Annotated in this window: 46 protein-coding genes (2 of these 46 cut by a window edge); 24 read left to right on the top strand and 22 right to left on the bottom strand. The window is 66.0% G+C overall.

Annotation, left to right across the window (positions count from 1 at the left end; genetic code table 11):
* A protein-coding gene (locus BMX85_RS00455; protein ID WP_090313586.1) for an aldose epimerase family protein crosses the window boundary here: on the top strand, nt 1-828 show its 3' portion. 363 nt of this gene lie to the left of the window's left edge; the window shows 828 of its 1191 coding nt (coding positions 364-1191); its start codon lies off the left edge, out of view; the stop codon is at nt 826-828.
* A gap of 42 nt (nt 829-870) precedes the next feature.
* Here BMX85_RS00455 and BMX85_RS00450 read toward each other — a convergent pair whose 3' ends face one another.
* Nucleotides 871-1620 carry an SDR family oxidoreductase gene (locus BMX85_RS00450; RefSeq protein WP_090313584.1) on the bottom strand — a complete coding sequence of 250 codons (750 nt, stop codon included), beginning with the start codon at nt 1618-1620 and terminating at the stop codon, nt 871-873.
* Nucleotides 1621-1730: 110 nt separating this feature from the next.
* Between BMX85_RS00450 and BMX85_RS00445 the strand changes: the two genes are divergently transcribed.
* The 6 genes from BMX85_RS00445 (at nt 1731) to BMX85_RS00420 (ending at nt 7352) form a co-directional block, all read left to right on the top strand.
* Nucleotides 1731-2636: a LysR family transcriptional regulator gene (locus tag BMX85_RS00445; protein WP_090313582.1), complete on the top strand. Its 906-nt coding sequence runs from the start codon at nt 1731-1733 to the stop codon at nt 2634-2636.
* 144 nt (nt 2637-2780) lie between these two features.
* Nucleotides 2781-3725 (top strand): dihydrodipicolinate synthase family protein, encoded by a 945-nt coding sequence (locus BMX85_RS00440; RefSeq protein WP_090313580.1) that lies wholly within the window; start codon nt 2781-2783, stop codon nt 3723-3725.
* Nucleotides 3726-3831: 106 nt separating this feature from the next.
* Complete coding sequence (locus tag BMX85_RS00435) at nt 3832-4530, top strand: GntR family transcriptional regulator (protein ID WP_090313577.1); 699 nt, start codon at nt 3832-3834, stop codon at nt 4528-4530.
* A gap of 135 nt (nt 4531-4665) precedes the next feature.
* Entirely contained in the window at nt 4666-4956 is a 291-nt protein-coding gene (locus tag BMX85_RS00430) for a nucleotidyltransferase family protein (protein WP_090313575.1), read from the top strand.
* The gene (locus BMX85_RS00425) at nt 4953-5312 is read left to right on the top strand and encodes a HepT-like ribonuclease domain-containing protein (RefSeq protein ID WP_090313573.1); all 360 of its coding nucleotides are present in this window, start codon (nt 4953-4955) and stop codon (nt 5310-5312) included. Before BMX85_RS00430 ends, BMX85_RS00425 begins: the two co-directional genes overlap by 4 nt.
* A 390-nt stretch (nt 5313-5702) precedes the next feature.
* Nucleotides 5703-7352: a mechanosensitive ion channel family protein gene (locus BMX85_RS00420; RefSeq protein WP_177196606.1), complete on the top strand. Its 1650-nt coding sequence runs from the start codon at nt 5703-5705 to the stop codon at nt 7350-7352.
* Between the two features lie 23 nt (nt 7353-7375).
* Here the strand turns inward: BMX85_RS00420 and BMX85_RS00415 are convergent, their stop codons facing one another.
* Nucleotides 7376-7993 carry an exopolysaccharide biosynthesis protein gene (locus BMX85_RS00415; RefSeq protein ID WP_090313571.1) on the bottom strand — a complete coding sequence of 206 codons (618 nt, stop codon included), beginning with the start codon at nt 7991-7993 and terminating at the stop codon, nt 7376-7378.
* A 248-nt stretch (nt 7994-8241) separates the two neighbouring features.
* Here BMX85_RS00415 and BMX85_RS00410 point away from each other — a divergent pair, with 248 nt between their 5' ends.
* From BMX85_RS00410 to BMX85_RS00370, 9 genes are read left to right on the top strand one after another with little or no spacing between them, the layout of a single operon-like run.
* Entirely contained in the window at nt 8242-9102 is an 861-nt protein-coding gene (locus BMX85_RS00410; protein WP_090313569.1) for an AraC family transcriptional regulator, read from the top strand.
* Nucleotides 9103-9125: 23 nt separating this feature from the next.
* Nucleotides 9126-9704, top strand: a complete 579-nt coding sequence (locus BMX85_RS00405; protein WP_090313567.1) for a gluconate 2-dehydrogenase subunit 3 family protein — start codon at nt 9126-9128, stop codon at nt 9702-9704.
* Nucleotides 9701-11440: a GMC oxidoreductase gene (locus BMX85_RS00400; RefSeq protein ID WP_090313565.1), complete on the top strand. Its 1740-nt coding sequence runs from the start codon at nt 9701-9703 to the stop codon at nt 11438-11440. The genes BMX85_RS00405 and BMX85_RS00400 overlap by 4 nt, the downstream gene beginning before the upstream one ends.
* 9 nt (nt 11441-11449) lie before the next feature.
* On the top strand, nt 11450-12322 hold the full coding sequence (locus BMX85_RS00395; RefSeq protein WP_218147287.1) for a sugar phosphate isomerase/epimerase family protein: 873 nt from the start codon (nt 11450-11452) through the stop codon (nt 12320-12322).
* Nucleotides 12323-12338: 16 nt separating this feature from the next.
* Nucleotides 12339-13829, top strand: a complete 1491-nt coding sequence (locus BMX85_RS00390) for a sugar ABC transporter ATP-binding protein (protein WP_090313563.1) — start codon at nt 12339-12341, stop codon at nt 13827-13829.
* Nucleotides 13807-14808: an ABC transporter permease gene (locus tag BMX85_RS00385; RefSeq protein WP_090313561.1), complete on the top strand. Its 1002-nt coding sequence runs from the start codon at nt 13807-13809 to the stop codon at nt 14806-14808. The genes BMX85_RS00390 and BMX85_RS00385 overlap by 23 nt, the downstream gene beginning before the upstream one ends.
* 18 nt (nt 14809-14826) lie before the next feature.
* Nucleotides 14827-15777: a substrate-binding domain-containing protein gene (locus tag BMX85_RS00380; RefSeq protein ID WP_090313559.1), complete on the top strand. Its 951-nt coding sequence runs from the start codon at nt 14827-14829 to the stop codon at nt 15775-15777.
* Nucleotides 15778-15802: 25 nt separating this feature from the next.
* Nucleotides 15803-16858, top strand: coding sequence for a sugar phosphate isomerase/epimerase family protein (locus BMX85_RS00375; RefSeq protein ID WP_090315085.1), 1056 nt, complete (start codon nt 15803-15805; stop codon nt 16856-16858).
* Between the two features lies 1 nt (nt 16859).
* Nucleotides 16860-18017: a Gfo/Idh/MocA family protein gene (locus BMX85_RS00370; RefSeq protein WP_090313557.1), complete on the top strand. Its 1158-nt coding sequence runs from the start codon at nt 16860-16862 to the stop codon at nt 18015-18017.
* Nucleotides 18018-18091: 74 nt separating this feature from the next.
* Here BMX85_RS00370 and BMX85_RS00365 read toward each other — a convergent pair whose 3' ends face one another.
* The 4 genes from BMX85_RS00365 to BMX85_RS00355 all read right to left on the bottom strand — a co-directional run bounded on the left by BMX85_RS00365 (nt 18092) and on the right by BMX85_RS00355 (nt 25276).
* Nucleotides 18092-19990, bottom strand: a complete 1899-nt coding sequence (locus tag BMX85_RS00365) for an eCIS core domain-containing protein (RefSeq protein ID WP_229210216.1) — start codon at nt 19988-19990, stop codon at nt 18092-18094.
* Between the two features lie 218 nt (nt 19991-20208).
* Nucleotides 20209-22155, bottom strand: a complete 1947-nt coding sequence (locus BMX85_RS31280) for a TIM-barrel domain-containing protein (protein WP_218147286.1) — start codon at nt 22153-22155, stop codon at nt 20209-20211.
* Complete coding sequence (locus tag BMX85_RS31275; protein WP_218147285.1) at nt 22152-23126, bottom strand: TIM-barrel domain-containing protein; 975 nt, start codon at nt 23124-23126, stop codon at nt 22152-22154. The genes BMX85_RS31280 and BMX85_RS31275 overlap by 4 nt, the downstream gene beginning before the upstream one ends.
* Nucleotides 23127-23272: 146 nt before the next feature.
* Nucleotides 23273-25276: a TonB-dependent receptor plug domain-containing protein gene (locus tag BMX85_RS00355; RefSeq protein ID WP_090313553.1), complete on the bottom strand. Its 2004-nt coding sequence runs from the start codon at nt 25274-25276 to the stop codon at nt 23273-23275.
* 109 nt (nt 25277-25385) lie between these two features.
* Here BMX85_RS00355 and BMX85_RS29880 point away from each other — a divergent pair, with 109 nt between their 5' ends.
* Both BMX85_RS29880 and BMX85_RS00350 read left to right on the top strand, forming a co-directional pair.
* On the top strand, nt 25386-25622 hold the full coding sequence (locus BMX85_RS29880; RefSeq protein WP_143067862.1) for a hypothetical protein: 237 nt from the start codon (nt 25386-25388) through the stop codon (nt 25620-25622).
* Nucleotides 25623-25687: 65 nt separating this feature from the next.
* Entirely contained in the window at nt 25688-27928 is a 2241-nt protein-coding gene (locus BMX85_RS00350) for a glycoside hydrolase family 3 N-terminal domain-containing protein (RefSeq protein WP_090313549.1), read from the top strand.
* On the opposite strand, the gene BMX85_RS00345 is transcribed toward BMX85_RS00350, so the two are convergent.
* The 11 genes from BMX85_RS00345 to BMX85_RS00295 all read right to left on the bottom strand — a co-directional run bounded on the left by BMX85_RS00345 (nt 27925) and on the right by BMX85_RS00295 (nt 44060).
* Nucleotides 27925-29892, bottom strand: coding sequence for a putative bifunctional diguanylate cyclase/phosphodiesterase (locus tag BMX85_RS00345; RefSeq protein WP_090313547.1), 1968 nt, complete (start codon nt 29890-29892; stop codon nt 27925-27927). The two genes, BMX85_RS00350 and BMX85_RS00345, sit on opposite strands and share 4 nt — an antisense overlap.
* On the bottom strand, nt 29889-30395 hold the full coding sequence (locus BMX85_RS00340) for a YfiR family protein (protein WP_090313545.1): 507 nt from the start codon (nt 30393-30395) through the stop codon (nt 29889-29891). Before BMX85_RS00340 ends, BMX85_RS00345 begins: the two co-directional genes overlap by 4 nt.
* Nucleotides 30385-32421, bottom strand: coding sequence for a TonB-dependent receptor plug domain-containing protein (locus tag BMX85_RS00335; RefSeq protein ID WP_229210215.1), 2037 nt, complete (start codon nt 32419-32421; stop codon nt 30385-30387). Before BMX85_RS00335 ends, BMX85_RS00340 begins: the two co-directional genes overlap by 11 nt.
* Before the next feature lie 132 nt (nt 32422-32553).
* Nucleotides 32554-34722 carry a glycoside hydrolase family 36 protein gene (locus BMX85_RS00330; RefSeq protein WP_090313543.1) on the bottom strand — a complete coding sequence of 723 codons (2169 nt, stop codon included), beginning with the start codon at nt 34720-34722 and terminating at the stop codon, nt 32554-32556.
* Between the two features lie 63 nt (nt 34723-34785).
* Nucleotides 34786-35613 carry a DeoR/GlpR family DNA-binding transcription regulator gene (locus BMX85_RS00325; RefSeq protein ID WP_090313541.1) on the bottom strand — a complete coding sequence of 276 codons (828 nt, stop codon included), beginning with the start codon at nt 35611-35613 and terminating at the stop codon, nt 34786-34788.
* Between the two features lie 95 nt (nt 35614-35708).
* The gene (locus tag BMX85_RS00320; protein ID WP_090313539.1) at nt 35709-36845 is read right to left on the bottom strand and encodes an amidohydrolase family protein; all 1137 of its coding nucleotides are present in this window, start codon (nt 36843-36845) and stop codon (nt 35709-35711) included.
* Between the two features lie 24 nt (nt 36846-36869).
* On the bottom strand, nt 36870-37835 hold the full coding sequence (locus tag BMX85_RS00315) for an N-acetylglucosamine kinase (RefSeq protein ID WP_090313537.1): 966 nt from the start codon (nt 37833-37835) through the stop codon (nt 36870-36872).
* Nucleotides 37819-39009 (bottom strand): SIS domain-containing protein, encoded by a 1191-nt coding sequence (locus BMX85_RS00310; protein WP_090313535.1) that lies wholly within the window; start codon nt 39007-39009, stop codon nt 37819-37821. Before BMX85_RS00310 ends, BMX85_RS00315 begins: the two co-directional genes overlap by 17 nt.
* The gene (locus BMX85_RS00305) at nt 39003-40304 is read right to left on the bottom strand and encodes a D-tagatose-bisphosphate aldolase, class II, non-catalytic subunit (protein ID WP_090313533.1); all 1302 of its coding nucleotides are present in this window, start codon (nt 40302-40304) and stop codon (nt 39003-39005) included. The genes BMX85_RS00310 and BMX85_RS00305 overlap by 7 nt, the downstream gene beginning before the upstream one ends.
* A gap of 25 nt (nt 40305-40329) precedes the next feature.
* A complete protein-coding gene (locus BMX85_RS00300; RefSeq protein ID WP_229210214.1) occupies nt 40330-41250 on the bottom strand; it encodes an EamA family transporter in 921 nt (306 codons plus the stop codon).
* An 8-nt stretch (nt 41251-41258) separates the two neighbouring features.
* Nucleotides 41259-44060: a TonB-dependent receptor gene (locus BMX85_RS00295; RefSeq protein ID WP_090313529.1), complete on the bottom strand. Its 2802-nt coding sequence runs from the start codon at nt 44058-44060 to the stop codon at nt 41259-41261.
* A 243-nt stretch (nt 44061-44303) separates the two neighbouring features.
* On the opposite strand from BMX85_RS00295, the gene BMX85_RS00290 reads away from it, so the two are divergent.
* Nucleotides 44304-45761: a right-handed parallel beta-helix repeat-containing protein gene (locus BMX85_RS00290; RefSeq protein ID WP_090313527.1), complete on the top strand. Its 1458-nt coding sequence runs from the start codon at nt 44304-44306 to the stop codon at nt 45759-45761.
* A gap of 17 nt (nt 45762-45778) precedes the next feature.
* Here the strand turns inward: BMX85_RS00290 and BMX85_RS00285 are convergent, their stop codons facing one another.
* The 5 genes from BMX85_RS00285 to BMX85_RS00265 all read right to left on the bottom strand — a co-directional run bounded on the left by BMX85_RS00285 (nt 45779) and on the right by BMX85_RS00265 (nt 52667).
* Nucleotides 45779-46252, bottom strand: coding sequence for a carboxymuconolactone decarboxylase family protein (locus BMX85_RS00285; protein ID WP_090313525.1), 474 nt, complete (start codon nt 46250-46252; stop codon nt 45779-45781).
* 112 nt (nt 46253-46364) lie between these two features.
* Nucleotides 46365-49283 (bottom strand): patatin-like phospholipase family protein, encoded by a 2919-nt coding sequence (locus BMX85_RS30715; RefSeq protein ID WP_090313522.1) that lies wholly within the window; start codon nt 49281-49283, stop codon nt 46365-46367.
* 193 nt (nt 49284-49476) lie between these two features.
* Entirely contained in the window at nt 49477-50349 is an 873-nt protein-coding gene (locus BMX85_RS00275) for an RNA polymerase sigma-70 factor (protein WP_090313520.1), read from the bottom strand.
* A gap of 138 nt (nt 50350-50487) precedes the next feature.
* Entirely contained in the window at nt 50488-51786 is a 1299-nt protein-coding gene (locus BMX85_RS00270) for an MFS family transporter (protein WP_090313518.1), read from the bottom strand.
* 143 nt (nt 51787-51929) lie between these two features.
* Nucleotides 51930-52667, bottom strand: coding sequence for a 4'-phosphopantetheinyl transferase family protein (locus BMX85_RS00265; RefSeq protein ID WP_177196605.1), 738 nt, complete (start codon nt 52665-52667; stop codon nt 51930-51932).
* A gap of 148 nt (nt 52668-52815) precedes the next feature.
* On the opposite strand from BMX85_RS00265, the gene BMX85_RS00260 reads away from it, so the two are divergent.
* The 5 genes from BMX85_RS00260 to BMX85_RS00240 form a co-directional block, all read left to right on the top strand.
* Nucleotides 52816-53682: a MipA/OmpV family protein gene (locus tag BMX85_RS00260; RefSeq protein WP_090313516.1), complete on the top strand. Its 867-nt coding sequence runs from the start codon at nt 52816-52818 to the stop codon at nt 53680-53682.
* Nucleotides 53683-53780: 98 nt separating this feature from the next.
* Nucleotides 53781-54971 carry a fumarylacetoacetate hydrolase family protein gene (locus tag BMX85_RS00255; protein WP_177196604.1) on the top strand — a complete coding sequence of 397 codons (1191 nt, stop codon included), beginning with the start codon at nt 53781-53783 and terminating at the stop codon, nt 54969-54971.
* Between the two features lie 83 nt (nt 54972-55054).
* Nucleotides 55055-55849, top strand: coding sequence for a MipA/OmpV family protein (locus BMX85_RS00250; RefSeq protein ID WP_090313512.1), 795 nt, complete (start codon nt 55055-55057; stop codon nt 55847-55849).
* Nucleotides 55850-55931: 82 nt separating this feature from the next.
* Complete coding sequence (locus BMX85_RS00245; RefSeq protein ID WP_090313511.1) at nt 55932-56630, top strand: response regulator transcription factor; 699 nt, start codon at nt 55932-55934, stop codon at nt 56628-56630.
* Nucleotides 56623-57671: the 5' portion of a sensor histidine kinase gene (locus tag BMX85_RS00240; protein WP_090313509.1), read on the top strand. Its footprint extends 283 nt past the window's final position; the window shows 1049 of its 1332 coding nt (coding positions 1-1049); the start codon lies at nt 56623-56625; its stop codon lies off the right edge, out of view. The genes BMX85_RS00245 and BMX85_RS00240 overlap by 8 nt, the downstream gene beginning before the upstream one ends.

Here is a 57671-nt window from a genome sequence, read left to right as displayed (position 1 = left end):
AACGGCAGCTTCGCCCTCGACGGCAAGAAATTCGCGCTGGCGGTCAACGAGGCGCCCAACACGCTGCACGGCGGCGCGATCGGCTGGGACAAGCGCAACTGGGTGGTCAAGAGCGTCGAGCAGACCGCCGACAAGGCGTCGGTGACGTTCACCCTGACCTCGCCCGATGGCGACCAGGGCTTCCCCGGCACCGTGGTGGCCGACGTGACCTACGAGCTTAACAACAAGAACGACTTGACCATCCGCTACGGCGCCAGCACCGACAAGCCGACCGTGGTCAACCTGACCTGGCACAGCATGCTCAACCTGTCGGGCATCCCGGCCACGCGCCTGGCCACCGATGCCGAGGTGACCATCGAATCGGACGCCATCCTGCCGGTGAATAAAACGCTGATCCCGACCGGGCAACCGCTGCCGGTGGCCGGCACGCCGTTCGACTTCCGCACCCCGGGCGTCGTCACCGAGCGCGTGCGCATGCAGCATCCGCAGCTGGCGCTGGCCAACGGCGGCATCGATCACAACTACCTGATTCGCGGCGGCAAGACGGCGCAACCCAAGCCGGCCGTCAAGATCGAGGACCGCCAGTCGGGACGCGGCCTGACCATCGCCACCACCGAGCCGGGCATGCAGGTCTACACCGGCAACTTCCTCAAGGGCGAGGTGACCGGCAAGGGCGGGCAGAAGCTGACCAAGTACCAATCGATCAGCTTCGAGGCGCAAGGCTATCCGGACAGCCCGAACCAGTCGGCGTTCCCGACCACGCGCGTGGACCCGGGTCGCGACTATTCGCAGACCACGGTGCTGCACTTCTATACCCTCGGTAAGTAATCCGGGCGTAGCCGCGCCGCCGTCCGGCGGCGCGGCCTTTGCTTACAGCTGGCTCATGCCGCCGTCGATGATCAGCTCCGTGCCGACGACAAAGGCGGCCTCGGGCGAGGACAGGTAGAGCACCGCGCCGGCGATCTCGTCCGGCGTGCCGAAGCGTTTCAGCGGGATCTGTTGCGCGATGCCGGCGGCCATGTCGCTCAGTTGCGCGTCGGGCAGGCCGAGGCGGCCATACAGCGGCGTCGACACCGGCCCGGGGCTGACCACGTTGACGCGCACGCCACGATCGAGCAGCTCGGCCGACAGCGTCTTGGCGAACGAGATCAGCGCGGCCTTGCTGGCGGCGTAGACCGACGAGCTGGGCATGCCGATGTGGGCGTTGATCGAACCGTTCAACACCACCGCCGCGCCGCGATTGAACAGCGGCGTCAACGCCTGGATCGTGAAATAGGCGCCTTTGACATTAACGTTGAAGGTGTTGTCCCACAGCGCCTCGTCGATGTCGGCGAACGGCGCGAACTTGGCCACGCCCGCGTTGAGGAACAGCGCGTCGAGCGTGATGCCCTGTTCCTTCAGCGTGGCGGCCAGCGCCGCGGCGTCCTTGGTATCGCCCTGGTCGTTGCGCACGGCGATCGCGTTGCCGCCCAATTGCTGGCGGGCGGTTTCCAGCGTGACCGCATCGCGCCCGGTGATGATGACGCGCGCGCCTTCGTTGGCAAATTGCATGGCGGTCGCCAGGCCGATGCCGCTGTTGCCGCCGGTGACGAGGACTGTTTTGTTTTCAAAGCGTTTCATGGTGGTTCTCCAAATGAGTGGGTGTGAAGCCACTATAGGATTATTGATCCGGGCAATCAAAGCCTTGCTTATTGGTGATATATTCAGGTTTTCTGAATAATGGAGGCCACATGGACAGGTTGCGGGCGATGGAAGTGTTCGTCGAGGTGGTGCGCAAGAACGGTTTCGCGCGGGCGGCCGACGCCCTCGATACGTCGCCGGCCAATGTCACGCGCATCATCGCCGACCTGGAAAGCCATCTGGGCACCCGGCTGCTCAACCGCAGTTCGCGCAAGATGTCGCTGACCGAAAGCGGCGACGCGCTCTACGAGCGGGCCAAGACGATAGTCGAGGATATGGCCGAGGTCGAGGCGATCGCGTCGTCGACGTCGATGACGCCGCGCGGCCTGCTGCGGCTGAACGCGCCGCTCAGTTTCGGCGTGCTGCAGCTGGCGCCGTTGTGGGGCAAGTTCATGCACCGGCACCCCGGCGTCGAACTGGAGGTGGCCTTGAGCGACCGGGTGGTCGATATCGTCGAGGAGGGCTACGACCTGGCGATCCGCATCTCGCGCTCCGGCTCGGCTTCGCACGCGGCGCGCAAGCTGGCCACGTCGCAGAATATCTGCTGCGCCGCGCCGGCCTATCTCGAAAAACATGGCGTGCCGCAGGTGCCCCAGGACTTGGCGGCGCATCGCTGCATCGGCTACCGCTACGCGGCGACGGCCGACGAATGGCACTTCAGCAATCAACTGGGGCAGGCCGATGTGGTCAAGGTCAACTGCCCCATGCACACCAATAACGGCGATACGGCGCGGGCCGTGGCCGTCGCCGGCGGCGGCGTGATCTGGCAACCGACCTTTTTGATCGGCGCCGACCTGAAGGCAGGGCGCTTGGTGCGCGTGTTGCCCGACTATCGTTTGCCCGACATCGACGTGCTGGCGGTGTATCCCAGCCGGCGCCACCTGAGCGCCAAGGTGCGCGTGATGATCGACTTCCTGGCGGAGGAATTTTCGGGGACTCCACCCTGGGACCGGTAAGCGTGAATCGTAAATTCCCATAGAAATCAAAGCTTTGCGGTGATGTGGTTCGTTCTTCGTTTTCGAGATTGTATAAAATATCCAAAACGATTATGATGCGTGGGTCAGTTCCACCCCTCCAACGCCTATCCAAAAGGAAGCACCATGAGCGACAATATCTTCACCGGTACCATTCCGGCCCTGATGACCCCATGCACCCCCGAGCGCACCCCCGACTTCGACGCGCTGGTGAAAAAGGGCCGCGAGCTGGTCGACCTCGGCATGAGCGCGGTGGTGTATTGCGGCTCGATGGGCGACTGGCCGCTGCTGACCGAAGCGCAGCGCCAGGAGGGCGTGGCGCGCCTGGTCGCCGCCGGCGTTCCGACCATCGTCGGCACCGGCGCGGTCAACTCGAAGGAGGCGGTGTCGCACGCCGCGCACGCGGCCAAGGTGGGCGCGAGCGGCCTGATGGTGATTCCACGCGTGTTGTCGCGCGGCGCCTCGCCGGCCGCGCAGAAGGCCCACTTCGAAGCGGTCCTGTCGGCCGCGCCGAAGCTGCCGAGCGTGATCTATAACAGCCCGTACTACGGCTTCGCCACGCGCGCCGACCTGTTCTTCGAACTGCGCGCCAAGCATGCCAACCTGATCGGCTTCAAGGAATTCGGCGGCGCGGTCGATCTGCGCTACGCGGCCGAGCACATCACCAGCCAGGACGAGAACGTCACCTTGATGGCCGGCGTCGACACGCAGGTGTTCCACGGTTTCGTCAACTGCGGCGCCACCGGCGCCATCACCGGCATCGGCAACGCGCTGCCGCGCGAGGTGCTGCAACTGGTCGCGCTGTGCCGCAAGGCCGCCGAGGGCGACGTCACCGCCCGCCGCCAGGCGCGCGAGCTGGAATCGGCGCTGGCCGTGCTGTCGTCGTTCGACGAGGGCACCGACCTGGTGCTGTTCTACAAATACCTGATGGTGCTCAACGGCGACAAGGAGTACACCTTGCACTTCAACGAAACCGATGTGCTCAGCGACAGCCAGCGCCGCTATGCCGAGATCCAGTACGGCCTGTTCCGCACCTGGTACGCCGGCTGGTCGAAAGAGGTTGCCGCTTAAGGTTTCCACCGGCGCGCCGGTTATTTCCGGCGAGGGCGGCAATATAATTTATACTGCCGCCTGAAAACTCCGGGCGCCTGCCCGGAGACCTGACCGAAAGCCCGCCATGAGTTCCACCGTTACCGCCGCCAAGGCCGCAGCCCCGCGCTTTGCGGTGACCACCGTCGCCGAGCAGGCGGCGGACGCGTTGCGCCGCAAGATCATGTCCGGCGACCTGCCGGAGGGCTTCCAGCTGCGCCAGGACGCGCTGGCGGCCGAATTCGGCATCAGCCGCATTCCCGTGCGCGAGGCGCTGGTGCAGCTCGAGGGCGAGGGCCTGGTTCGGATCGTGCCGCACAAGGGCGCGGTGGTGTCCGAGCTGTCGGTCGGCGAGATCAATGAACTGTTCATGTTGCGCGGCCTGCTAGAACCGCTGCTGTTGAAAAAGTCGGCGCCCAAGCTCACGCCGGCCGACTTCGCGGAAATCGACGCCATCCTGGCCGAGTACAAACAGGAATTGCACGCGCAACATCCAACCCGCTGGGGCGAACTGAACACGAGGTTGCACGACCTGCTGATGTCGCGCGCCGAACAGCCGCGTACGTTGGCCATCGTCGCCGGACTGTTGCAGCAGACCGACCGTTACACGCGCCTGCAATTGTCATTGAGCGTCGAGAGTTGCCGGCGCGCCGAGGAAGAGCACGCCGAACTTGTGCGCCTGTGCAAAGTCGGCGAGGTGAGGGCGGCGGCCAGCCTGCTAAAGCGCCACATCGACCACGCCGCCGCCGAGCTTGAACGCTTCATCGTGTCGCGGCGGCGGCCGTAGCAAGCGGGTAAATAACTGGCGATTCGGTGAGGTTCGCACTCGGCAAAACCGTGCCACCGTTCAATTCGTCCAGTAAAGGATGTCGATGCTACAATCGATGCACTCCGGTGCCATCGACCAGGCTAACTCTAAATCATGAGACCATCCGACGCTTTTCATACACATCGCGCGGCAATTCGCAGTATCGTCGAAAGGCACCGCGCCTGTAATCCGCGTGTCTTCGGCTCGGTCGCGCAGGGCTGCGATACGGAAGCAAGCGACTTGGACATCTTGGTTGATCCGACTTCCGAGACGACGTTGTTCGACATCGGCGCCATTCGGCATGAGCTTTTGCAGTTGCTAGGCGTGCCAGTCGATGTTCTGACGCCGAAGTCGCTGCCAGAGAAATTTCGTGTCGCCGTTCTGGCGAAGGCGATCCCTGTATGAGCAAGGATGGGCAGCGGCTTCCGGACTACTTGGCGCATATGCTTCATGCGATCGAACGAATTGATCGCTACACGGCGTTGTTAGATGAGGTAGCCTTTCTTCAGAACGAGTTGGTGCAGGACGCGGTGATCCGAAACTTGGAAATCCTTGGCGAAGCCAGCAACAATGTTCTGAAACACTATCCGCAGTTTGCTGATCAGCACCCAGAACTACCGTTGGCCTTCGCCTACCAAATGCGTAACGCCGTTGCGCATGGCTATTTTAAGATCGACTACGAACTTGTGTGGCAGACGATCCGTACCGATTTGCCTATCTTATATCGTCAAGTGCGAAACGCTGTTTCCGGATTGGCATAGACAGGAGCTTTGCAGCGCATGACCATTACCCACCTCATCTCCTTGTTCGACGGCGGCCTCTAGACAGCCGACATAGCCGGCCGGCCGAAACCTGAGCCGGCCGTCTACCTGATGGCGGCCGGCTCGGTCGTGCTGGGATTCACCGGCGGCCCGCACAGCCCGCCGGACCAAGCCGACCGGCTGCGCGAGGCCGGCGCCCTGCCGGTGTTCGGGTCGATGGACTAGTAGCAAGCTCTGTACCGTGTGCTCCTGCACGATAGGACCCCGCATCGCGGGTTTCCTTTGTGCGGTAACGTACAGCGAACTGCGCGGGAGACTTTTATCATTGACGGCCGACATGGCAGTTTCGCGCTGAAACACCATGTAACAGGCATAGGAGTCGTTCTTAACATGCGTTTTATTCCCACCTTTCTGATCTGGCTGGTGCTAGCGCTGGCCGCACCCCTGGCCGTTGCGGTTCCGCCCGTCAAGCCCGCCGCCGAAGCGCCCGCCGTTCCCGCCGACACGCTCGGCCGCGAGACCCCGCGCTCCATGGTCGCCGGGCTGATCGGCGCGTTGGCCGAACTCGATTACGACCGCGCCGCCCAGTTCTTCGATTTGCCCGCGCCGACCAGCAACCGCCAGCAGCGCACCGCGGCCAGCCAGGCGCGCGCCTTCCACGCGCTGCTCGACGATAGCGGCTCGCTCAAGCCGTTCGCGGCCTTGTCCAACGTCGACACCGGCAGGCTGGACGACGACCTGGCCGCCGACGAGGAAAACATCGGCGAAGTCACGCTGCAGGGCAAGGAAGTGCCCATTTTGCTCACGCGCGGACAAGACGGCGAGCGGCAGGTGTGGCGCATCTCCAAAGAGACGCTGGCGCTGACGTCGGCGGCGATCAAGCTGGCGCCGGTGGTCCAGGCGCCGCCGAAAAACGAATGGTTCGTCGCCGGCGCGCCGCTCAAGGACTGGGGCGTGCTGCTCGGGCTGGGCGTGGTGGTGTTTGGCGGCTTGTGGCTGGTTTCGGTCATTTGCGTGACCGTCATCCGCCGGCTGGTCGCCGATCCGGCCGCCAGCAGCGGCTACCGCTTTGCCGAGGCGGCGCTGCCGCCACTCAGTTTGCTGGTCGCCGTCGCCGTGTTCTACAACTGGGCCGACGCGCTGCCCGTGTCCATCGTCGCGCGCCAGAATCTGCTGCGCTACACCGGCGTCATCACCGCCATCGCGGTAGTGTGGTTCGGCCTGCGGCTGGTCGACGGCATCGCCGACCTGGCCGTCGCGCGCATGCAGCGCCACCAGCGCCGCCAGATCGTTTCGGTCATCATCCTGGCGCGGCGCACCGTCAAGTTCCTGCTGCTCGCGTTCGCCGGCATCGGCATCCTCGGCACCTTCGGCATCGATGTCACCACCGGGATCGCGGCGCTGGGGATCGGCGGTATCGCGCTGGCGCTGGGCGCCCAGAAGACCGTGGAGAATCTGGTCGGCAGCGTCACCATCATCGCCGACCGTCCGCTGCAGGTGGGCGATTTCGTCCGGGTCGGCGACGTGGTCGGCACGGTGGAGGACGTCGGCATCCGCTCGTCGCGCATCCGCACCGGCGAGCGCACCGTGGTGACCGTCCCCAACGGCGACTTGTCGGCGCGCCAGATCGAGAACTTCGCCGAGCGCGACCGGTTCCTGTTCAATCCGGTGATCGCCATTTCCTACGGCACCACGTCGGCCAAGCTGCGCGAGGCCATCACCATCGTCCAGCAGGTGCTGGCCACCAACGACAAGATGGCGGAAGGCGCCCGCGCCCGGTTGGGCAACATCACCGACCGCGCCTTCAACATCGAAGTGTTCTCGTACATCGACGTGCCCGAGTTCGACGCCCAGGTGGTGATCCGCGAGGAGCTGCTGCTCACCATCTACGAGCGGCTGGAAGCGGCCGGCATCGCACTGGCGTTCCCGACGCAAACCGTGTTCTACGCACCGCAGCGCGCGGCGGCGGCGGAAATGCCAACGCCGGTAGGCATCGGCGTTACGGCCTCGCGCAACAGCTTCGCGAAATCGGTGATGTAACGAGGGATGGGCGCGGCAAGGGGCTAAACCAGCACTTGCGCGACCATGAAGACACACGCTTTGACGATGCCCCAGATGACGCCGGAAACCAGCACGGCGGAAGCGCTGGCCGCCACCACGCCGGTCGCAACGGCGAAGCCGTCGCGTTCGAGCAGTCCGAGTGCCAGCAGGCTGATGGACAGGGCGGGCAGCATGTTTCCCAGCGGGATAGGCAGCACCAGCACCACCGCCAGCAGCAGGCACACCAGGCCGATCACGTATTCGCACGGCGGCAGCGCGAGCACACTGATGCGCGGACGCAGCAGCTTCTCCGCCCGTTCCAGCCAAGGAATCACGCGCCGTATCATGCCGTGGAAGTCGGCGCGCGCCATCGAGCGTCGGCTGATGATGCCCGGCAGCCAGGGCCGCATGCCGAACGTCAGCTGGGCGGCGAGGAACACCAGTGGCGCGCCCAATATGGCCGAGGTTCCCGGCGGCACCGGCAAAATGTTGGGAAAAGCGAAGATGAACAACAGGGCGGCGGTCGCGCGGTCGCCTAGCGCGAGCAGCAGGTCGCCGACGGCGATCCGGTCGCGCGACGTATCGTCCGCCAGTTCGCGCAATAGTTGGGAAAGTGCCGGGCCGTCGCCTGCGTAACTCATTTGTTAGGCTTCATTGTTCAAGGAAGGTGGAGTGGACTCACGCGATTGTGGCCGGCTAAGCTTAAGACCCTGTTAATGACATGGAGAAGACGGTGCTTGTGACAAATTCCAACCTCGGCCACAGGGCGTGAGCGCGGCCTGCGAATTTTTGACTTGCCGATTTCGTTATAAATTTTTCCGATTTTTTATCACTTTCCCGGTGTTGTCGATGCTACCATTCTCGCCAGACTAGCGAATGGCATACGGCGATGAGCACGAGGATGATCAGGATGGGCATGGTGGTGGCCACCGGCGACACCGAAAAGGAAAAGCACCAAAATTTCCTGGCCGGCGACGGCGCCGCGCCGACTTCCGATTGCGCCGAATTTTTCTATCATCACGGCATCTCCACGCCCAGCGTCCTGTTCGACGATTTGCAGGATACGTATTATTTTGCCAAGAACCGCGCCGGCCAGTTCGTCTGGGGCAACCGGCTGCTGCAGGAGCAGCATTCCCTGTCCAGCGTCAAGGACATCATCGGCAAATCCGACCATGACTTCTTCCGCCGCGACATCGCCGACCGCATCCGCGCCGACGATCTGCAGGTGATGGAAAGCGGCGTCGCCGTCAAAAACAAGCTCGAAGTCATCGATGGTAACAACGGCGCGTTGACCTGGCTGTTCACCACCAAGGCGCCGGTGCGCGACCGCCACGGCGAGATCGTCGGCGTCGAGGGTTTCAGCCGCGACGCCCAGCGCTCGCAGGAAGCCATCGCGCCGTTCCACGTGTTCAAAAGCTGCATCGAATACCTGCAAGCGCACCTGACCGAGGATATCGGCATCGAACACCTGGCCAGCCTGTCGTGCATGTCGCTGTCGACCTTCGAACGCAAGTTCAAGCAGCACTTTTCGCTGACGCCCAAGCAGTACATCCTGCGCATGAAGATCCACGAGGCGTGCCGCTTGCTGCCTGGCGCGCAGAGCATCGCCCGCGTGGCGGTGGAGACCGGCTTCGGCGGCCAAAGTTATTTCACCAAGATTTTCCGTAGTGTGGTCGGCATCACGCCGAAACAATATCAGCTGTCCTTGCTGGCCTCCGGGCGGGCGGGAACGGTCCGAAGGAGTAGTTGAACCAAAGAAGCATTGGAGGAGACATGTTGCATGCTGAACGAGAGATCGACGGACGCAGATCCGCTCTCATCAAATTGGCCGGCCTGTGCGGCCTGGCATTGTCCGGCGACGCCCTGGCGGCGCTGGCGGCCACCGGCAAGGCACCCGCCGCGCCGGAGTTGTTGTCGGCCGACGCGCTGGCGCTGACGGCCGTGCTGGCCGAGCACATCATTCCGGCGACCGACACGCCCGGCGCGCTGGCGGTCGGCGCGCACCGCACCATCGACCATATGTTGATGGTGTGCGCCACCGCGACCGAGCAGCAGAGCTTTATCGCCGGCCTGGAGCGGGTGGACGCCGTCGCGCTGGCGGCCGACGGCAAACGCTTTCGCGCGCTGCCGGCCAAGCGCCGCGTCGCGCTGCTGCACGCCCTCGATGGCGCCGCCGCGCCGTTCACCGCCGACGATCAGCGGTTTTTCCGAACCCTGAAGTCCTATACGCTGTTCGCCTACTACACCTCGGAGGCCGGCTCGACGCTCGAGCTGGCGTATCTGCCGGTGCCCGGAGGCTACAAGGGCAACTTCCCCGTTCGTAAAAACACCAGGACCTGGGCGCTGACATGAGCCAAACTTCATCGTTTTACATCAAGCAAAGCGCCGAGCAATTCGACGTCATCGTGGTCGGCTCGGGCATCACCGGCGGCTGGGCCGCCAAGGAAATGTGCGAACGCGGGCTGCGCACCCTCATGGTCGAGCGCGGCCGCCCGGTCGAGCACCGCAGCGACTACATCGGCGAAGGCGTCGACGAGTGGAAGCTGCCCAACCGCGGCCTGGTCGAGGAAAAGCTCGCCGCGGACCAATTCGCCGAGCAACGCAAATGCTACGCTTTCGACGACCACACCAAGCACTTCTTCAACAACGACCGCGACATGCCTTACAGCACGCCGGAGGGCAAGCCGTTCAGCTGGATACGCGGCAATCAGCTGGGCGGCAAATCGTTGATGTGGGCGCGCCAATCGTACCGCTGGAGCGACCTCGACTTCGAAGCCAACGCCAAGGACGGCCACGGCGTCGACTGGCCGATCCGCTATGCGGACCTGGAATCCTGGTACACCCACGTCGAGCGCCACGTCGGCATCAGCGGCGGACGGGAAAACCTGGCGGTCTTGCCGGACAGCGAGTTCCTGCCGCCGTTCGAATTCAACACCGTCGAGGCGGCGATGAAGAAGAAGTTCGACGCCAGTTTCGCCCCGGCCCGCATGATCATGGGCCGCTGCGCCCACCTGACCAAACCCAACGAGAAGCATCTGGAGATGGGACGCGGCAGCTGCATGGCGCGCAGCATGTGCAACCGAGGCTGTTCCTTCGGCGCGTATTTCTCGACGCAAAGCTCGACCTTGCCGGCCGCCGCCGCCACCGGCCGCCTGAGCGTGGCCACCAACGCCATCGTCCACAGCGTGCTGTACGACGCCAAGACCAACCGCGCCACCGGCGTGCGCGTGATCGACGCCGAAACCATGGAAACGCGCGAGTTCCACGCCAAGGTGGTGTTCCTGTGCGCCTCGACCCTGGGCAGCACGCAGGTGTTGCTGAATTCGACGTCCGAGGCCTTCCCGACCGGGCTGGGCAACTCGTCCGGCGTGCTGGGCCACTATCTGATGGACCATTTGTTCGGCGCCGGCGCCTCCGGCCGCGTCGAGGGCTACGAGAACGATTATTACTCGGGCCGCCGTCCGACCGGACCGTACATTCCGCGTTTCCGCAACGTGGCCGAGCAGCATCCCGGCTTCCTGCGCGGCTATGCGCTGTCGGGCGGCGCCGGGCGCAAAGGCTGGCAGCAGCAGGGCGGCAAGCCGGGCTTCGGGAAGGATTACAAGGCCATGATCCGCAAGCCGGGCCAGTGGCACTTCGGCCTGTATGGCCAGGGCGAGATGCTGCCGCGCTATGAAAACATGGTCAGCCTGCATCCGACCAAGAAGGACAAATGGGGCATGCCGCAGCTGCATATTGACTGCACCTATTCGGCCAACGACGACAAGATGCGCGAGGACATGGCCGACACCGCCGCCAACATCCTCGAATCGCTGGGCGTGAAGGACGTCAAGAAATCGATCAAGACGACCGAGCAGTGGGCGCCCGGGCTGTCGATCCACGAAATGGGCACGGCACGCATGGGGCGCGATCCGAAGACCTCGATGCTCAACGGTTACAACCAGGCGCACGATGTCCCGAACCTGTTCGTGACCGACGGCGCCAGCATGTGCTCCAGCGCCTGGCAGAACCCGTCGCTGACCTTCATGGCGCTCACCGTCCGTGCTTGCGCCTATGCGGCTGAACAACTCAAACTTGGCAAACTCTAAGGAATAATAATGAAAACATACCAACGCAAGGCCCTCGCATTTCCCCTTACCTTGTCCGTGACGCTGTGCTTCACCCTGGGCGCCGCAGCCGCGCACGCGTCGACCAGCCCGCTGCTGGGCGTACAGCTGTGGTCGGTCAAGGACGAGGTCAAGCAGGACTTCGAGGGCACCTTGGACAAGCTGGCCAAGCTCGGCTTCCAGGGCGTGGAATTCGCCGGCGAGTTCGGCAAGTACAAGGCCGATCCGGCCGGCCTGAAAGCCTTTTTAAGGAAGAAAGGACTGCAATGCGCCGGCGCCCACATGCGTGTCGACCAGCTCAACGCGGCCAACTTCAAGCCGACCACCGACTTCTACAAGCAGCTCGGTTGCGACCACCTGATCATTTCGATGGATGACCGCGCCGCCAGCAAGGACGGCTCGACCGAACTGGCCAAGGAACTGAGCGCCTTGTCGGCCAAGCTCGACGCGCAGGGCATGAAGCTGGGCTATCACAACCACGAAGTGGAAATGTTGGGCGACAAGGGCCAGACCAATTGGGACGTGCTGGCCAAGAACACGCCCAAGAATTTTATCCTGCAGCAGGACGTGGGCTGGACCACCTACGCCGGCAAGGACCCGATCGACTTCGTCAAAGAGTATCCGGGCCGCACGGTGACCACGCATTACAAGGCCAAGTTTGTCAAAGGCACCGAAGGCGTCAGCATCATCGGCCAGGACAAGACCGACTGGGCCGGCCTGACCAAGGCGGTGCGCAGCGTCGGCGGCACCAAGTGGATCATCGTCGAGCAGGAGGAATATCCGAACGGCATGGGCCAGCTGGAATCGGTGGCGGCGTCGATGCGCGGCCTGCAGGCGGTGCTGGCCAAGCTGCCGGCGCGGTAACGGTCCAGGGAACCCGATGAGTCTGTCAGTACATTTTCAACACATCGTCAAGGAGTTCGGCCCGGTGCGCGTGCTGCACGGGGTCGACTTCGCGCTCGAGCCGGGCCGCGTCTACGGCCTGCTGGGCGAGAACGGCGCCGGCAAATCGACCTTGATGAAGATCCTGGCCGGCTACGAACGGCCGACCGGCGGCCAGTTGCTGATCGACGGCACGGCGCGCGACTTCGCCGACGCGCGCCAGGCCGAGGCGCTGGGCATCGCGCTGATCCATCAGGAATTCAATCTGGCCGAGCATTTGACGATCACGCAAAACATTTTCCTCGGTCACGAGAAAACCAGGGGCTGGCTGCTCGACACCATGGCCATGCGCGACGGCGCCGCCGCCTGCCTGGAACAGGTGGGGCTCGACGTCAGTCCGGACACCAAGGTGGCCGAGCTGATCGTCGCCGAGAAACAGCTGGTGGAAATCGCCAAGGCGCTCAGCCGCAAGGCGCGCCTGCTGATCATGGACGAGCCGACCGCCAGCCTGTCGTCCGGCGAAACGCGCAAGCTGTTCGAGCTGATGGCGCGCCTCAAGTCCGAGGGCGTGACCATCGTCTACATCTCGCACAAGCTCGACGAGATGGAAGCCAACACCGATGAGGTGGTGGTGATGCGCGACGGCCGCTTCGTCACGCGCGCCGTGACCGCCGACATCGACCGCCACCAGATGGCGAATTTGATGGTGGGGCGCGACGTCTCGGACATGTTCGCGGCCAAGCGGTTGCCGGCGCCGGACGCCAGGCCGCTGCTCAGGGTCGAGGGACTGAACGTTCCCGGCTGGGTGCGCGACCTGAGCTTCGAAGTGCGCGCCGGGGAGATCCTCGGCTTCGGCGGCCTGGTGGGCGCCGGCCGCACCGAGGCCTTCGAGGCGTTGCTGGGCTTGCGCCCGCGCTCGTCGGCGCGGATCGAGATCGACGGCGCGCCGGTCGATATCCGCAACCCGCGCCAGGCCATGCTGCACGGCCTGACCTACCTGAGCGAAGACCGCAAGGGCAAGGGTCTGCACGTCAACCTGGGCTTGCGCGAAAACCTGACCATGATGACCTTGGAGCGCGACTCCAGGCCGTGGCTGGACCTGAAAGGCGGCCGCGCCGCGCTGGACAAGGCGATTGCCGATTTCGGCATCCGCTTGCGCGATATCGACTGCAAGGCCGGCTCGCTGTCCGGAGGCAACCAGCAAAAGCTGGCGCTGGCCAAATACCTGCACAGCGATCCGCGCGTGGTCGTGCTCGACGAGCCAACCCGTGGCGTCGACGTCGGCGCCAAGCGCGATATTTACCAACTGATCCACCGCCTGGCGGCCGAGGGCCGGGCCGTCATCGTCATCTCGTCCGAGCTGATCGAACTGATCGGCCTGTGCCACCGCGTGGCGATCCTGCACGGCGGCAAGCTGCAAGCGATGCTGGACCACGACCATCTCACCGAAGAAGAATTGATCTCCCATGCAACCGACACCCACCACTAAAGTTCCCTTCGCACTGCCGGGACTGTCGCGCTTCCGGGGCTACGGCCCCGTCGTCGCGCTGATCCTGCTGTGTATCGCGGGCGGCCTGTTGAACCCCGATTTCGCCACCGTCGAAAACCTGATGAACGTGCTCACCCGCACCGCCTTCATCGGCATCATCGCGGTCGGCATGACCTTCGTTATCGTCTCCGGCGGCATCGATTTGTCGGTCGGCTCGATGGCCGCGCTGATCGCCGGCGCCATGATCATGCTGATGAACGCGGCCGCGGCTTCGGCGCAGCCGCTTGATCCGGTGACCACGGTGCTGCTGGGCTGCGCGCTGGCGCTGCTGATGGGCGGCGTGCTGGGCGGCGCCCACGGGCTGCTGGTCACGCGCGGACGCATCGAGCCGTTCATCGCCACCCTGGGTACGCTCGGCATCTTCCGCGCCACGTTGACCTACCTGTCCGACGGCGGCGCGCTGACTCTGGACAGCACCGTCTCCGACGTCTACAGCCCGGTCTATTACCAGAGCGTGCTGGGCGTGCCGATTCCGGTGCTGGTGTTCCTGCTGGTCGCCGTCGGCGGCGCGGTCATCCTGAACCGCACCGCGTTCGGCCAGCACGTGCAGGCCATCGGCTCGAACGAGCAGGTCGCCAGCTACGCCGCCATCCGCGTCGACAAGATCAAGGTGTTGACCTACTTGCTGCTGGGCGTGTGCGTGGCCATCGCCACCATCCTGTACGTGCCGCGCCTGGGCTCGGCCACGCCGACCACCGGCATCCTGTGGGAGCTGGAGGCGATCGCCGCCGTCGTCGTCGGCGGCACTTCGCTCAAGGGCGGATCGGGACGCATCATGGGCACCGTCATCGGCGCCATCCTATTGTCGGTCATCGGCAATATCGTCAACCTGACCAGCATCATCAGCGTCCACCTCAACGCCGCGGTGCAGGGCGTGGTCATCATCACCGTCGCCTACCTGCAGCGCGGCCGCCGTTAATTTTTAATAGGGAACACAATGATCACAATGAAACGCATCGTCGGCGCCTGCCTTCTGGCCGTCACCGCCGGCTCGGCCATCTCCGCCGAAAAAGTCACGCTCGGCGTGGCGATCCCGACCGCCACCCACGGCTTCACCGGCGGCATCGTCTGGTGGGCCAACCAGGCCAAGAAAGAATTGGAAGCGGCCAATCCGACGCTCAAGGTCATCATCAAGACGGCCGCCAGCACGCCGGACCAGGCCAACCAGCTGCAGGATATGCTGGTGGTGAACAAGATCAACGCGCTGGTGATTTTCCCGCTGGAGTCCGCCTCGCTGACGCAGCCGGTGATGCAATTGAAAAACAAGGGCGTCTACGTCACCGTGGTCGATCGGGGCCTGACCAATCCGGCGGCGCAGAACGCCTACGTGGCGGGCGACAACACCGCCTTCGGCAAGTTGCCGGCCGAATACCTGGCCAAGAAGCTGGGCGGCAAGGGCAATATCGTCATCCTGCGCGGCATGCCCAGCACCCTGGACAACGAGCGGGTCGACGCCTTCAACGCCGCGCTGAAGGCCAATCCCGGCATCAAGGTGCTCGACACCAAATACGGCAACTGGAACCGCGACGACGCCTTCAAGGTCATGCAGGATTATCTGACCCGCTTCAAGCAGATCGACGCGGTCTGGGCGGCCGACGACGACATGGCCATCGGCGTGGTCAAGGCCATCGAACAAGCCAAGCGCACCGACATCAAGGAAGTGTTCGGCGGCGCCGGCGCCAAGACCGCCGTCAAGAAAATCATCGATGGCGACAAGCTGATCCAGGCGAACGTTTCGTATTCGCCGAAGTTCATCTATGACGCCATCAAGATGACCGCCACCGCCCGCCTCAAAGGCGAAGCGCTGCCGGCCAAGACCGTCATTCCATCGGTGCTGATCACGCGTGAAAACGCCAAGCAGTTCTATTTCGCCGATTCGCCGTATTAATTTGCGTATTTCGCAGGAGTTCAGCATGAAAACCATCAAGGGACCGGCCATCTTCCTGGCGCAGTTCATGGGCGATGACGTCCCGTTCGACAGCCTCGAAAACCTTGCCGGCTGGGCGTCGGGCCTCGGCTACAAAGCCATCCAGCTGCCGTGCGATCCGCGCCTGTTCGACCTGGAGCAGGCCGCCGACAGCCAGGCGTATTGCGACGGCATCGTCGCGCTGCTGGCCTCGCACGGCCTGCAGATATCCGAGCTGTCGACCCATCTGCAGGGCCAATTGGTCGCCGTGCATCCGGCCTACGACGCGCTGTTCGACGGCTTCGCGCCGGCGCACGTGCGCGGCAATCCGGTGGCGCGCCAAGCCTGGGCCGTCGACCAGTTGCTGCGCGCCGCCCGCGCGTCCAAGCGCCTCGGCCTGGCTGCGCATGTCAGCTTCTCCGGCGCGCTGGCCTGGCCGTACCTGTATCCGTGGCCGCAGCGCCCGGCCGGGCTGGTCGAGGAGGCATTTGCCGAGCTGGGCCGCCGCTGGCTGCCGATCCTCAACGCCTTCGAGGACGCCGGCGTCGATATCTGCTACGAGCTGCATCCGGGCGAAGACTTGCACGACGGCGTGACGTTCGAGCGCTTCCTTGATGCGGTCGGCGGCCATAAGCGCGCCAACATTCTGTACGACCCGAGCCATTTCGTGCTGCAACAGCTGGACTACCTCGCCTTTATCGATATCTATCACGAGCGCATCAAGGCCTTCCACGTCAAGGACGCCGAGTTCCGTCCCAACGGACGCCAGGGCGTCTACGGCGGCTACCTGGGCTGGCAGGAGCGGGCAGGGCGCTTCCGCTCGCTGGGCGATGGCCAGATCGACTTCAAGGCGATCTTCTCGAAGATGGCGCAATACGACTATCCAGGCTGGGCGGTGCTGGAATGGGAATGCGCGCTCAAGCATCCGGAGGACGGCGCGCGCGAAGGCGCGGACTTCATCCGCAGCCACATCATCCGCGTGGCCGGGCGGGCATTCGACGATTTTGCCGGCAGCGGCGCCGACCTGCAACAAGTCCGCTCGCTGATGGGACTGGAGAACTGATATGAGTGTACAACGACGACTTCGGCTGGGCATGGTGGGCGGCGGCGACGGCGCCTTTATCGGCGCGGTGCACCGCATTGCCGGCCGCCTGGACGATTGCTATGAACTGGTGGCGGCCAATCTGTCCAGCAATCCGGAAAAGGCGGCCGTCAGCGCCGCCGGCCTGCGGCTAGGCTCGGGCCGCAGCTACGCGGACTACAACGAGATGGCGCGCGCGGAAGCGGCGCGGCCGGACGGCATCGACGCGGTCGCCATCGTCACGCCGAACTATTTGCACGCGCCGATGGCGACCGCCTTCCTGGAGGCGGGCATCCACGTCATCTGCGACAAGCCGCTGGCGATTTCGCTGGCCGAAGGCGAGGCGCTGGCGGCGCTGGCGCGCGAACGCAACAAGATCTTCGCGCTGACCCACGTCTACGCCGGCTATCCGATGGTGCGGCACGCCCGCGCCATGGTGGCTGCGGGCGAGATCGGCGAGATCCGTCTGGTGCACGTAGAGTACCCGCAGGATTGGCTGGCAGAGGCGGCCACCCAGAGCGAGGACTACCAGCGCAACAATTGGCACAATGATCCGCTGCGCGCCGGCCCGAACGGCTGCCTGGGCGATATCGGCAGCCATGCCTATCACCTGGCCGGTTATGTCTGCGGCATGCTGCCGAACGAGATCCTGGCCGAGCTGCACGCGTTCACGCCGGGCCGCAAGCTCGACGATCATGTGCAAGTCATGCTGCGCTACGCCACCGGCGCGCGCGGGATGCTGTGGAGCAGCCAAATGGCGACCGGCTGCGAGAATGGCCTGCGCCTGCGCGTGTACGGCACCAAGGCCAGCCTCAGCTTCGAGCAGGAAAATCCGAACGAACTGTGGCTCACGCCGCAGGGCGGCTGCGCCCAGCGCCTGACGCGCGGCCGGGTGCGCAGCGCGGCGGCGGACGCGGCCACCCGCATACCGTCCGGCCATCCCGAGGGTTATCTGGAAGCGTTCGCGCAGCTATACCGCGATGCCGCCGCGCAGATCCACGCCATCAATGCCGGGCAGCCAATGCCGGAGCTAACGCAAGGCATGCCGAATGTTAATGACGGCGTTGCCGGTCTGAAGTTTATGGAGGCGGCGATGGAAAGCAGCCGGCAGGGCTCGCGCTGGATTGGCATTGTCGATTAGAGCGGCCCCGGGTTCAGGCATCGCTCCGCGTTGCTACCGAACGGATTTTTCATTTCGGGAAAGCTCCGAAAGGCTTAAGGACGGGCGCTGAGAAAGTCGCCCCAGTCTTCCTTTTCTTCATCGTCGCCTTGTTCTCCGTCAGGATCAAGCCACTTATGCTCAACTCGCGGTTTTCTACTTTGGTCAAAATCGGGCAAACCGAATTTCGAATCCAGCGCGGAAAAATCCTCATCTGTTGCATTTTCTTCTAGCAAAGCGTCAAGTGCGTCGTATTGTTCCTTCAGCGACCTCCATTGCTCATGGTTGGCAGTAGTTGCAGCCTCCTCGAGTTTCTCCTTAAGGGCAGCAACCTTTTCTGGAGCGGTTTTCGCAGATCGATTGCGGTACACCTCATTGTATTTATCAACGGCGGCGCCAAAATTTGGACTTGGCGCATCCCGGAATCGAGCGGAATACGTCTTCATTTTTTGGCCACCATGTTCGTCGGTTTCTGTAGAGAATTCCCATGTGGCACTGCCATAAAGGAGCTCATGTGTTTCGCCGTCGACATTCTGCTTCAGCTTTTCTGTGCCTTTAACGATAACTTCTGCCTTGAATTCGTATGCGGCGCTGGATTCAGGGAAATCGGTGAGGGTAGCGGGGGTAATCTGTTTTCCCTGCTTGCGACCGTGTTGATTCACAGGTGTGGGCGTCGACACATTCGCGGCATGTTTTGTTGCCAGGTCCGCAAACGACATCGACTTGGGCCTAGAAACAGCCTCAGACCCATCAGCCGCAGCCCGAGGCAAATTTGTCTCTTCCAAATCGACCTTACTGGCATCGATGTAAGCATCCGGCACGTGCTCGTCATGTGGATGTGTTCGAGGTGTTGCATGTTTCGCCGAATGATCGACGAACCAGCCTGCTTCAACGCCTGCTTCCCTTGACTCAAGCGTCATCGTCTTGTGGCGCCGCCTCTCGGGAGTGCGGGTCCAGTCCGTCGGGGTGCCGGAATTGCTTGCTTTGACGATCTGAATCAAGCGAATAGGATCGGCATTGTTCGCATTTCGATTCGGGCGATAGTTAATAACTGCTTTAACCGAGGGAAGCGACGGGGTCAGCGTGATGGACATGACACCTTTGGAAAATCTGTTTTTGGAATTTATATCGACTTGGCATTGGGTTACACTAATCGTTCCTGGTGAGCCGCGCGCCGGGTTTAACGAGGTAGAAGCACTGTATGGCTTTGTTGAGAGACTTTTGTTTCCCATTAGCTCCGCTTCATGCTCCAAGCCTGCATCATCATTAATGCTGACGCCTTGATCCAATTGTCTGGTTGGATTCACCCTTCCTTGTACCTGCTGCACCACATGCCAAGCCTCGTGCGGCAAATGTTCCTCCTGTCCCGGCCCCAGAAAAATATCGCTCCCCTGTGCGTAGGCAAGCGCATGTAGTTGGGCCGGCTCCGATGAATTGTAGTGAACCTGGACGTGGTCCAGCGATACGCCAGAGAGGGTTTCAATACCGGATTTTAGCCGGTCGGGAATGCCTGTATTATTGGGTCTGTCAGTACATTTCTCTGGCGATTGTTTTGGCTCGATTGTCGGCAATGCCCCTTGGGCAGACCCCGTCGATGGGGGGGCGGCGCGCTGGCCTGGCCACAGGTGGCACGGTCGACCCTGTTCCGCTGTGCCGAATGGCGCGTCTATGTGGTTGTTGTGCTGTACCACCATCCGGGGGCTGTTCTGTATCATCGCCATCTGCGCGGTTTGTCGTTTTACCCGGGTACTGTTGCTGATCATGTCTGCGCGTGCTTTCTGGTAAAACTCGGGCGCCCCATGCTCGATTGCCACTAGAGGTTTCCGTTGCGCAGCTGAAGAGGCGCGATGATCTACAAAGCGCGTTTCGCCCCCCGTTCTATTATTTGAGGAGCCGCCGGCCGTAGCGGAATCCGGCTGTTTGCCTTGTTGCTCTAAAGGCCGTGGCGTTTTCATTTTGCTTGTTCCCATGACGACGTTGTTGTATTGATATTAGTCCGAGTGGTTCATTAAACACAAGCGAAAGTTTAGGACGATATAAGCTTGCTCACCAGGAGCGAGCTAATCGGATGAGGAGTTCTAGCCAGCGCAAGGTTGACGCGGGTAGCGAATCTATGAATGCCCGGGTGAGATATTCCAATGACGAGGTTGAAGCCCTACGCTAAACTTCACGACTAAAACTTTACCGACACGGGTCTACCGGTATAGGTAATCGACTTCGTCGCTGTTGCCGGCTCGATCTTGGTCGCGTTCTTCGGGCTCACCAACAAGATATTGAGCCTGCGCGTCTTGACCAGGCTTGGATAGGTGCCTTTGCGGGCGCCGACGGTGAGCGATTTGGCGGCGTCGTTCCAGGTCAGGTCGTAGGTCGCGTAGCGTCCTTTCTCGTAGTCGTAGGTTTCGTTGTCGTCCTCGTAGACGGTGAACTTGCCGTCGGCGCCGGGATAGACGCGGACCTCGTACGGCGCGTCAGGCCGCTCGGTCGCGTATTGCACCACCGGCCCCATCGGCACGATCGCCCCCGCGCGCACGTAGAGCGGGAAGACGTCGAGCGGCACGTCCTTGTCCACCGTCTTGCCGCCGGTGAAGCGCTCGTGCGTCCAGAAGTCGTACCAGTCGGTGCCGGCCGGCAGGTAGGTCTGCATCGTGGTGTCCGGCTTACCGGTATCCCTGGACGCGGCCGCCAGTTGCGACGGCGTGCGCCACACCAGCCGCAGGTTGCGCTCGTTCGTGCCCTGGAAGTATTCAAGCTTGACCGGCAGGCTTTGGCCGCGCTTTAGCGTGACTTTGGTGCCGGCGTAGCGCTTGCCGCCATTTTTCCAGTCCTCGGCGGCGAGCTTGCCGTCGATGAACAGGCGGAAGCCGTCGTCGCCTTCCAGGCCCAGCTCATACTCGCCATCTTCCGGCGCCACGAGGGACCCGCTCCAGCGCGCGGAGAAGTTGTCCAGGCTGGCGAGACCGGCCGGAATGTCGGCCAGCGGTGGCCCCGGCCATTGGAAGTCGATGGTGGCGTCGACCGTCTTGCCCTTCGGCGTCTCGAAACCGGCGCCTTCGAAGTACTGTCCGGCCAGTCCCGGCTTGCCGTCGGCCGTGCGCAGCGCGCTGGCCGGAACGGTGGCCGGCGGCGGCGGCTGGAAGCGGTACATCTGGCGCGTGACCGGATGGACCAGGAACGACGGCCCGAACTGGAAGGCATCGTTGATGTCCCGCACGCCCTTGTCATCCGGGAAGTCCATCGGCAGCGCGCGCATCATCGTGTAGCCGTCGTGGGTGACCTTCCAGCTCAGGCTGTAGATGTAGGGCAGCAGCCGGTAGCGCAGGTGGACGGCGTCGCGCAGCGACTTGTACATCCCCGGATCGGATTGCTTGAACAGATAGGGTTCGCGCTCGATATCGGTGCCGTGGATGCGCATCAGCGGATTGAAGGCGGCATATTGCAGCCAGCGGGCGTACAGCTCGCGGTACGAGGCGTTCTTTTCACCGCCCGGGAAGCCGCTGACGAAGAAGCCGCCGTTGTCCTGGGTCCAGTACGGATTGCCGGTGATGGTGACGTTGACGCCGCCGTTGATTTGTTCCTGCAAGGTTTTCCAGCTGGCCCGGGTGTCGCCGGACCAGGAGGTGGCGGCGGTTCTTTGCGCGCCGGCCCAGGCCGAACGGGTCAAGGTCATGGCGCGCTGGTTACTGGTGGCGCGTTGCCCCTCGTAGGTGCCGAGCGTGGTCATCAGCGAGTAAGGATTGAGGTAGCGGGTGAAGTCGCCCATGGCGTTGTTGCCGAGGCCCTTGATGTCGCGTTCGGTTTCACCGGCGTCGTGGACGGCCGTGCCGACCTCGACTTCGGTGCCGTCCATCCACAGCGCGTCGACGCCGACGTCGAGCAAGCCCTTTTTGACGTGCTTGAAGTAGATCTTGCGCCCCTCGGGGCTGAAGGCGTCGTAGATGCGCGCCTTCTTCGAAATCCAGTGCAGCGGTTCGAAGCGCAGGCCTTGCTGGTCGAGCTCCCTGGCGAGCGCCGTGTCGTTGCCGACCGACGGCCAGATTGACACCATCAACTTCAGATGCATGCCGTGCAGCGCCTTGGTCATGGCCTTCGGATCGGGGAAGCGTTCCGGATTCCAGATCATGCCCTCCAGGTGCCGTCCTTGTCGCTGCCCCAGTACTGCCAATCCTGCACGATGTAGTCGAGCGGGAACTGCTCGTTGCGAAAGGTTTGCGCCACTTCCAGCAGGCGCGCCTGCGTCTGGTAGCGCTCCTTGCTCATGAACAAACCGAAGGCCTGCTTCGCGTACATCGGCGCCGCGCCGGTCAGGTCGCGGTAACCGGCCACGACTTCGTCGAGCGTGTCGCCGCCCATGAAGTAGTAGTCGACGCCGCCCGGCGCGCTTTCCGCCCACAGCGAGGCGCCGTCGGGCGTGTCCTTGAAGCGCATCTTCGAGTAGGTGTCCCACAGGATGCCGTAGCGCTCCGACGACATCATCACCGGGATGACGATGCCGACATTGGTCTGCACCAGCAGCAGATCCTTGTTGCGGCGATTGAGCGCGCCCTGGCCAACGAAGCCCAGGCCGTAGATGCCTTCGTCGGGCTTGAGCGTGAAGGTGTTCTCCGCCTCGTAGGTCGGGGCGCCGGCGATGTCGATTTTTTTCAGCGTCTGCGGCGCGGCCTGGCGTTCCCGCGTGTAGACCTTGCCCCCGGCGTTCTGGAAGCTGAGGGCGCCGCTGGCCTTGTCGATGACGATGTGCAGCAGTTTGCTTTCCAGGGTCAGGGTGCCGGCACCGTCGCGCGTTGTGAAGGCGATGTCGGCCGGCTTGCCGGTCACCACGATGCTCGGATGGCGCCAAAAGTTTTCATCGAGCGTGGTGTTGACGCGCACCGTCGCCGGGCCGTAAAAGATCACGTTCTTGACCATGCCACCGACGCGGACCTGCACGCCGTGCCCGATCCGGGAATAAGAAAATGAAGCCGAGGGCGCGGCGGCGACCGGCGCCAGGTGGCCGATGGCGTCGAGGCCGGCGGGCGGTGGCGTGTCGGCGCCGGCGTTGGCCGCGCAAGCGGCGAGCAGCGTGAACGCCGACAGCGCGATGGGTCGTTTCATTGGTATTTGTCTCCCCTGTCCGGTGGATGATCTGGCTCTTGTGCGCGGCCAGGATAGGACTCGAAACTAGCAGAGGAGCTCGACGGACGCCAATTCCAAATTTGGCGCCGTCGATAGCAAAATCGGTATCGGTCGGTCGGCGACGCCTACCAGTCGCGGCGCACGCGCAGCATCGCGAACGGCTGGGTGCGGGTCAGATTGTGTTCGACGAAATCGACGCCGCCGGCCAGCCGGTCGCCGGTGTAGTGCGTGCGGTCGTAGGAGATGGTGCGGCTGGTGAGGTTGTTCAACTCAAGCGTCACCATCACGTTCGACGCCGGCCGGTAGTTGACGAAGGCGCGCGCCCAGCCGCTGCCGCTGCTGGTGGCGCGGTCGGCGATCTGCCAGCTGTCGTTGCTCCAGCCGTTGTCGACCGAGAAGCCCCAGGCGGTGCGCTGTCGCGGCAAGTCTTGCGAGAATTCGATGCGCCACGCCAGCGGCTGCTCGCCGGACAGGCGGCGCGTCTCCTGCGTGGTCGGGTCGGTGACCGACGACGAGCGCCACGTGGTCGACAGCTTGAGCAGCCCCTGCGGCAGGGCCCAGTCGTCGGTGGGCAGGTTCAGCATGCCGGTGACGCTGTCGGCGCTGGCGTCGCCGATATTGCCGGCGGCGTCGAAGTTGGCGTTGGCCGTGCGCATCGGCATGCGGTCGATGACGTCGCTGATGTGCGATTGCGTGTAGCTCAGCACGGCGGCGCCGCGGTCCCAGAAACGGTATTCCAGCGCGCCTTCGCACAGCCACGTCTTGGCCGGCACCAGCTCGGGGTAGTCGGCGCGCAGCGTTTCGTCGGCGATGCCGAAATAGGCCGCCGCGTCGCCGAAGTTGACCTGGCTGACCTCGCGTTCCAGGCGCAGGCGCAACTGCAGCGACGGCGTCGGCGACATCGACAGCCGCAGGCGCGGCTTGGGGTAGTAGTGGGCTTTGGCGTCGGGCTGGTCGGCGCCCACGCTCAAGCTGGCGTGCGAAATTTTCAGGCCCGCTTCGGCGTTGAGCGAATTGTCGAACTGCCATACCGACGACAGCTGGCCCTCGACCCGCTCCTCCTGCACCCAGGCGCTGCCGGTGGACACGGCTGCGGCGCCGGCGTTGGCCTGGTAGGCGTTGGCGCTGTCGTTGGTGTTGACGGCCCGCTCGATGCCGCCGCGCAGCACGACGCCGTTCAACGCCTGCCAGCTCATCTGGGCCGCGAGGACCTGTTCGGTGGCGTTGGCGGTGGTGACCGCGTACGACGTGTGTCCGCTGGACGAGAATGTCGACTCCGCGTCCACCTCGGAGGTGCGGTACAGCGCCTTGAGGTCCAGGCTGGTGCCGGGCGCCAGGTCGCGCGTGTAGGCCAGGCCCTGTTCGATGGTGCGTCCGGCGTTGTCGTTGCTGTTCAGGGCACCCGTCTCGGTGTCGATGCGGGCCTGCGACTGGTAGGTCCAGGGATTGACCGCGCCGTTCCAGCTCAGCTGGCCGTCGAGCAGGTCCTGGCCGTAGCTCCACTTGGCCACCTTGTTGCCGGAAGTGCCGGCGCCGGCCATGGTCACCTCGGTGGCCGGCACCTGGCCGGCGTACACCGTCGTTTTGCGGCCCTGGCCCTGCGAGGTGTCCGGCGAACGCGTCCAGCCGAGCGTGACGTTGATGCTCTTGTCGCCGCGTTTCAGGCTGTAATTGCCTTCCAGCGAGGGCGTCAGGTCGCCGTCCGCCGTCAGGTAGCTCGACGCGGTGGTGCTGGCCGAGACCAGGTCCATCTGCTTGAGCACCAGGTTGGCGACGGTCGGGTAACCCTGCATGTCGATGCCGCCGGCGCCGCCGTTGATGACGTCGATGCGTTCGACCGCCGCCGCCGGAATGCGGCCCAGCACGTCGCCGAGCGGCTCGGTCTTGGACGCCGGGCGCTTGCCGTTGATGAGCACGTTGCCGGCCACGCCGCGCGCCGCATTGCCGCCATCGAAGACGAAGCCGGGCAGGCGGGTCGCCATGTCCATCGCCGTCGTGGCCTGGAATTGCTTGAAATAGTCGGGCGGGTAGGACTGCGGCGGCGCTCCATCGGCGGCGGCGGCCGGCCCGGCGGCGGCAAGGGCACAGGCCAGCAGGACGGCGGAGCGGATGGAGGGCGGGGTTGTCATCCCGATATTTTACCGGTATCCGGCGTTCCCACCTAGATGAAATCGTGTGCCAGCCATGCCGCTTTCGCATGGCAAAACCGGGGCGAGGCAAATTTGCCACAATTTCCCCATGTTTAACAAATTTAATAAACGCCGCGAAACAAAGTGTTGGCGCAAACGCCATGCGGCAGGTGTGTCCGATGGTGTGGATCAAGTCGCGGGCGGGTCGGACGGCTGCGCGGCACCGGCCGGCGCGTTCGTGCCGGAGCCGGCCCACATGATGATTTACGGCTACCAGGACGGCTGGCGCGGGCCGTGGCCGACGACAGGATTGGAATCGTTTCCCATCGCGACAAAAACCGCTTAGCCCGCACCCTGTTTACGTGTATATTTGCGTAACTTTTTTAATTAACAAATAGCACGGAGACACGCATGACACGGAACCTGATCGCACGCTCGGCCGCAACGGCGCTGCTCGCATTGATCGCCAACGGCGCCTCGGCGGCCGACGGCGCCGCCATCCCGCAGCGGGTCGAGGCGCTGCTGCGCCAGATGACGCTGGAGGAGAAGGTCGGCCAATTGCATCAGCTGTCGGACAAGGAATTCATCACCGGCCCGGAATCGGCCGAGCGCCGCAACCTCGAGAGCGACCTGCGCGCCGGCAAGGTCGGCTCCATGCTCAACGTCAAGGGCGCGGCCGACACGCGCGCGGTGCAGGCCATCGCCATGCAGTCGCGCCTGAAGATTCCGCTGCTGTTCGGGCTGGACGTCATCCACGGCTACGAGACCATCTTCCCGGTGCCGCTGGGCGAAGCGGCGTCGTGGGACCTGGAGGCCATCGAGCAGGCCGCGCGCATCGCCGCGCGCGAGGCGTCGGCCTCCGGCATCCACTGGACCTTCGCGCCGATGGTCGACATCGGCCGCGATCCGCGCTGGGGCCGGGTGATGGAGGGCGCCGGCGAGGACGCCTTCCTCGGCAGCCGCATCGCCGAGGCGCGCGTGCGCGGCTTCCAGGGCGCCAAACTGGGCGGCACCAGCTCGGTGATGGCCACCGCCAAGCACTTCGCCGCCTACGGCGCCGCCACCGCCGGGCGCGATTACAACGCCGTCGACATGAGCGACCAGCTGCTGTACGAGACCTATCTGCCGCCGTTCAAGGCGGCGCTCGACGCCGGCGCGGCGACGTTCATGAATTCGTTCAATACGCTCAACGGCGTGCCGGCCACCGGCAGCGCCTTCCTGCAGCGCGACATCCTCAAGGGCGCCTGGGGCTTCAAGGGCTTCGTCGTCAGCGACTGGAACTCGATCGGCGAGATGGTCCCGCACGGCTACGCCGCCGACCTGTCGGACGCGGCGGCCAAGGCCATCACCGCCGGCAGCGACATGGACATGGAGAGCAACGCCTACGCCGGTTCGCTGGCGCAACTGGTCGGCGCCGGCAAGGTCGACGTCAAGCTGGTGGACGACGCCGTGCGGCGCGTGCTGACCAAGAAATTCGAGCTGGGCCTGTTCGACGACCCTTACCGCTTCTCCGATGCGCAGCGCGAAAAACAGGCCGTCAACGACCCGGCGCACCGTGCGGCCGCGCGCGCGACCGCCGCCAAGTCCATGGTGCTGCTCAAAAACGATGACGGCGCGCTGCCGATCAAACGCGGCGTCAAATCGATCGCCGTCATCGGCCCGCTGGCCGACGCCCGGCGCGACCTGGAAGGCGGCTGGATCGTCAAGTCGCACGCCGAACGCGTGGTCAACCTGGTCGACGCCATCCGCGCCCAGGCCGGATCGGGCACGCGCGTGAGCTTTGCCGCCGGCTGCGATATCGCCTGCGCCGGCGACGGCGGCTTCGCGGCCGCCGTGGCGGCGGCGCGCGACGCCGATGTCGTGGTGCTGGCCGTCGGCGAGTCGTGGGAGATGAGCGGCGAAGCCAAGTCGCGCGCCGACATCGGCCTGCCCGGACGCCAGGGACAATTGTTCGAGGCGCTCAAGGCGGCCGGCAGGACGCCGGTGGTGGTGATTCTGGCCGGCCGTCCGCTGGTGTTCGAGAACGTCGCCGAGCAGGCCAAGGCCATCCTGTACGCGTGGCTGCCGGGCAGCGAAGGTGGCAACGCGATCGCCGACGTGCTGTTCGGCGCCGTCAACCCGTCGGCCAAATTGCCGATGACCTTCCCGCGCCACCAGGGGCAGATCCCGATCACCTACCAGCAATACCAGACCGGCCGCCCGGTGACCGATCCGCGCGACGTGCTCTATAAATCCGGCTACATCGACATGCCGAACACGCCGCGCTACGCCTTCGGCCATGGCCTGGGCTACACGACGTTCGCCTACCGCGACATGAAGGTGAGCCAGGACACGATGAAGGCCGATGGCAAGATCACGCTGTCGTTCACCTTGGCCAATACGGGCGCGGTGGCCGGCACCGAGATCGTGCAGCTCTACCTGCGCGACCCGGTGGCGTCGACCGTGCGGCCGCTGCAAGAGCTCAAAGGATTCCAGAAGGTGGTGCTGGCGCCGGGCAAACAGCAACAGGTCAGCTTTACGCTGAACCGCGACAGCCTGGCCTACTTCAACCGCAAACTGCAATGGGTGGCCGAACCGGGCCGGTTCGAGCTGATGGTGGGCGCCGCCTCGAACGACATCCGGCTGCGCACCAACATCGAGTTGACCGACTAAGCGCCCGGTGGCGCCGCGCCGGACGAGCTATCCGGCTTCCGGTGGAAGCCGGCAAGGCCGGTGCGGCGGTCCAGATAGCGTTCGGCGAATGCGTCCGGCGGAACCGGCTTGCCGAGCAGGAAGCCCTGGGCGATGTCGCAGCCGGCCGCGCGCAACCAGTCCAGCTGCGCCTGTTCTTCGACGCCTTCGGCCACGACCGCCAAGCCGAAGCCGCGCGCCAGCGCCAGGATCGCGTGGACGATGGTTTCACCGCGCCGGGGCAGCAATTGCACGAAGCTGCGGTCGATCTTGAGCTGGTTGATCGGGAAGCATTGCAGGTAGGCCAGCGACGAGTAGCCGGTGCCGAAATCGTCGATCGCCAGCCGCACCCCGAGCGCGCGCGCCGCCTGCATGAAGGCGATGGCGCCGTCGACGTCCTCCATCAGCACGCTCTCGGTCAGTTCCAGTTCGAGCCGGCCCGGCGCCAGGCCGCTGTCGGCCAGCGCGCGCGTGACGTCGTCGATGAAGCCCGGCTCGCGCAGCTGGCGGGCCGACATGTTGACCGCCACCGTCAGCGTCGGGGCGCCGGCACGCTGCCACGCGGCGACCTGGTCGCAGGCGCGGCGCAGCACCCAGCGGCCCAAGTGCACGATCAAGCCGCTGTCCTCGGCGATCGGGATGAATTCGGCCGGCGACACCGGGCCGTGCTCCGGGTGGTTCCAGCGCAGCAGCGCCTCGACCCCGACCAGCGCGCCATCGGCGCAGTTGAACTGCGGCTGGTAGTGCACCGACAAGCGGTCCTGTTCGATGGCGCGGCGCAGCTCCCGTTCCAGCGCCGCGCGGCGCTGGGTGGCGGCGGTCATGGCCGGCACGAATTCGGCGAGCCGGTTGCGCCCGGCGTGCTTGGCGTGGTACAGCGCGGTGTCGGCGCTGCTCATCAGCTCACCCATGGTGCCGGCGTCGTCGGGGTACAGGCAAAAGCCCACGCTGGCGGTGGCGAAAAACTCGCCCTGCCGCAGCCGGAACGGCGCCTGCAATGCCTGCGTCACGCCGGCGGCCAGCGCCAGGGCGGCGGCGCGGTCCGGCACCGGGCCGGCGATGATCGCGAACTCGTCGCCGCCGATGCGGCCGACCAGGTCGGACGCGCGCACCGCGCCGGTCAGCGCGTCGGCCACGTGCTGCAGCAGTTCGTCGCCGACGGCGTGGCCGGCGGTGTCGTTGACCAGCTTGAAGTTGTCGAGATCCACCAGCAGCAGCGCCAGGCGCTGCCCCTGCGTCCGCGCCCGTTCCAGGTCGGCCGCCAGGCGGGCGTAGGTGGCGTGGCGGTTGGGCAGGCGCGTGACGTGGTCGGTGTGGGCCATGTAGTCGAGCTTGCGCTCGGCGGCGGCCATCCGCGCCCGCGTTTTGCGGCCCAGCACCGCCACCACCAGCATCGCCAGCAGCGAGGCGACCGTCAGCAGGCCGACATAGCGCAGCAGCACCGCGCGCAGCTTGGCGGTGCTGGTGTGCAGCACCGTGTGGCCCAGCGTGGTGTCGCGGTGGCGCACCGTGTCGGTGACGGTGATCACGCCCTCCGGGGTGGCGCCGTCGGGCGGCCGGCGCGCCGGCAGGCGGCTGTCGGGATAGGAGAATTCGGCGAACAGATTGCCGTCGTTGTCGTAGACGCCGACCGCGCGCAGGCCGGGAGCGTAGCGGAACGCGTGCAGCGCGTCGCGCGCGGCGTCGCGGTCGCGGAACATCAGCGGCGCGGTCACGCTGTCGGCCACGATCGCCGCCTGTACCTTGGCGCCGTCGATCAGCGAGTGGCGCATGTCCAGTAGCTGGTAGGCGATCAGCACGGCGCCGGCGATGACCAGCGCGGCGGCGGCGGCAATGATCTGGCCGGTGCCGAGCGCGCTGGAGATCGGCGCCGGGGCCAGCGCGCGCCCGGGCGCCGCCGCGTGCCTGGCGTCTGGCTTCGCTGCGTGCCGGACGGCGCGCTTCATCGGACGTTCCTCGCCAACCGCAGCAGGCGCGAGCTGAAGCGCAGGCCGGCGCGCGCCGCTTCGACCGTGTCGATGTCGAAGCGCAGGTGCTGGTCCTCCTCGACCAGCGCGACGGCGCCGGCGTAGCCGTTTTTCGGCTCGTCGACGATGGCGAGGATGCCGCCGGCGGCGGTGGCCGGGCGCGTGGCGCCGGCGCGCAGCACGGCGACATCGCATTGCGTCGTCGGCCCCGGCTCGATCACCGAGAGCCGGCGCTCGCCCACCGGCCTGCCGTGCAGCTTGCGCAGGCTGTCCCACAAGACGTGCGCGCTGCTCAGGCAAACGGTCAGCGGGCGCGCCGTCTCGGCCCCGGGCCAGGTGGTGAACTGGGCGATGTTGTAGACGTAGGCCGCCTTGAGCGCGGCGTCGTCGGACTGCGCCCAGCCGGCCCGCGCCAGCCCGAGCAGCGACAGCGCGGCGCACCACAGCAGCAGGCGCTTCATGGCGTTCGGTTCAGAATGCATAACCGATCTTGGCGGTGAAGGTGCGCCCCTCGCGCGCAATGGCTTCCTGCACGAACGCCGGACCGGCCGGGTCGGCGTAGCGGCGATTGGCGGCGTTGTAGAAGCTGACCGACCAATCGACTCCGCCGGCGCGCTTGCGCGCCGGCACCAGGGTCAGGTTCCAGGCGCAATAGCCGGCGGTGGCGGCGTTCTCGGTCAGGCGGTGCGACACGCACTGTCCCTCGACGCCGAGCCGCAGCGGCCCGCCTGGCGCCGCCGCCGTCCCCGGCAGCGGCCAGGTGGCGTTGAGCTTGGCCAGGTGGCGCGGCGAATTGACCGGCCTGGCGCCGTCGCCGTCGCGCACGTGCTGCCAGGCGTAGTTGGCGCGCAGCCGGGTGCCGCCGGCAAACTGGCGTTCGGCCGCCAGTTCGACGCCGTTCGCCGAGGCCCGTTCGGTATTGTCGAACATCAGCAGGCCGTCGTCGCGCAACGTTTCGGTGATCAGGCCGCCGATGCGGTAGTGGAACACCGCCACCGACAATTTGCTGTAGGCGTCCGGGCGGCGCTCCCACACCAGTTCGTGGGTGGAGATCTCCTCGGCGCGCAGACGCGGGTTGGCGGCCTGGCCGCCTTCGCTGACGCCCACCGCGTAGTACAGCTCGTAGGCGTTGGGCGAGCGGTAGGCGGTGCCGTAGAGCAGCTTGAGCGTGTCGGCCGGCGTGGCCTGCCAGATCAGCGCCGTGCGCGGATTGAAGCGGCTGCCGGTGATGCTGTCGCGGTCGAAGCGCAGGCCGGCGTTGACGATCACCGTCGGCGCCAGCCGCATCTCGTCCTCGGCGTAAGCGCCCAGGCGGTGGTCGGCGCGGCGGTCGTCGAGCAGCGACTGGTGCGGATCGAGGTCGAAACTGAACTGGTCGCGCCGCGCGTTGCGCTGCAGGTCCAGTCCCGCCACCAGCTTGTGGCCGGCGATGCCGGTCAAGGTGGCGCTGGCGTCCAGGCTGTACCAGGCGGCGTGGTCGCCGTCGACATTGACGCGGGGCAAACCCTGGTCGTCCGGATAGCTGCCCACGCCCAGGTAGTCGGCGCGGCCCCAGTTCAGGCGGGTCGACACGGCCACCGTGTCGGTGGCCGCCGCGCTGTATGACAGGCTGGCGAAGCTTTGCGCGTCGCGCGTGTAGTTGGGGGTGTTGTACACCGCGCCGAACGAGCCCGTCGGCACGCCCTTGACGCGCGTGACATGGCCGGCGCTGAAGCCCCAGCCGCCGCGGCCGGCCTTGATGAAGGCGCCGCGCATGCGCTGGTAGTCGAGGCCCTCGGCCAGGCCGTTGTTCTGGTCCGGCGTATCGAATTCGGCCGCGTACAGCGCGCCGCCGCGCCGCGTGCCCGCCTTGACCGAGAACAGCACGTCGGTGCCGTCCTGGCTGTGGTAGCCGTAGCTGGCGCGGCCGCGGCGCTCGCCCTTGCCGCCGGCCGCCAGCGTGCCCTGGGCGCCGGCCATGGCGCTGCCGCTCTTGGTGATGACGTTGATGACGCCGAACAGCGCGTTCGAGCCGTAGACGGCCGCGCCGGGGCCGGGCACGTACTCGATGCGCTCGACCAGGTCCATGTCGACCAGGCTGTCTTCGCCGATCGAGGCCTGGTCGTACACGCTGTCGTTGACGCGCACGCCGTCGATCAGCAGCAGGAAACGGCTGTCGTAGTCGCCCGGCCGCAGGAAGCCGCGCGCGCCCAGGTAATCGTAATTGCGGTCGCTCGAGACGTACAGGCCGGGCAGCGTGGCCAGCGCGGCGCCCAGGGTGCGCCAGCCGTGCTCGCGGACGTCCTGCGACGTCAGCACGGCGACCGCCGACGGCGCCTCGCTGACGCGCTGGGCGAAGCGGGAGGCCGACGTCACCATCGTGACCTCCATCAGGCTTTCCAGCGGCAGGGTGCTCAATTCCTCGGGTGGCGCCGCCGCGGCCGCGTGGGAGCGGCCAGCCTGCAGCGCCAGCATGACAAACAACGTGACGCAGCTGAAGCGCGGTGCACGGCGATCGGATGGGTTCACGATATGACTCTATTTATTGGTTTATGGAAAGTATGTTACTCCTTGTGATGGCGATAAACGCCGTTTTTTAGCATTTAAGAAATGTTCCTGTGCGCTGTAGCAACAGCGCGCACGGGCCGGGTGGCGTTCGGCTTACACGCGCACCGCCTCCAGCAGCAGCGCGTGTTCGAAGCGCAGCTTCAAGCTGGAGGTGGCGCCGCCGTGCACCTCGCCGAGGTCGCGTCCGTCGATATAGTCGCGCAGGCGCCAGCGCCCGGCGCCGAGGCCGCGGATTTCGACCGGCCCGTCCCAGCGCGGCGCGTAGAAGGCGAAATAGAGCTTGCCGTCCTTCTCCACCGCGTGGCCCTCCGGCTTGTCGAAGCCGATGTCGTACAGCTCGCCCCGGTACACGCCCTTGGGCAGCATCTTGTCGCGGTAGACGCCGATCCATTTGCGCCACTTGTCCTCGCGCTGCGGCGTCAGCAGGAAGCTGTCCTTCGGCTTGGGATCGACCGGCCAGGTGAACTTGGTCGACAGCACCGCGCCGATGCCGATGGTCGAGGCGAAATCCTCGCCGCCGTCGCTCAGTTCGACGTGGTCGCCCGCGTACGGCGCCGACGGCCCCATCAGCGCCTTCAGCGTCTTGCCCTTGTGGCGCACCTGCCACGACGACAGCGGGTCGGCGGCCGGCGCCTGGTTCATGTACGGCATGTTGTGGAACGAGTACGAGGTGCCGCACGGGCACAGCTCGACCACCGCCTTCGGGTTGATCTCCATCGCGGTGTCGTACACCATCTTCCAGAAATCCTGCAGCTTTTCGACCGATTCCTCCGGGCGCGCGTGCTTGTGGGCCGGGTTGTGGCAGGGCGCCACGCCGTTCAGGTGCTGGCCGTCGAGCTTGAGGCCCTGGTAGCCCCATTCGCCGAGGATCTTGCGCACCAGGTCGCGCGTCATGTCGATGGTGGGCTGGTAGGCCGGGCACAGGTACAGGCTGTTCCACCAGCTGACCAATTGCGGCGCGCCGTCCTTGTCGAGCAATAGCATGTCGGTGTGGGCGTGCAGCAGGTCCGAGCCGGGATCGACCGCCAGCGGCGTGATCCACAGGCGCGCCTTCAGGCCGGCGTCCTTGATCGAGCCGACCAGGCTGCGCATGTCGGCCTCGCCGCCGGGGAATTTCTTGGTGTCGATCTTCCAGTCGCCCTCGTTGGTCTGCCAGCCGTCGTCGAGCACCGCCCATTCCAGGCCCAGCTCCTTGGCTTTTTTCAAGGTGCCGACCATCAGCGGCAGCGTGAAGTCGCGCTCGTAGCCCCAGGCGCACCAGATCGGCTCGTAGCATTCGTCGGGGCAGTCGGGCGAGCGCAGCCCCCGTTCGGCCATCACCTGGCGGTAGCGGTCCAGCGCGCCGAAGTAGTCGCCCGTGTGCAGCGCCAGGAAGGTGTCGAGCGTGTCGAGCGACTCGCCCGGTTGCAGGGTCGCTTCCAGTTCGCATTCGACCGCGAGCGCGGCGCCGCCCTTGACGGCGCGCACCGGCAGCGCCACCAGGCGCGGGACGGTGTCGATATGGCCGACGGCCAGGCCGCAGTCGCGCTGCCAGACATCGGCCGCCGGCGTGCCGCTGCCGTAGTCGGAGGCGTTCATGCCCATGAAGTTGCGCTGGTCGAAGCCGGCCTTGAGCGGCTGGACCCAGTCGCGCCGGTCCAGGTGGCTGGCGCCGGAATAGGTCCAGAATTCCGCCTTGCGGCCGGCGGCCGGTTGCAGGGTGTGGCCGCTGTTGCTCCAGGCGGTGACGCCCAGCGGCGCGGCGCCGGTGTTGCGGTAGCCGACGCGGATGATGGCGAAGCCCGGATGGCGCTCGTAAAAGGTGACGTTGACGGTCTTCTCGATCCCTTCGGCGGCGATGCCGGTGAAGCGGTGGCGCACGCCGGCGCCGTGCGGGCCGTCGACGCGGTCGGCCGCCTGCGCCGTCAGCGCGTAGCGTTCGATCCAGCGGCCGTCTTTCAGGCGCAGCCTTTCGCTCGCCGCGAAGGCCGTGACGGCGGCCGCGCGCGGCGCCTGCGCGGTCAGCGCGCGGCGCAGCACCCGGCAGCGCAACTGGCCGTCGAATTCCAGCGCCATGGCGGCGTCGCCGATGCGCGCGACGTGCTTGCCGCCCGCCTGGGTGGCCGCCGCGGCGGCGTCGGCCGCCCAGGCGGTGGAGGCCACCGGCGCCGCGACGGCGGTTCCGGCCAGCCATCCGAGCAGCGTGCGGCGGCGCCGGTCGTGCCGGTTGTTGGCGTCCGTGGTGGCGTGCTGGCCGCTGGCTTTTTGATGCGCTTGCTTCATACATCTCCTCGTCTGTCTTGTAGGTGGACTGCATGGCCGGCGCACGGCGGCCGCAGCGACCGCCTACACCAGCACGACTTGCGCGCCGCGTGCCCGCAGCGCTTCGACCGTCTCCGGCGCCGCGCCGGCGTCGGTGATGATGCGGTCGACTTGTTCGATCTTTGCGATCACGGACAGGCTGCGCCGTCCGAGCTTGGACGAGTCGCCCACCGCGACCACGCTGCGCGCGATCTCCAGCATGCGCGAGTTCAGGCGCGCTTCCAGCAAATGCGGCGTCATCACGCCGATCTCCGGATCGAGGCCGTCGAAGCCGAGGAACAGGATGTCCGCGTGCAGACCCTGCAACGCCGCCTCGGCCTGCGGCCCGCCCAAGGAATACGAACTGGGCCGCAGCACGCCGCCCAGCATGATCAACGTCACGTGCGGCGCGCCGGCCAGCAGCACCGCGATGTTGAGCGCGTTGGTGATGACGTTGATCGACTGCAGCTTCAGGCCGCGTATCTGCTTGGCGATTTCCGCCGTCGTCGTGCCCGAATCGAGCACGATGGTTTGTCCCTCGCCGATCAGTTGCACGGCGGCCTCGGCGATGCGCATCTTCTCGGCGCGGCGCAAGGTTTGCTTGACGCCGATCGGCAGGTCCTCGTCGGCCCGCTGGGCCAGCGCGCCGCCGCGCGTGCGCACCACCGCGCCGATCTCGGCCAGCGCGTTCAGGTCGCTGCGCACGGTCACTTGCGAGATGTCGAACATCGTCACCAGTTCGGCCACCGTGATCCGGCCGCGCTCGGCGACCAGCTCGCGGATGTGGCGCCGCCGTTCTTCCACCAGCAGGTTGTTGTCGGCCGGGGCTTCCTTCGCTATCGCTTTCGTTTCTGTCTTCTGGGTTTTTTTCATTGCCGATCTTTCCAATTTTGCGCAAATAAAGAGTGATCCCGATAATACAGGACGCCCGGCGCGAAAAGAATCGAAAGTTCGGCGTTATCCCCCGTTCAGCCCCTGGCGGCCTTCGCCGGCGTGTTTCGCCAGGCGTCGGGGAAGGTTTTTTCGGCGTTTTTGCGGAATAGCTTGTCGATCACCGCGCGCGGCAGCTCCAGGCCGCGTACCGGCGCGTCCAGTTCCGGCACCGCCAGGCTGTCGCCGGTGGCGAAGTAGCGCCAGTCGCGGCGCCAGACGGTGTCCAGGTCCTTGGCGAAGTCGGCATCGGGCTGGGCGGACGATTGCGCCAGGTCGGAGCCGTACATCAGCCGGTCCTGATAGTTGATGAAGAACGCCCGCACGCGCCCGCGGTCGCGCTGCGACTGGTACTGCAATTGGCCGATGCGCGCGGCGACATCGACATTGACGGCGGGGTGGGCGTCCAGAAAACGCGCCAAAAGGTCGATGTCCCATTCGAGCGAGGCCAGGTGAACGCCGGTGAAGCGCAGCGTCGGATGCCTGGCCAGCAGCCGGTCGCGCGCCGCCATCTGTTGCTCGTAGCTCGGCATTTCCGGATGCCGGTACATGTGGTACGCCGGGTGGGCTTTGAAATATTCGCGGTCGCTGTTGACCGTCATTTTCTCCAGCGGCAGCCAGCAGTTGTGCGGCTCGCCCTGGTGGCCCAGCACCATGGCGCCGCGTTTCGCCAGGCCGTCGAACAGGCGGTCGAAGCGGGCGTCGTCGACCATCACCAGTTTGCCGCCGGCGTCGCGCAGGTCCATGCCGATGTTTTTCCAGACCTTGACGCCGACGGCGCCGTCGGCCAGCGCGGCGTCGAGGTCTTCGAGGGTGGCGTCGGTCCAGCCGGGCCGCTCGAAACCCTTGGTCGAGAACGTCGCGGCCCAGGCGACGTCGCGTGGGTGGGCGTGCGCCAGCTTGCTGGCGACCTCGCGTTGCCGCGCCGGCGGCGGGAAGTCGGCGTAGTCGACATTGATGGTCAGCGCGCGGAAGTTGTCCTTGCGCGCCTGCGCGAGGTAGGCGGACTGGCTATCGCCGTGCAAGTGCAGGTGGGCGTCGATCTTCGGCACCTTGTCGAAGTCGGCCATCGTGTAGCTGTCGGTGGCCGCTTGCGCGGACAGCGCGGAGAATGCGGAGAGCGCGGAGAACGCGGAGAACGCGGCCAGGATGGAGCGGATGAGGGTGGAGCGCATCGGACTTCCTTTTGTATTGGGGGTTCAGGTGTGCCCGGACAGGCGCTGCAGCGCGGCGGCGTCGAGCGGCGTGCCGGCGTTGCGGGCGGCGTACAGCGCGGCGCCAAGTACTGGCGCGAACAGCGGCGCGGATACCTGGAACGGCCGGGCGCGGCCCGCCAGCGCCGTCGTCAGCGGCACCCGCAACGGTCCATCGGCGCCAACCAGCCCGCCGGTGAACGACACCGCGACCTCGACATCGTCGGCCACGCACAGCCTGGCGCGCACGGCGTCGACCAGCCCGGCCAATTCGCCGGCGGCGGCGTCGATGATATCCATGGCCTGGCGATCACCCAGCGCGGCGGCTTCGCTCACCAGCCGCGACAAACCCGCGATCCCGCTGCGTTCGCGTTTCAGATCGCCATAGACCACGCCGCACAGGTCCAGGTCTTCCTCCAGCGACAGGCGCTGGCGCACCAATTCATAGAGCTCGCCACGCGGCGCGCGGCCGTCGCTCATGCGCGAGAACAGGGCCAGCCCGGCGCGGGCGATCCAGTGGGCCGAACCCTCGTCGCTGAACAATTCACCCCAGCCGCCGGCGCGCGCCTTCTTGCCGCCGTACTCGCCGTAGGCCATCGAACCGGTGCCGGCGATGATGCTGATGCCGTCGGCGCAGGCCAGCGAGCCGGCCCAGCTGCACACCATGTCATTGCCGCAGCGGTAGCGGTCGTGGCCGAGGATGGCGCGCGGCAGCGCCTCAAGCGCGGGCATGACGGCGCGGTCCTCGCCATAGGCCGGCAAGCCGAAGAACGCCTGCGCGATGTCGCCGGGCCCGATGCCGGCGGCGGCGAACAGCGTCCGGCAGCCGCGCTCCAGCATCGCCGCGGCGCCGTCCATGCCCACTTCCAGATAGTAGGCGCTGCCTTCCCCGTGGCGGGCGCGCACGTTGCCGTCCGCGTCCACCAGTGCGAACGCGGTCTTGGTGCCGCCGCCGTCAACGCCCAGAAACATCGCTTTTCCCTTCACATGGATAGATCGTCACGCCGCGCACCACCCGGTTGACCGTGCCGGAGACGCTGGGCGTATCCGGGCGCAGGCCAAGGTCGAGCGATTGCAGCAGCGCGTAGCTTTGGCAGAATACGATATACGGCAGCGCCAGCGCCAGATCGTTGGCATCGTCCACGCCTTGCAGCAACATGCAATCACCACCCAGCGCCGGTTCGGCGATGCCGCTCAGCGCCAGGACGCGGCCGGCGCGGCCGTCGTTGCGCAGCTCGCGCAGCAGGTCCAGATCATAGCGGCGCGCGTGCGCGTCGTTCGACAGCATGACCACCACCAGGGTGCGGTCGTTGACGATGGTCTTCGGCCCGTGGCGAAAGCCCAGCGGCGAATCGAACAGCGCCACCACCTGGCCGTCGGTCAGTTCCAGCAGCTTCAGCGCGGCTTCGCGCGCCAAGCCGCGCAGCTCGTTGCTGCCGAGGTAGACGACGCGCTTGAAACGCTGCGCCACCAGCTCTTTCAGCAGCGGCAGGGCGCTTTCCAGCAGTTGCCGCGCGGCGGCCGATGGCGCTTGCACGGCGTCGTCGGCGACGGCGTCGAATGCCAGCGCGGCCGACAGCAGCATCGAGGTGAAGCTGGTGGTCATGGCGAAGCCACGGTCGTGCGTGGCCTCCGGCAGCAGGATCGCCAGCGCGTTCGAGCGGCCCTCGGCCATGCGATACAGCTCGCCGTCGGCGTTGCAGGTGATGACCAGGTGGTGCACGTTGTCGACCAATTGGTCCGCCAGCGCCACCGCCGCCACGCTTTCCGGGCTGCTGCCGGAGCGGCCGAACGAGACCAGCAGGGTCGGCACGGCCGGTTGCAGGAACGAGAGCGGGCCGGAGACCAGGTCGGTGGTCGGCACGGCCTCCGCGCGCAGCCCCTGGCGCAGCAGCGCGGGGACCAGGCATTCGCCGATGAAAGCCGAGGTGCCGGCGCCCGTCAGTACGATGCGCAGGTCCGGCCGCGCCAGCAGCGGGGCGAGGAAGGCGTCGACGTCGGCGCGCCGGCTGTCCAGCAGTTCGGCGATCTCCGGCCAGACGACACCTTGTTGTGCGACTTCGCGCGCTGTCAGCCCCGCGCCGGCCGCGTCCAGCGTGTCTTCGCCGATGCCGAGAATGCTTGTTTTGCTATCCACTACTAACATGTTTCCAACTCCTTTGTTGCGGCGCCTGCCGTGCAGGCGTCCATATATTGGCGCAGCACTTTGGCCACGCCTTCCTTGAGCAGGTCGGCCGGCCGGTTGCGCAGGCGGCCTGCGCGCACCGCCTCGTACTGGGCCGGCAGGTACTGGCTGAGCAGGGTCAGCGGCGGCGCGTGGCGTTCCAGGTAATCGATCATCGCCGTCTGCGCCTGCTGGATCGCCGGATGCGGCCAGTAATACCGAATCCGGTCGCTCAGGCTGTATTGCTGGTCGAAGCGCACCCGCACCGGATCGCCGTAGTATTTGAGCCAGTAGCCGGGTTCGGCGCGCATGGTCTCCAGCACCACGTTCTTGAAGTTCGAGCCGGGACGCCCGTCGAGCATTTCCTCCTCGATGTCGGCCAGCGCCCACAAGGTCTCGCGCAGCGCGAAGGTCAGGCCGGGGCCGACCTTGAGGATGGCGAAGTGGTCGCGCACCAGCGCCGCCAGGCTGTCGCGGATCTGGTAATCGGTGGAATGGGCCTCGTAGACCAAGGTCGCTTCGCCCTCGATGAAGCGGCTCAACTCGCGCGCCTTTTCCGGCCGGTAGTCGATCACCTTATGGTGGTCGAATTCGACGCCGGGCTGCACCACCAGGCCGACCACGCGCGGCCACGCGGCCTGCAGGCCGGCCGCGGCGAAGGCGGCGCGGTGCACGGCGCTGGTGGCGGCGGCGGCCTGCGGCGTGGTGACGGCCAGCTCGGCGAGGTCTTCGTGGGCGCCGCCCGGCACCGGCACTTCGGTGCCGACGATGTAGACCGGGGCTTCACCGCCGGACTGCTTCCAGGCGGCTTCGGCGACCGCGCACAGCCGCGCCGCGCGGCGGGCGACGATGGCGTCCGGCAGCGGCACCGGATCGCCGGCGCAGGACATCGAGCAGTCCAGGTGGATTTTGCGGAAGCCGGCCAGCACGTATTGTCCGATCAGCAGTTCGGCCTTGGCCATGGCGTCGTCGGCCGGCTGGTCCTGCCAGGCGTTGGGGCCCAGGTGGTCGCCGCCGAGCAGCACGCGCTCGCGCGCCAGGCCGACCTTGTCGGCGATGCCGTGCACGAAGTCGCGGAAGGCGGCCGGCGTCATGCCGGTGTAGCCGCCATCCTGGTTGACCTGGTTCGAGGTGGCCTCGATCAGCACCGGCTCGCCGGCGGCGGCCGCCACTTCCATGGCCGCTTCGATCACCAGCGGGTGGGCCGAGCACACCGAGTAGATGCCGGCCGCTTCGCCGGCCTTGTGGCGCCGCACCAGATTGAGAAGATATTGCATGTCAGGTTCCTTGAAGTCGGATGGTTCAGGCGGGCGGGGTGTCGTCCGGCTGCAGCGCCAGGCACAGCGCGGCGGCCAGCGACAGGCCGATGCCGGCCAGCTTGTAGCCGTTCGGCAGCGTGGCCGCCAGGGTCATGGCGATGACGGTGGTCAGCAGCGGCGCGCCGGCGTTGACCATGGGCGAGACCACCAGCGCCTTGCCGTGCCGGAAGGCGTGCACCAGGGTGAGGGCGCCGACCGCGTTGAGGATCTGCGTGACGGCGGCCAGCAGCGGTCCGCTCGGGCCGTAGTTGATCGGCTGCGAGAAGTCGGTCATGGCCAGCGCCACCGGGATGAACAGCAGCGCGCTGGCGGTCATGTAGAAGAAGATGCTCTCCGCGTCCATGCTGGCGTTGGCCAGTTTCATGAAGTACGCTTGCAGGCCCCACGCCAGCAGCACGCCGATCGCCAGCACGAACCACAACCCGTATTGCCGTGGCGCGCCGCCGGGCGTGAAGTCGAACAGCGGCAGCGCGCACACCGCCAAGACGATGCCGGCCACGCCGAGCATGCCGGTGCGCTCGCGCAGGAACAGGTAGGACAGCGCGATGGTGATCACCGGCGACAGCGAGATCAGCGGAAAGATCAGGTAGGTCGGCCCGGCCTTGACGGCGTAGAACAGGATCATCTGGCCGCCGGCGCCGAGCAGGCCGATGGTCAGCCCGAAGGCGACGGCGCGGCCGTCGCGCCGCACGCGCCAACCGTTGCGGGCCAGCACCAGCAGCGCCGGCGGCACCATCGTCAGCGCCCACACCACGTAGATCAGGGTTTCGGGAAAGCCGTTCTGGCCTGGCAGGCCGGCGAAGGCGCCCCACACGCCCCACAGCAAGGTGGTGGTCAGCGCGTAGCCGAGCCAGCCGGTGGGGCGGGGGCCGGTTTTGTTCGTCATCGTGAGCGTGGAAGTCATCGGAGCCCTTAGAATTTCACGCTCATGCCGGCGGCGTAGGTGCGGCCCCAGGTTTCGAAGCCGTACTGCGCGTCGGCGCGGCCCAGGTTGGAGCGCATGACGGCGTCGCCGAGGTTTTTGCCTTCGACGAACAGCGTGATCTTGGGCGTGACGTCCCACGACGCCGAGGCGGTGATCCAGGTCAGCGAATCGACCTTGTTCGGGAAGCCGGCGATCACGTTGGTGCTTTGCGTGTACTCGCCGGTGTAGTCGAACGAGATCGAGGCGTTGACGCCGTTTTTCTCATACAGGAAGCCGATCGACGAGGCGGTCGGCGCCACGCCTTCGAGCTGGCCGACGTACTGGCCGCCCTGGTAGGCCTTGGTCCAGGTCTTGGCGAATTTGGCGTTGATGCCGAAGCCGCTGTCGAACAGGTGCTGGACGCCGATCTCCATGCCGCGCACGCGCGCCTTGTCGCCGTTGACCGGATGGGTGACCGTGTACAGGTAGCCCGGCACGCCGATGTCGACCTTTTCGTCGGTCTGGTAGGTGACGAAATTCTTGATCTGCTTGGCGAAGACGGCCGCCGTGATCGCCGATTTCGGGCGGTAGTACCATTCGACCGACAGGTCCTGCTGCACCGCCGTCGTCGGTTGCAGGTTCGGATCGCCGACGATGTTGAGGATGTAGCTGCGGTCGAGCGTGTTGTCGGTGCGGGTCGGCGCCAGCTTGTCGAGCGAGGGGCGGGCCATGACCTTGGCCAGCGCGCCGCGCACCACGAAATCGTCGCGCGCCCACCAGCTCAGGTTGGCCGATGGCAGCAGCTTGGTGTAGCTGCCGTCCTGCGACACCGGCACGGCCGGGCTGTAGGTGACGATCGGGCTGCTGGTCGGGATGTCCGGCGTGGCGTCGTCGATGGCGACGATCTGGTCGATCGCGCTGCGCGAGCTGGTTCTGGTGCGCACCAGGCGCGCGCCGATGTTGCCGTTCCAGTTCTCGCCCGACAGTTCCAGCTGGCCGTGCAGGGTGGCGGTCTTCTCGCGCACCGAGTACGAATCGGTCGGCACGAACACCGGTTGCGACTTGCTGACGTCGAAGGTCTCGCCGGTCGGGTTGCCGCTGTCGTCGAGGACCGGCTTGCCGTCCAGGCTCTTGAGCGCGGCGAAGTAGGCCGGCACGTCGAAGCGGATGAAGCTGCCGGGGAAGCCGCCGCCGGCGTTGCGCATATAGTTCGGCAGGGTCATCGGGCTGACGACGTTGGCGCCCAGCGACGAGAAGGTGGTCGTGTACATATTGCAGTACTGGCAGGCGCCGCCGCTTTTCTCGTTGCCGATGGCGTTGCGGTCCTTCTTGCGGTTGGTGGCGCTGACGCCGAACTGCAGGCCGTCGACGTGCCAGCGGCCGTCCAGCGACAGGCGGCCGTCGAGCGTGGCGCCGTCGACGGTGTCCTTGATGTCGGTGCCGGTCAGGCCGGCGAAGTGGACGCCGTAGTCCTTGTTGCCCAGGCGGCCGGCGGCCAGTTCGGTGGCCAGGTCGCGGCCGTCCTCGAGCGTGACGCGGATGTCGGGCAGGCGGCCGTTGTTGGCGCGGTAGTAGCCGGTGTTGCGACCGCCGATGCCGGCGACGACGAAGCTATCCTTGCCGCCCGAATCGCGCTCGGACGTCGACCGGTACAAGTCTCCGGACAGCTTGAGCGCGGGAGTGGGCTTCCAGTCGCCGTGCCAGCCCAGTTGGCGGGTGTCGACCACGCGGTCGGTGGTGACGTTGCTCATTTCGGGCACCAGGTCGCTCACCGTCATGCTGGTGATCAGGCGGTCCTTGATGACCACGTCGGACCAGCGGCCCGGCGCGTGCTCGACGTAGTACGACTGCTGGTAGCCGACCTGCGGCGAGTCGAGCCGGGTGGCCAGCGCGTCGACCGTCATGCGGAACTGCGGCGTGACCTTCCATTCGAACGCGCCGGACAGCGCGGTGCGTTTCTTTTCCTCGAAGATGGAGCCGAACGAGATGCAGCAGGGCGCCAGCAGGCCGCTTTCGCCGTTGCCGATGGCGCCGTCGCCGTTGGCGTCGAAGCTGCCCGGCGAATCGGCGTTGAAGGTTTGGTAGCCGAGCGAATCGGTGCGCACGTTGCGCTTGGAGAGCACGGCGCCGACGATCACGCCCATGGTGTTGTTGTTGAAAGTGTTGCTGACGACGCCGGAGAGCTTGCCGCCGTTCTTGCGCGACAGGTCGTTGCGGTCGCCTTCGAAGCGCGCCGACGCGTGGTAGCCGGGATTGTCCATCGGCCGCGCCGAGCGCAGGTTGACCGAGCCGCCGATGCTGCCCTCCATCTGCGCCGCCTCCGCCGATTTCATCACGTCGGCGCCGCTGATCACCTCCGACGGCAGCACGTCGAAGGCGAAGTCGCGGCCGTCGCCGTCGGTGGCGAGGATGCGCTTGTTCAGCGTGACGATGTTGTAGCCCGAGCCCAGGCCGCGCACATTGATGTACTGGCCTTCGCCGCCGCGGGTGCGGGAGACCGAGATGCCGGAGATGTGGGTCAGCGAATCGGCCACGTTATCGTCCGGGAAGCGGCCCAGTTCCGTCGCCGAGATCGAATCCTGGATCACGTCGGCGTTGCGTTTCAGTTCCAGCGAGCGGGCCAGCGCGGCGCGCGCGCCGGTGACGACGACGACCGGCGCCGCTTCCTGCGCCGCGCCGGCTTGATCTTGGACCGGCGCGGCCGGTGCCGCTTGCGGTTGAACCTGCGCGTGCGCCATGCCGCACAAGGCCATCTCCACCGCCACCGCCATCAAGGTGCGCCGAAGTCCCTTGCCAATTGCTCCATCCATGCCATTCTCCTGTTTTTCTGTTGTCTGAGATGGATAGTAATAAAACGAAATCGGAAATGCAAGTAACTTTCGAAGTCTTTCGATAGGTGTTGTATCTAGCGATTGAAAAGTTGCGGATAGTGGCTTTTGCGTCAAAAAGAAATACTTCGAAAGTTTCTTGTGTTTTCTTTGTTTGCTTACTACTATGCTTTTCACGACCCGGATCAGATGGCTAGGTCGCTAACCCAACTGGAGAAATCGCCTATGAACAGTGTCAAAACCACCGTGAGCCGTGTCGTTGCCGGCCTTCTGTTGTCCAGCTGCGCCGGCGCCGCGCTCGCGGCCAGCGTCACCGTCAACCCCGGCCAGTCGATCCAGGCCGCCGTGGACCAGGCCGGCGCCGGCGATACCATCCGCGTGCTGGCTGGCACTTACGCACAAAAAGTGTCGATTTCGGCAAAATCCGGCACGGCCGGCGCCTTCATTACGTTGAAAGGCGATCCCGGCGCCATTATCAGCGGCAGCGGCTTGAGCCCGTCCGGGCGCCAGGGGCTGATCACGATCAAGAATTCGAACTATGTGCGGGTGGAAGGGTTCGAGGTGGCGGGCTTGACGTCGAGCGGCGGCAATACGCCGGTCGGCATCCTGATCGAGGGCAACGGGGCGAAGCTGCAAATCGTCAATAACAAGATCCACGACATCCGCAATACCAGCACTTGCAAGGACCCGTGCGCGGTCGGCGCCCACGGTTTGGCGGTATTCGGCACGAACGCGACCGGGGTCACCGACCTGCTGGTGCAGGGCAACGAGGTCTACAAGAACGTGCTGCAGGCCAGCGAGGCGCTGGTCATCAACGGCAATGTGGACCGCTTCGAGGTGCTGAACAACAACGTGCACGACAATAACAATATCGGCTTCGATTTCATCGGCTACGAGGGCGAGTGCTCGGGTTGCGGCGAGAACGACCGGGTCCGCAACGGCATGGTGCGCAACAACGTCGCGCGGAATAATTCGAGCTCAACCAATCCCTGGTATGGCGGGGAAGGCTCGGCCGGCGGCTTCTACGTGGATGGCGGACGCAACATCATTTTCGACCGCAACATCTCAAGCGGCAATGACATCGGCTTTGAATTCGCCAGTGAACACAGCGGCAAGGCCACCGAAGACATCGTGATGACGAATAATTTCGTCTACAACAACCGCGAGGCCGGCTTGTCGGTGGGCGGCTATTCGTCGGGCGCGGGCCAGGCGCGCCGCATCCATGTGAACAACAATTCGTTCTATAAGAACATGGGCTGGGGGACCGAGGTGGTGTTCCAGTACAAGGTGCTCGACTCGCGCTTCAGCAACAACATCTTCTCCGGCGAAGGCACGATCGCGGAAAACTATGTGGTCGAGGGTAGCGGTCACAGCGGCAACGTGTGGGGCGTCAACCTGTGGTGGGGCAGCGCGTCGGGTTCGACCAACCTGCCGGGCACGCAAGTCAAGTCCGATCCGCGTTATGTGGCGCCGCAGACCGGCAATCTGAATCTTCAGCAGGCCTCGCCGGCCATCAACGTCGGCAATCCCGGCGCCGCGCTGACCACCTGGACTTCGCCGCTGTGGGCGACGTACTTCCCGTCCGGCGCGATTCCGGTCAACGGCGTCAAGGATATCAACGGCCAGGCGCGGGTTGAAGGCGTGATCGACCTGGGCGCGGACGAGTACGGCACCGCGCCTTAACCGAGCGGCGGGGCGAATTAGAATCCCGGCGCCGGCACCTCCGGGATTTGATTGTGCAAGCTGGCGTTGATGACGTTCCAACCGCGAATGACCGCGATCGCGTAGCTCAGTTCCGCGATCGCGGTCTCGTTGAAATGTTCTTTGAGCTGGCCGAAATCGGCGTCGGTCGGCTGCTTGTGCGGCAGCGCGTTGACGGCTTCGGCCCAGTTGAGGGCGGCGCGTTCGCTGTCGCTGAAGAAGGTGGACGGCGCCTCGCGCCAGCCGGCGATGGCGTTCAGGTGGCGCGGATCGGCGCCTTGCTTGATCAAGTCGCGCCAGTGCATGTCGACGCACACGCCGCAGCCGTTGAGCTGCGACACGCGCAGGTTGACCAGTTCGACCAGGCGGATGCCCAGCGAGCTTTTCTTGACCGACGCCGACAGCGCGATCATGGCTTGCAGATTGGCCGGAGCGACCGAGTAGAACGAGGAAATGCGGGCGGTTTGCGTCATGATGATGCCTTTCGAAGGAGGAGTGGCGCACCGTGCGCCGCTCATACCCTGTTAGACGGGCCACCCGTGCCGCCTGTGACAGCGTTTGGAAAATAGTTTGCGGGGCGGCCGGTCAGCGGCGCTCCGCCTGCGTGCTGCCGCGTCCGGTTGGCGCTTCGCGGCGGATCGACACGCGCCGGGGCGGCGGGCGCGGTGTCGCCAGCGCCTCGGCGAGCCGGCTGACGAAACCGCTATCGTCGCCCCGCGCGCCGCCCCTGACCGCCGCCACCACGGCCGGACCCAGCGCCCGGGTGGCGATGTGCCGGCCCAGGCTGCGATAGCTGTCGAACTGGCTCTCGTCGAACCACTGGTCGGCCGTCGACTCGTGGGGAAACGACGGATGCAAGCGGCTGTAATTGAAGATGTCGGCGTTCTCGCCGCCGGTCAACGCCGGTTTCAGGTACAGCAGCACGCCTTGCTGGGCGCCGCCGTCGGCCTGGTGGTAGTGGATGCGGCCGTTGACGAAACTGCCGCGCGGCGCGGCGCCGGCCACGCCGGGCAGCTTGGCCACGTCCAGCGTGATCGGCACGTTGAAGTCGGTCAGGCATTTGCGGATGGCGTTGCCCAGGTCTTCGAAGCGGTCGTCGTTGTCGGAACTGGCGTCGACCACCACGATCAGCTGGCAACGCCGCCGCACCAGCTCGTACAAGCCCAGGTTTTCAAAATGGCCGCCGTCCGACAAATAGACGAAATCGGATTGCGCGTTGGTCAGTCCGAACAGTTCCTTGACGATGCAAAACAGGCCGAACGACGGCGAGGCGCGCCGCCAGGCGGCCCCGGCCGGATTGGGCGACCAGCGTCCGAGCCGCAGATTGAACAGCGTCATCAGGAAGCTCAGCGGCGGCGACGAGTGGTAGCCCATGTTCGGACTGGCGGCGGCGCCGGAGATGGCGACGGCGGTGCCCAGCTTGATGCCGTTGTCGTGGTCGTCGCCGAAGGCGCTTTGCGTGGCGTACGAGGCGCTGGGGCGAAAGCCGCCGGCCGCGCCGTTCGCGGCCGGCAGTTCGAAGCCGCAGAAAGCCGGGCTGAAAACAAAGTTGGCGGCCTTGCGGGTCTGCCACGCCAGTTCCGAGCCTTGCACCAGATTGACCGCGCTATTGAACAAATGGTAGGGCCGCGGCACGGGGCCGGCCCGCACCGGCTCGCCCGCTTCCGGACGCGGATGCAGCAGGTCGTTGAGCGGCAGGTCGTCGCCGGGATCGAACCCGGTGAACGGATGCGGCATGCGGGCTTTGTTGCTGGCGCCGAAATAGGCGCGGGCCAGGCGCAGCCGGTACATCATATAAAGCGAGAATTTGTTGATGTCGACCCGCCAGCCCAGCAGCACGGCGGCGAGCGCGCAGACGGCCATGGTCGGCACGATGTCGCGCCAGGCCAGCTTGTCGCTGAGTAGCAGATAGCGCTCGAAGAACTGCGGCAGGGCCGCCGCGTCGTCGGCGGAGGGGGGCGGCGGGGCCGGCGGCAGGCCGCCGGCGATCAAAGTCAGCAGGCCGGTGGTGAGCAGGCCGAGAAACAGCACGCTGAACGCGTACGGCGCCAGCTGCGCCACCAGCTCCAGCTTGCCGGATTTGCCCGGCTGGCCGGTCCCCTGGCCGCTGCCCGAGCGCAGGCCCAGGTAAGTGACCAGGGTGGTGAAGCCGGTGGCCAGCGACGCCGACCCGGCGTAGCGGTCGAACGCCCAGGCCAGCAGCGGCGGCAGATAGAACGTGGCGCAGCACACCACCAGCCAGGCCGCCGCCATGATCGTGGTCCAGGCGCCCTGGCGGGCCCACCATTCGCGGCTGGCGTCGCTGTACAGGCGGCCGATCAGTCCGATCATCAAGGTCATCGTCACGCCGAACACGCACAGCATGGCCGGCATGCCCAGCGTCACCAGATGGACGTTGATCAAGCCGCTCAAGGCGCTTGCGCCCAGGCTTTTGCACAACCACACCGTCAGCAGGGTGCCCACCGCCAGCGCGCCGATGGCGCACAGGGCGTGGCCCAGCGCCTCCGACCCGGTCTGGCGCCACGCGCGCGGCGAGAAGCGCCAGCGCTTTGGCGCCTCCGGCGCCAGCGCCGCGCGCCGGTTCAGCACCTGCGCCAGCAGCCAGCCGCCGCCCCAGAACAGCGAGTACACCAGGCCCGGCAACAACAGGTAGGCGGCCTCGCGGGACGGAAAGGTGAGCTCGTCCAGGTAGCGGATCATTTCGTCGCGGTACTGCACGAAGGCGATGCTGCCCAGGAAGGCGGCGATCATCAGCGGGACGCAGACGCTGCGCAGCACCCACTTCTGGTCCTGCAGCCAGCCGTAGGTTTGCAGCACCGGCCCCTTGAGCGAGATATTCAACGCCATGCTGGAGACGCACAGCAGGAAAATGAGCGCGCCCAGCGGCAGCACGACGGCGCGTTGATGGTCGCGCAGCTCGTCGACCAGCAGCAGCATCACGCGCGGCAACAGGAACAGCAGGGCCATCCAGGTCACCAGCATCGTCATGTTCAGCAGCGTGTTGCGCACATAGGTGCAGATCAGCGTCCAGGTGTCGGCGGTGAACAGGCCGCTCTTCGGCGTCAGGTAGTTGCTGTATTTGCGCAGGAATTGCACTTCCGGCGGTTCCGAGCGGGGCGCGGGACCGGCGCCGGCGCTGCGCAATTGCTTTTCCACTTCGGCCACGCCGCCCGGCTCGCCATGTATCCATTTGCTCAGCCAGCCGCCGATGTAGCCGCCGCCGGACACAGTGGACAGATAGTCGAATTTGCTCAGCAGGCCCAGGTCCGCCAGCGCCTGCAGGACGCCGAGGTTGAAGGTGGCGCTGCGGATGCCGCCCCCGGACAGCGCAAGTCCGGCGAATTGCCGCTTCGCCGCGCTGGCGTAGAGCGCCGACATCGTCGCGTCGGCGGTCTTGGGCTGGCCGGGGGCGGGCGCCGTATCCGAGGATTCGGGCGGCGTGAAGAGCGCCTGCTCGTGGGCGAACACATCGGCGAACGTGTGCGGCGTTTGTATATCAGCCATGACATCTCCCCCTTGATTTTTATCAAGTCGTTGAAGCCGCTTGCATGATAAGCATACGCCCGTCGGATGAAACAAAAACGCTTTATGATATAAAAAACATAATTGTTGTAAATGCGTGTCGGGGAAGTTGTAATTGTGATATTTTTATCGGTTGGCGAAAGCGCGCACGGCCCGCCGCCGGCCGCGCCGGCGTTCAGACCAGCGTTTGCGGAATGCCCGCCAGCTTGTCCGGATTGCGCACCACCAGCACGGCGGCGATGCGGCCGTCCTCGATGACGAACGATTGCGCCGACTCCAGCTTGCCTTCGACATAGCGCAGCAAGCCCGGCTCGCCGTTGACCCGGGCCTGGCGGTAGGCGACATTGCGGGGATGCTGGTGTTCCACCGACCAGAACACGCCCGCCACGCGGCCGGCGCCGCGCAGGATGCGCAGGAACGACTTGATCTTGCCGCCGCCGTCGGACACCAATTGCACGTCGTCGGCCATCATGGTCTTCATGGCCGCGCGGTCGCCGGCCTGGGCGGCGGCCATGAAGCGTCCCAGCAAGGCGCGATGGGTGTCCTTGGGGACGTCGAAACGCGGGGTTTGCTGCCGCACCCGCTCCTGGGCGCGGTGCACCATCTGCCGGCAGGCCGCTTCGCTCTTGCCCAGCATGTCGGCGATGTCGGCGTAGTCGTGGTCGAACACCTGCCGCATCAGGAAGGCGGCGCGCTCCTCGGGGGAGAGGCGTTCGAGCACCCACAAGAAGGCCATGGAGACCTCGCTGGCCATTTCCGCGTTGCTTTCCGGCGTGCGCTCGTCGAGCTCGACGATCGGCTCCGGCAGCCACCAGCCGACATAGGTTTCGCGCTCGGCCTGGCGGGCGCGCAGGCGGTCGATGGCCAGCCGGGTGGTGAGGGTGACCAGCCAGGCCTCGGCCGATTGCACGGCCAGCTGATCGCTGCCGTGCCAGCGCAGCCAGGCGTCCTGCACCACGTCCTCGGCGTCGGCGCGCACGCCGAGCATGCGGTAGGCGATGGCGAACAGGCGCGGTCTGAGGGTGGTGAAGGCGGCGGAGTCGGTCATGGTGTCGGCAAACGGAGTGGTCTTCCCTGCTAGACGGGCGGGCGGCGCGTTTTGTGACATCCTACCGCAACCGCCGGCCGTTGACCGCCGGGACGGGGCCCGGCGCCCCCGTCCGGACCGGCCCGGGAGCGCGTTACGTTAGTGATCCGTGTGCAGGTACGACGGCGTCTTCGGCAGGCGCATGCTGAACAGGAAGGCGATCGCCATCATCACGGTCACGTAGAGGAAGAACCAGTTTTCGTGGCCCAGGTTCTTGAACGTGAGGCCGACGAACTCCGCCGAGCCGCCGAAGATGGCGTTGGCGATGGCGTAGGAGAACCCGACACCGAGCGCGCGCACTTCCGGCGGGAACATCTCGGCCTTCACCAGCCCGCCGATCGACGTGTACAGGCTGATGATCGCCAGCGCCACCGTGATCAGCGCGAAGGCGATGTACGGGCTGGTGTTGCCGCGCAGTATGGCCAGGATCGGGTACGTCGCCAGCGCACCGAGCGCGCCGAACAGCATCATCGACTGGCGGCGGCCGATGCGGTCGGCCAGCATGCCGAACAGCGGTTGCATGCACATGTACAGGAACAGCGCGCCGGTCATGACCACGCTGGCCGTCTTGGCGGGCATGCCGGAGGTGTTGACCAGGTACTTTTGCATGTAGGTGGTGAAGGTGTAGAAGATCAGCGAGCCGCCGGCGGTGTAGCCCAGCACCGTGATGAAGGCGGCGCGATGGTTTTTGAAGATGCCCGCCAGGGTGCCGGCATCCTTGTTCTTGCTGTCTTCCGGCTTGATGGTTTCGTGCAAGGTCCGGCGCAGCATCAGCGAGACCACGGCGGCGATGGCGCCGATCACAAACGGAATGCGCCAGCCCCAGGACTTCAGCTCGGCGTCGCTGAGGAACTGTTCCAGCACCACCACGGTCAACACCGCCAGCAGCTGGCCGCCGATCAGGGTCACGTACTGGAACGACGAGAAGAAGCCGCGCTGGCCGCGCAGCGCCACTTCGCTCATGTAGGTGGCGGTGGTGCCGTATTCGCCGCCGACGGACAGGCCCTGGAACATGCGGATGATCAGCAGCAGGATCGGCGCGGCGACGCCGATGGTGGCGTAGGTCGGCAGCACGGCGATGGCGAGCGAGCCGCCGCACATCATCAGCACCGAGATGACCATCGACTTCTTGCGGCCGACCCGGTCGGCGATGCGGCCGAACATCCAGCCGCCGATGGGGCGCATCAGGAAGCCGACCGCGAAGACGGCGGCCGCCTTCAGGAATTCGGCGGTGGAGTCTCCGCTAGGGAAAAACTGGCTGGCGAAGTAGATCGATGCGAACGAGTAGACGTAGAAGTCGAACCATTCGACCAGATTGCCGGACGATGCGCTGATGATGGCGAAGACCCGCTTGCGTTTTTCTTCGGCGGTGTAGTGGGGTTGGTCAGTGGCGGCCATGGGGGCTCCTTGCGAGATGGTGGGATACTTTTGATCGCGGCGGTTTATTGACGAGACGCAATGTGGCTTGCGATTGTAAAGTATCCGGCCCGAAACCGCTGGCACGCTAGCCCGGGACGCCCCGCGTGGCCGGGCCGGCGCGGCTAAACGGCGCCGGCCCCGCGCCGCCACAGGCACAGCGTGGCGACGTGGGTGGCGTCGAGCATGCGGAAGTGGATCCCGCAGCGTACGCCGCGCCGCAAGTCGGGCGTGAGGTCCTCGCACACCCGGAAGCGCATGCGCCGGGCGGACAAATCGATGTGTTCGAGTTCGATGGCGTCGAAGTCGAAGTAGCGCCGCACCTCGCCGTGCACCGCCTTGAAGAAACTTTCCTTGGCGGAAAAAATCAACGTCAGGGGGAGGTCGGGGCCGAGCGCGTCGCCGAAGCCGGCCAGATAGCGCAGCTCGGCGTCGTTGGCGACGATGGCGCGCACTTCCTGCGCGCCCGGACCGCCGAGGAGGTGCTCGATGTCGATGCCGACACCGTGGTAGCCGGTGGAAACCGGCAGGACGACGGCGGCCGCCATGTCGGCCGCGTGGGTGATGCTGCCGATGAGATCGACAGGCCACAGCGGTTCGCGCATGCGGCCGGTGCCGATCTGGGGAATATGCGGCCGCAGCGGCGCCATCGCCGCTTGCGCACACAAGCGGCCGTAGAAGAACTCGCGTTGGCGCTTGGGCACGGCGGCGGCGATGTGGGGCGGGAGGTCGATCCCGGCCGAACGGAAGCTGTCCGCGTCGATCGTCTCCGGCTGGAAGCGGATGCAGGCCACGGCGAGCGGCGGCGCGCGGTCGACAGGCCAATCCAGACGATATACATGCTCTTGCAATAAGACGCTCATTAACTTAACCAGTGCGGACGGTGCCGTTATGTTACAGCAGGCCCGGCCGTACCGGTGGAGGGATGGGCATGGTATCGTGTCCGTTTTTATAACACCGTAAATAGTAGAAGGAAGCTCCCATGCATCGAAACCCTCTCGGAGTACAACCATGACGCGGCGCTCGCGGGCGGAGTTGGCGCTAGGCGCGCTGGCCACGTTGGCCATGGCGGCGTGCATGGCCCCGGCGGCGGCCCAGCAGCTGGCGCCGGCGCCGGACCCCGACTTGCCGCTGTGGGAGGTGGGCCTGTTCGGCGGCGCCGCCTCCACCCCGGCCTATCCCGGCTCCGAGGACCGCTCCACGCGCGCTCTGGTGCTGCCGATGGTGATCTATCGCGGCAAGGTGCTGCGCGCCGACCGTTCCGGCATCGGCGCGCGCCTGGTCAATACCGAGCGGGTCGAGCTGGACCTCGGCTTTGCGCTGTCGCTGCCGGCCCGCTCCGACGACGTCGCCGCCCGCGCCGGCATGCCGGATCTGCGCTCGCTGCTGGAATTCGGCCCGCGCCTGAAGGTGTTGCTGGCCGAGCCCACGGCGACCAGCCGCGTGCGGCTGGAGCTGCCGCTGCGGGTGCCGATCGAGCTGAAAAGCGGTTTTCGACGCCAGGGCCTGGTGTTCGAGCCGCGCGTGGTGTTCGAGGCCGGCGACGGCACGGGCAAGTGGCAGGCCGACGCCAATCTCGGCGCGGTGTTCGGCAACGCCCGCCTGCACCAGTATTTCTATGAGGTGGAGCCGCAATACGCGACGGCGACCCGCCCGGCCTATCACGCGGCGTCGGGCGGCTTGCTGATGACCAGGCTCGGCGTGAGCCTGTCGCGCCGGCTGTCGCCCGATTGGCGCGTGTTCGGCTTTACCCGCTATGACAATTACAGCCACGCGCGCAACCGCGACAGCCCACTGTTCCTGCGCAACAGCGGCCTGTCGATCGGCGCCGGCTTCACGTGGACGATCCAGCGCTCGGCGGCGCGGGCGTGGGAATAAACGCCGCCGGCGTCTGACGTCGGGCTGGTCGCGGGCGACGACATTTGCGCGACATGGGCTCGCTACGATGTGGTCTCCCTCAACCACCAAGGCAAACCATGTTCCGCAAACGAACCGCTTTTCCGGCCGCATGCGCCGTGCTGGCCGCGCTGCTGGCGTCGGCCCCGGTCCAAGGCCAAACGACCGCCAATCCCGGTCCTTCCCAGGCTCGCGTGGCCGCCAAGCCGGCCCCCGGGTTGGCGCCGATGGACAAGGCGCATACATTCTCGCAGGTGCTCCATGGCGACAAGACCAGCACGCTGCTGGTGACGGCGCTGAACGGCGACACCGTCTCGGCGATCGACCTCAGCGAAATATCGGAACTGTACAGTGCCGACGCTTTCGATGTCATCGGCCGTTTCGACGCGGCCGCGCTGACCGGGCTGGCGCGGCGGCCGCAGCGCGTGCGCACCTATGCGGTGGCCGGCCTGCTCGGCGTCGGCCCGCGTGGCGTGGCGCACATCGCGGCCGGCACCAACTATCCGGCGCACGGCGCGGAAGTCGGGCACGAGGACGCCTTCCTGTTCCCCAAGATATCTGCCGCCACCGGTCCGCGCTCGACCATCGTCGCCGACGCCGACGGCCTGCTGGACTACGAGGTCGAAGTGTGCGCGCGTTTCGACCGCGAACTGCGCTCCGTCGCCGATTTCGACGCGGCGCGCAAAGGCTTGTTCCTGTGCGGGGATTTCAGCGACCGCGCGACGCTGGTCAAAAAGATCAACTTGCGCGATGTCGGGTCGGGCGACGGCTTCCCGGACGCTAAAAGCGGGCCCGATCGCTTTCCCGCCGGCGCCTTGCTGGTGGTGCCACGCGATTGGAAGTCGTTCCTGGTGGAGGTCGATATCGCCACCTACGTCAACGGCGAGCGCCGGCAGTACGCGCGAGCCGGCGACATGCTCAAGGACCTCCGCTCCATCGTGGGAGAAACGCTGGACGGTGCGCGAACCCGCACCTGGTTGTTCAAGGACGGGCGCATTCCGATGGTCGGCCGGGCCGCCATCGACACCGGCAGCGCGGTGCTGACCGGCACCGGCGAGGGCGTCGTGTTCAAGAAGCCTGGCGCGGCCGTCATGAAAAGTGTGATGCAGGCCAAGGGGCGCCCCGGGCAGCTGGCGGCGCTGGACCGTTATGTAAAGGACGAAATCAAGAAACGCATCTACCTGCAAACCGGTGACAGAGTGGTCTACGGCAGTAATTATCTCGGCACGATCGAGACCGACGTGGTCGCGGCGGCAGGGGGCGGCCGCTAACAACGACATTTCGACGACATGCGCTGCGTAACATTCATTTCAAGGGCGGCGCTGGTGCCGCCCATCACTTGCCAGGTAATCCCATGAAACCTTCTTTATTATTGTTTGCCGTCCTCTCCGCCGTATCAACCGTCGCGACCGCCCAGGACGGCGGCGCCGGGCAGCCATCCCAGGCGCCGCGCTGGGGCCTCGGCGTCGGCGCTGCCGTATCGGATAGCGTCTACGCCGGCGAGGGCACCCGCGTCACGCCGTTCCCGCTGGTCTCCTACGAGGGCGAGCGCTTGTTCTGGCGCGGCATCTCCGGCGGCGCCCACCTGCTGCGCAGCGGCGGCTTCACGCTCGACGCCACGCTGTCCGCCCGTGTCGACGGGATAGACAGGGACGACTTCGGGCGCACGGAGCTGGCCGCGCGCGGCGTCGACCGCTCCCTGCTGGAGGACCGCGACGACGGGGCCGATCTGGGCCTGGCCGGCGGCTGGCGCGGCGCGGCGGGGCAGGTGGAAGTGGGCGTCAAGGGCGACATCACCAGCGCCAGCAAGGGCTACGAGGCCAGCTTGAAGTACGGCTATCCGGTGCAATGGGGACGGACCAAGATCACGCCCAACGTCGGCGTATCGCACCTGTCGAAGAAGTTGGCGAATTACTATTTCGGCACCCTGCCGCAGGAGGTGGCGCGCGGCCTGGTCGATTACCGGCCCGGCAGCGCCACCGTCGCGCGCATCGGCATCGACGTGGTGCGGCCGTTCGCCGAACGCTGGGTGTTCATCGGCAACGTGTCGTACAAGCGGCTGCCAGGCAAGCTGGCCGACAGTCCGCTGGTCGAGAAGGACACCGATGGCGTCGTGTCGGCCTTCATCGGCGTCTCGCGTGGCTTTTGATCGCCGACGTGATCGCTGGCTGTAGAATGACAGGCGGCGCCGGCCCGGTGGCAGCCGGGCCGGTTGCGTGAAAAAGAAGACTATGATCGATCAGAAACTGAGCGTGCTTATCATCGAGGACAACGCCTCGCTGGCGGCCAATATATACGAGTACCTGGAGGCCTGCGGCCACACGGCCGACGCCGCGCCGGACGGCGAATCGGGACTCGGCCTGCTGGCGCTGCACCGCTACGACGCCGTGGTGCTGGACTGGATGATGCCCCGCCTCGACGGCATGGCCATGCTGGAGCGCCTGCGCAACGGGTTGAAGTCGCGGGTGCCGGTCATCGTCATCACCGCCAAGGACCAGCTGGAAAACAAGCTTCAGGGATTCATGACCGGAGCGGACGACTATGTGGTCAAGCCGGTGGCTTTGGCCGAGCTCGAAATACGGCTGCGGGTGCTGGTGCAGCGCACCCGCCTGGCGCGGCAGGCGTCGCAGGTGCTGGAAGTGGGCGATTTGCGCTTCGACCTCGGCGCGCTGGAGGTGACGCGCGCCGGCAAGCCGGTGGCGATGACGCCGGTGCGGCGCCAGTTGCTGGAATACCTGATGCGCAAGTCGCCCAACCTGGTGCGCCGCGGGGAGCTGGAGAGCTTGATCTGGAACGATCGCGTGCCGGACAACGACGCGCTGCGCTCCCACATGCACATGCTGCGCAAGGCGGTCGATGGCGACGCCGCGCAAAAGCTGGTCAAAACCGTCGCCGGCACCGGCTACCGCCTGTGCGTGTCGGATGACTGAGCCCCATGCCAGGCGGGCGCGCAGCCTGCCATACAAGATCAGCGCGCTGTTCGTCCTGTTCGGCATGGTGCTGGCGCTGGCGCTGACCATCCAGGGCAATCTGAGCCAGCGCCTGATCGTCCATCCGATCTGGCGGGAGCTGCTGGAAACGAGCACGGCGCAATACCTGAACGACGCTGCGCCGGCGTCGCGCAAGGACCTGCCGGCCAACGGCCGCGTGCGCGGCTGGCGGATCAAGGCCGGGGAGGCGCCGCCCGGCATGCCGGCGTACTTCGCCACGCTCGCCCCCGGCTTTTACGACGAGTCCCGTACCGACGACTTCGACAGCGACAAAAGCTACGCGGTGCTGGTGACGCCGGTGGGCGCCGAGCGGGTGGTGATGGCGGTCGATATCAGCGATCTCGAGGATCTGCAAAACCGGGGTTCGGTGATCAGCCTGCTGATCGCGGCGCTGAGCGCGCTGATGATAGGCGGCTCTATACTGTGGCTGTATCGCGGCATGCGGGGGCCGATGCAGTCGCTGGCGCGGCGGATGGACGAACTCGACCCGGAGCAGCCCGGCCAGCGGTTGCCGACGGCGTTCGCGTTGAGCGAGTTGCACGACATCGCCGTTATCGTCAACCGCCACCTGGACCGTGTCGAGCGTTTCATCGAGCGGGAGCGCAGCCTGCTCGACCAGGCCAGCCACGAATTCCGTACGCCGATCGCCGTCATCGCCGGCGCGGTCGACGTGCTGAAGCTGCATGACCTGTCGCCGGCGGCCAGGGCGCCGCTCGAGCGCATCCAGGCGACCACCGAGGATTTGACGCAGATTATGGCGGCGTTGCTGTTCCTGTCGCGCGAGCCGAGCGGCGCGGCGCTGTCCGAAACGACCCGGCTCGACCGCCTGGTCGCCGCGCTGGTCGACGACCACGCCCATCTGGTGGCGCGCAAGAGCGCGCGCTTCGTGGTGGAGGCGTTGCAACCGCTGTCGTTGGACTGCCCCGAGGCGATCGCCCGCATCGTGGTCGGCAACCTGTTGCGCAACGCGGCGGAGAACAC

This window comes from Duganella sp. CF517 (genome assembly GCF_900110275.1).
GTDB lineage: Bacteria > Pseudomonadota > Gammaproteobacteria > Burkholderiales > Burkholderiaceae_D > Rugamonas.
This window is presented reverse-complemented; position numbering and strand designations above follow the sequence as displayed.

Coding starts and splice junctions, on each gene's coding strand:
- BMX85_RS00445 (WP_090313582.1), top strand. CDS start 1,731: ATGGACAGGTTGCGGGCGATGGAAGTGTTCGTCGAGGTGGTGCGCAAG.
- BMX85_RS00295 (WP_090313529.1), bottom strand. CDS start 44,060: ATGGATGGAGCAATTGGCAAGGGACTTCGGCGCACCTTGATGGCGGTG.
- BMX85_RS00435 (WP_090313577.1), top strand. CDS start 3,832: ATGAGTTCCACCGTTACCGCCGCCAAGGCCGCAGCCCCGCGCTTTGCG.
- BMX85_RS00350 (WP_090313549.1), top strand. CDS start 25,688: ATGACACGGAACCTGATCGCACGCTCGGCCGCAACGGCGCTGCTCGCA.
- BMX85_RS00410 (WP_090313569.1), top strand. CDS start 8,242: ATGAGCACGAGGATGATCAGGATGGGCATGGTGGTGGCCACCGGCGAC.
- BMX85_RS00310 (WP_090313535.1), bottom strand. CDS start 39,009: ATGTTAGTAGTGGATAGCAAAACAAGCATTCTCGGCATCGGCGAAGAC.
- BMX85_RS00290 (WP_090313527.1), top strand. CDS start 44,304: ATGAACAGTGTCAAAACCACCGTGAGCCGTGTCGTTGCCGGCCTTCTG.
- BMX85_RS00390 (WP_090313563.1), top strand. CDS start 12,339: ATGAGTCTGTCAGTACATTTTCAACACATCGTCAAGGAGTTCGGCCCG.
- BMX85_RS00365 (WP_229210216.1), bottom strand. CDS start 19,990: ATGAAAACGCCACGGCCTTTAGAGCAACAAGGCAAACAGCCGGATTCC.
- BMX85_RS31280 (WP_218147286.1), bottom strand. CDS start 22,155: ATGATCTGGAATCCGGAACGCTTCCCCGATCCGAAGGCCATGACCAAG.
- BMX85_RS00255 (WP_177196604.1), top strand. CDS start 53,781: ATGTTCCGCAAACGAACCGCTTTTCCGGCCGCATGCGCCGTGCTGGCC.
- BMX85_RS00300 (WP_229210214.1), bottom strand. CDS start 41,250: ATGACTTCCACGCTCACGATGACGAACAAAACCGGCCCCCGCCCCACC.
- BMX85_RS00330 (WP_090313543.1), bottom strand. CDS start 34,722: ATGAAGCAAGCGCATCAAAAAGCCAGCGGCCAGCACGCCACCACGGAC.
- BMX85_RS00425 (WP_090313573.1), top strand. CDS start 4,953: ATGAGCAAGGATGGGCAGCGGCTTCCGGACTACTTGGCGCATATGCTT.
- BMX85_RS00345 (WP_090313547.1), bottom strand. CDS start 29,892: ATGAAGCGCGCCGTCCGGCACGCAGCGAAGCCAGACGCCAGGCACGCG.
- BMX85_RS00430 (WP_090313575.1), top strand. CDS start 4,666: ATGAGACCATCCGACGCTTTTCATACACATCGCGCGGCAATTCGCAGT.
- BMX85_RS00275 (WP_090313520.1), bottom strand. CDS start 50,349: ATGACCGACTCCGCCGCCTTCACCACCCTCAGACCGCGCCTGTTCGCC.
- BMX85_RS00440 (WP_090313580.1), top strand. CDS start 2,781: ATGAGCGACAATATCTTCACCGGTACCATTCCGGCCCTGATGACCCCA.
- BMX85_RS00380 (WP_090313559.1), top strand. CDS start 14,827: ATGATCACAATGAAACGCATCGTCGGCGCCTGCCTTCTGGCCGTCACC.
- BMX85_RS00325 (WP_090313541.1), bottom strand. CDS start 35,613: ATGAAAAAAACCCAGAAGACAGAAACGAAAGCGATAGCGAAGGAAGCC.
- BMX85_RS00405 (WP_090313567.1), top strand. CDS start 9,126: ATGTTGCATGCTGAACGAGAGATCGACGGACGCAGATCCGCTCTCATC.
- BMX85_RS00415 (WP_090313571.1), bottom strand. CDS start 7,993: ATGAGTTACGCAGGCGACGGCCCGGCACTTTCCCAACTATTGCGCGAA.
- BMX85_RS00250 (WP_090313512.1), top strand. CDS start 55,055: ATGAAACCTTCTTTATTATTGTTTGCCGTCCTCTCCGCCGTATCAACC.
- BMX85_RS00265 (WP_177196605.1), bottom strand. CDS start 52,667: ATGAGCGTCTTATTGCAAGAGCATGTATATCGTCTGGATTGGCCTGTC.
- BMX85_RS31275 (WP_218147285.1), bottom strand. CDS start 23,126: ATGAAACGACCCATCGCGCTGTCGGCGTTCACGCTGCTCGCCGCTTGC.
- BMX85_RS00245 (WP_090313511.1), top strand. CDS start 55,932: ATGATCGATCAGAAACTGAGCGTGCTTATCATCGAGGACAACGCCTCG.
- BMX85_RS00420 (WP_177196606.1), top strand. CDS start 5,703: ATGCGTTTTATTCCCACCTTTCTGATCTGGCTGGTGCTAGCGCTGGCC.
- BMX85_RS00315 (WP_090313537.1), bottom strand. CDS start 37,835: ATGTTTCTGGGCGTTGACGGCGGCGGCACCAAGACCGCGTTCGCACTG.
- BMX85_RS29880 (WP_143067862.1), top strand. CDS start 25,386: ATGTTTAACAAATTTAATAAACGCCGCGAAACAAAGTGTTGGCGCAAA.
- BMX85_RS00355 (WP_090313553.1), bottom strand. CDS start 25,276: ATGACAACCCCGCCCTCCATCCGCTCCGCCGTCCTGCTGGCCTGTGCC.
- BMX85_RS00285 (WP_090313525.1), bottom strand. CDS start 46,252: ATGACGCAAACCGCCCGCATTTCCTCGTTCTACTCGGTCGCTCCGGCC.
- BMX85_RS00320 (WP_090313539.1), bottom strand. CDS start 36,845: ATGCGCTCCACCCTCATCCGCTCCATCCTGGCCGCGTTCTCCGCGTTC.
- BMX85_RS00270 (WP_090313518.1), bottom strand. CDS start 51,786: ATGGCCGCCACTGACCAACCCCACTACACCGCCGAAGAAAAACGCAAG.
- BMX85_RS00260 (WP_090313516.1), top strand. CDS start 52,816: ATGACGCGGCGCTCGCGGGCGGAGTTGGCGCTAGGCGCGCTGGCCACG.
- BMX85_RS00305 (WP_090313533.1), bottom strand. CDS start 40,304: ATGCAATATCTTCTCAATCTGGTGCGGCGCCACAAGGCCGGCGAAGCG.
- BMX85_RS00370 (WP_090313557.1), top strand. CDS start 16,860: ATGAGTGTACAACGACGACTTCGGCTGGGCATGGTGGGCGGCGGCGAC.
- BMX85_RS30715 (WP_090313522.1), bottom strand. CDS start 49,283: ATGGCTGATATACAAACGCCGCACACGTTCGCCGATGTGTTCGCCCAC.
- BMX85_RS00375 (WP_090315085.1), top strand. CDS start 15,803: ATGAAAACCATCAAGGGACCGGCCATCTTCCTGGCGCAGTTCATGGGC.
- BMX85_RS00340 (WP_090313545.1), bottom strand. CDS start 30,395: ATGCATTCTGAACCGAACGCCATGAAGCGCCTGCTGCTGTGGTGCGCC.
- BMX85_RS00400 (WP_090313565.1), top strand. CDS start 9,701: ATGAGCCAAACTTCATCGTTTTACATCAAGCAAAGCGCCGAGCAATTC.
- BMX85_RS00395 (WP_218147287.1), top strand. CDS start 11,450: ATGAAAACATACCAACGCAAGGCCCTCGCATTTCCCCTTACCTTGTCC.
- BMX85_RS00385 (WP_090313561.1), top strand. CDS start 13,807: ATGCAACCGACACCCACCACTAAAGTTCCCTTCGCACTGCCGGGACTG.
- BMX85_RS00450 (WP_090313584.1), bottom strand. CDS start 1,620: ATGAAACGCTTTGAAAACAAAACAGTCCTCGTCACCGGCGGCAACAGC.